This is a genomic window from Acidovorax sp. A1169 (assembly GCF_030704685.1).
Taxonomy (GTDB): domain Bacteria; phylum Pseudomonadota; class Gammaproteobacteria; order Burkholderiales; family Burkholderiaceae_C; genus Acidovorax.
Window position 1 is genome coordinate 1 of record NZ_JAUZDX010000028.1, and the last position, 55,738, is coordinate 55,738.

Annotated in this window: 52 protein-coding genes and 2 pseudogenes; 34 read left to right on the top strand and 20 right to left on the bottom strand. The window is 65.7% G+C overall.

Going from position 1 to position 55,738, the window contains the following annotated elements; translation table 11 throughout:
• Positions 1 to 416: hypothetical protein (locus tag QYL93_RS28765; RefSeq protein WP_305746886.1), on the bottom strand; the 416-nt coding region annotated here is incomplete at its 3' end.
• 86 nt (positions 417 to 502) lie between these two features.
• On the opposite strand from QYL93_RS28765, the gene QYL93_RS28770 reads away from it, so the two are divergent.
• From QYL93_RS28770 to QYL93_RS28825, 12 genes are all read left to right on the top strand, one after another.
• The gene (locus tag QYL93_RS28770; protein ID WP_305746887.1) at positions 503 to 2,866 is read left to right on the top strand and encodes a bifunctional diguanylate cyclase/phosphodiesterase; all 2,364 of its coding nucleotides are present in this window, start codon (positions 503 to 505) and stop codon (positions 2,864 to 2,866) included.
• On the top strand, positions 2,863 to 3,738 hold the full coding sequence (locus QYL93_RS28775) for a phosphate/phosphite/phosphonate ABC transporter substrate-binding protein (protein ID WP_305746888.1): 876 nt from the start codon (positions 2,863 to 2,865) through the stop codon (positions 3,736 to 3,738). Before QYL93_RS28770 ends, QYL93_RS28775 begins: the two co-directional genes overlap by 4 nt.
• 205 nt (positions 3,739 to 3,943) lie before the next feature.
• Positions 3,944 to 5,086 (top strand): ABC transporter substrate-binding protein, encoded by a 1,143-nt coding sequence (locus tag QYL93_RS28780; protein WP_305746889.1) that lies wholly within the window; start codon positions 3,944 to 3,946, stop codon positions 5,084 to 5,086.
• 21 nt (positions 5,087 to 5,107) lie between these two features.
• Complete coding sequence (locus QYL93_RS28785; protein WP_305746890.1) at positions 5,108 to 5,671, top strand: protein tyrosine phosphatase; 564 nt, start codon at positions 5,108 to 5,110, stop codon at positions 5,669 to 5,671.
• Positions 5,672 to 5,773: 102 nt separating this feature from the next.
• Entirely contained in the window at positions 5,774 to 6,475 is a 702-nt protein-coding gene (gene phoB, locus QYL93_RS28790) for a phosphate regulon transcriptional regulator PhoB (protein WP_305746891.1), read from the top strand.
• 43 nt (positions 6,476 to 6,518) lie between these two features.
• Positions 6,519 to 7,031 carry a hypothetical protein gene (locus QYL93_RS28795; protein WP_305746892.1) on the top strand — a complete coding sequence of 171 codons (513 nt, stop codon included), beginning with the start codon at positions 6,519 to 6,521 and terminating at the stop codon, positions 7,029 to 7,031.
• A 70-nt stretch (positions 7,032 to 7,101) separates the two neighbouring features.
• On the top strand, positions 7,102 to 8,607 hold the full coding sequence (locus QYL93_RS28800) for a CYTH and CHAD domain-containing protein (RefSeq protein ID WP_305746893.1): 1,506 nt from the start codon (positions 7,102 to 7,104) through the stop codon (positions 8,605 to 8,607).
• A gap of 459 nt (positions 8,608 to 9,066) precedes the next feature.
• Complete coding sequence (locus tag QYL93_RS28805) at positions 9,067 to 9,282, top strand: hypothetical protein (RefSeq protein WP_305746894.1); 216 nt, start codon at positions 9,067 to 9,069, stop codon at positions 9,280 to 9,282.
• 10 nt (positions 9,283 to 9,292) lie between these two features.
• Positions 9,293 to 9,499, top strand: coding sequence for a hypothetical protein (locus tag QYL93_RS28810; protein WP_305746895.1), 207 nt, complete (start codon positions 9,293 to 9,295; stop codon positions 9,497 to 9,499).
• Complete coding sequence (gene xseA, locus QYL93_RS28815) at positions 9,496 to 11,232, top strand: exodeoxyribonuclease VII large subunit (RefSeq protein WP_305746896.1); 1,737 nt, start codon at positions 9,496 to 9,498, stop codon at positions 11,230 to 11,232. The genes QYL93_RS28810 and xseA overlap by 4 nt, the downstream gene beginning before the upstream one ends.
• On the top strand, positions 11,229 to 11,504 hold the full coding sequence (gene xseB / locus QYL93_RS28820; protein WP_305746897.1) for an exodeoxyribonuclease VII small subunit: 276 nt from the start codon (positions 11,229 to 11,231) through the stop codon (positions 11,502 to 11,504). Before xseA ends, xseB begins: the two co-directional genes overlap by 4 nt.
• A gap of 195 nt (positions 11,505 to 11,699) precedes the next feature.
• Positions 11,700 to 12,443 carry a DNA/RNA non-specific endonuclease gene (locus QYL93_RS28825; RefSeq protein WP_370877066.1) on the top strand — a complete coding sequence of 248 codons (744 nt, stop codon included), beginning with the start codon at positions 11,700 to 11,702 and terminating at the stop codon, positions 12,441 to 12,443.
• A gap of 294 nt (positions 12,444 to 12,737) precedes the next feature.
• Here QYL93_RS28825 and QYL93_RS28830 read toward each other — a convergent pair whose 3' ends face one another.
• The 4 genes and pseudogenes from QYL93_RS28830 to QYL93_RS28845 form a co-directional block, all read right to left on the bottom strand.
• Positions 12,738 to 13,223: a hypothetical protein gene (locus tag QYL93_RS28830; protein ID WP_305746899.1), complete on the bottom strand. Its 486-nt coding sequence runs from the start codon at positions 13,221 to 13,223 to the stop codon at positions 12,738 to 12,740.
• Positions 13,224 to 13,244: 21 nt separating this feature from the next.
• Positions 13,245 to 14,363, bottom strand: coding sequence for a HigA family addiction module antitoxin (locus tag QYL93_RS28835; protein WP_305746900.1), 1,119 nt, complete (start codon positions 14,361 to 14,363; stop codon positions 13,245 to 13,247).
• A 16-nt stretch (positions 14,364 to 14,379) separates the two neighbouring features.
• Positions 14,380 to 14,676 carry a type II toxin-antitoxin system RelE/ParE family toxin gene (locus tag QYL93_RS28840; protein WP_305746901.1) on the bottom strand — a complete coding sequence of 99 codons (297 nt, stop codon included), beginning with the start codon at positions 14,674 to 14,676 and terminating at the stop codon, positions 14,380 to 14,382.
• Positions 14,677 to 15,282: 606 nt separating this feature from the next.
• Positions 15,283 to 16,161, bottom strand: a pseudogene (locus QYL93_RS28845) (YifB family Mg chelatase-like AAA ATPase); the annotation flags it as partial.
• Between the two features lie 214 nt (positions 16,162 to 16,375).
• On the opposite strand from QYL93_RS28845, the gene QYL93_RS28850 reads away from it, so the two are divergent.
• The 9 genes from QYL93_RS28850 to QYL93_RS28890 all read left to right on the top strand — a co-directional run bounded on the left by QYL93_RS28850 (position 16,376) and on the right by QYL93_RS28890 (position 24,825).
• Entirely contained in the window at positions 16,376 to 17,086 is a 711-nt protein-coding gene (locus QYL93_RS28850) for a TorF family putative porin (protein WP_305746902.1), read from the top strand.
• A gap of 45 nt (positions 17,087 to 17,131) precedes the next feature.
• Positions 17,132 to 17,470 carry a P-II family nitrogen regulator gene (gene glnK, locus QYL93_RS28855; protein WP_007851823.1) on the top strand — a complete coding sequence of 113 codons (339 nt, stop codon included), beginning with the start codon at positions 17,132 to 17,134 and terminating at the stop codon, positions 17,468 to 17,470.
• 33 nt (positions 17,471 to 17,503) lie between these two features.
• Positions 17,504 to 19,039, top strand: a complete 1,536-nt coding sequence (gene amt, locus QYL93_RS28860; RefSeq protein WP_305746903.1) for an ammonium transporter — start codon at positions 17,504 to 17,506, stop codon at positions 19,037 to 19,039.
• A 254-nt stretch (positions 19,040 to 19,293) separates the two neighbouring features.
• Positions 19,294 to 20,418: a glycolate oxidase subunit GlcE gene (gene glcE / locus QYL93_RS28865; protein ID WP_305746944.1), complete on the top strand. Its 1,125-nt coding sequence runs from the start codon at positions 19,294 to 19,296 to the stop codon at positions 20,416 to 20,418.
• 57 nt (positions 20,419 to 20,475) lie between these two features.
• Complete coding sequence (gene glcF / locus QYL93_RS28870; protein WP_305746904.1) at positions 20,476 to 21,735, top strand: glycolate oxidase subunit GlcF; 1,260 nt, start codon at positions 20,476 to 20,478, stop codon at positions 21,733 to 21,735.
• A 128-nt stretch (positions 21,736 to 21,863) separates the two neighbouring features.
• Positions 21,864 to 22,820: a ProQ/FINO family protein gene (locus tag QYL93_RS28875; RefSeq protein ID WP_305746905.1), complete on the top strand. Its 957-nt coding sequence runs from the start codon at positions 21,864 to 21,866 to the stop codon at positions 22,818 to 22,820.
• Between the two features lie 236 nt (positions 22,821 to 23,056).
• Positions 23,057 to 23,521 carry a GyrI-like domain-containing protein gene (locus tag QYL93_RS28880; protein ID WP_305746906.1) on the top strand — a complete coding sequence of 155 codons (465 nt, stop codon included), beginning with the start codon at positions 23,057 to 23,059 and terminating at the stop codon, positions 23,519 to 23,521.
• A 21-nt stretch (positions 23,522 to 23,542) separates the two neighbouring features.
• Positions 23,543 to 24,268 carry a YafY family protein gene (locus QYL93_RS28885; RefSeq protein ID WP_305746907.1) on the top strand — a complete coding sequence of 242 codons (726 nt, stop codon included), beginning with the start codon at positions 23,543 to 23,545 and terminating at the stop codon, positions 24,266 to 24,268.
• Positions 24,265 to 24,825: a dihydrofolate reductase family protein gene (locus QYL93_RS28890; RefSeq protein ID WP_305746908.1), complete on the top strand. Its 561-nt coding sequence runs from the start codon at positions 24,265 to 24,267 to the stop codon at positions 24,823 to 24,825. Before QYL93_RS28885 ends, QYL93_RS28890 begins: the two co-directional genes overlap by 4 nt.
• On the opposite strand, the gene QYL93_RS28895 is transcribed toward QYL93_RS28890, so the two are convergent.
• Complete coding sequence (locus QYL93_RS28895) at positions 24,826 to 25,752, bottom strand: LytTR family DNA-binding domain-containing protein (protein ID WP_305746909.1); 927 nt, start codon at positions 25,750 to 25,752, stop codon at positions 24,826 to 24,828. It lies immediately after the preceding gene.
• Between the two features lie 141 nt (positions 25,753 to 25,893).
• Between QYL93_RS28895 and QYL93_RS28900 the strand changes: the two genes are divergently transcribed.
• Together QYL93_RS28900 and QYL93_RS28905 are read left to right on the top strand one after the other, a co-directional pair.
• Entirely contained in the window at positions 25,894 to 27,108 is a 1,215-nt protein-coding gene (locus QYL93_RS28900; RefSeq protein WP_305746910.1) for an acyltransferase family protein, read from the top strand.
• Positions 27,109 to 27,136: 28 nt separating this feature from the next.
• Positions 27,137 to 27,610: a GNAT family N-acetyltransferase gene (locus QYL93_RS28905; RefSeq protein WP_305746911.1), complete on the top strand. Its 474-nt coding sequence runs from the start codon at positions 27,137 to 27,139 to the stop codon at positions 27,608 to 27,610.
• A gap of 10 nt (positions 27,611 to 27,620) precedes the next feature.
• Here the strand turns inward: QYL93_RS28905 and QYL93_RS28910 are convergent, their stop codons facing one another.
• Both QYL93_RS28910 and lplT read right to left on the bottom strand, forming a co-directional pair.
• A complete protein-coding gene (locus QYL93_RS28910; protein ID WP_305746912.1) occupies positions 27,621 to 28,106 on the bottom strand; it encodes a glutathione peroxidase in 486 nt (161 codons plus the stop codon).
• Between the two features lie 183 nt (positions 28,107 to 28,289).
• Entirely contained in the window at positions 28,290 to 29,594 is a 1,305-nt protein-coding gene (gene lplT, locus QYL93_RS28915; RefSeq protein ID WP_305746913.1) for a lysophospholipid transporter LplT, read from the bottom strand.
• Positions 29,595 to 29,728: 134 nt separating this feature from the next.
• Between lplT and alr the strand changes: the two genes are divergently transcribed.
• A complete protein-coding gene (gene alr, locus QYL93_RS28920) occupies positions 29,729 to 30,847 on the top strand; it encodes an alanine racemase (protein WP_305746914.1) in 1,119 nt (372 codons plus the stop codon).
• Between the two features lie 97 nt (positions 30,848 to 30,944).
• On the top strand, positions 30,945 to 31,811 hold the full coding sequence (locus tag QYL93_RS28925) for a hypothetical protein (RefSeq protein WP_305746915.1): 867 nt from the start codon (positions 30,945 to 30,947) through the stop codon (positions 31,809 to 31,811).
• A gap of 1,624 nt (positions 31,812 to 33,435) precedes the next feature.
• Here the strand turns inward: QYL93_RS28925 and QYL93_RS28930 are convergent.
• From QYL93_RS28930 to QYL93_RS28960, 7 genes and pseudogenes are all read right to left on the bottom strand, one after another.
• A pseudogene (locus QYL93_RS28930) lies at positions 33,436 to 37,536 on the bottom strand (beta strand repeat-containing protein); the annotation flags it as partial.
• Between the two features lie 68 nt (positions 37,537 to 37,604).
• A complete protein-coding gene (locus QYL93_RS28935; protein ID WP_305746917.1) occupies positions 37,605 to 38,114 on the bottom strand; it encodes a phage tail protein in 510 nt (169 codons plus the stop codon).
• A 33-nt stretch (positions 38,115 to 38,147) separates the two neighbouring features.
• The gene (locus tag QYL93_RS28940) at positions 38,148 to 38,663 is read right to left on the bottom strand and encodes a phage tail protein (protein ID WP_305746918.1); all 516 of its coding nucleotides are present in this window, start codon (positions 38,661 to 38,663) and stop codon (positions 38,148 to 38,150) included.
• 15 nt (positions 38,664 to 38,678) lie between these two features.
• Positions 38,679 to 39,179 carry a phage tail protein gene (locus QYL93_RS28945; RefSeq protein ID WP_305746919.1) on the bottom strand — a complete coding sequence of 167 codons (501 nt, stop codon included), beginning with the start codon at positions 39,177 to 39,179 and terminating at the stop codon, positions 38,679 to 38,681.
• Between the two features lie 30 nt (positions 39,180 to 39,209).
• A complete protein-coding gene (locus QYL93_RS28950; RefSeq protein ID WP_305746920.1) occupies positions 39,210 to 40,475 on the bottom strand; it encodes an ABC transporter substrate-binding protein in 1,266 nt (421 codons plus the stop codon).
• 21 nt (positions 40,476 to 40,496) lie between these two features.
• A complete protein-coding gene (locus QYL93_RS28955) occupies positions 40,497 to 41,009 on the bottom strand; it encodes a GNAT family N-acetyltransferase (RefSeq protein ID WP_305746921.1) in 513 nt (170 codons plus the stop codon).
• Between the two features lie 241 nt (positions 41,010 to 41,250).
• Entirely contained in the window at positions 41,251 to 41,724 is a 474-nt protein-coding gene (locus QYL93_RS28960) for a MarR family winged helix-turn-helix transcriptional regulator (protein WP_305746922.1), read from the bottom strand.
• Positions 41,725 to 41,796: 72 nt separating this feature from the next.
• Here QYL93_RS28960 and QYL93_RS28965 point away from each other — a divergent pair, with 72 nt between their 5' ends.
• Entirely contained in the window at positions 41,797 to 42,603 is an 807-nt protein-coding gene (locus QYL93_RS28965) for a siderophore-interacting protein (RefSeq protein ID WP_305746923.1), read from the top strand.
• Between the two features lie 10 nt (positions 42,604 to 42,613).
• Here the strand turns inward: QYL93_RS28965 and QYL93_RS28970 are convergent, their stop codons facing one another.
• The gene (locus QYL93_RS28970; protein ID WP_305746924.1) at positions 42,614 to 43,522 is read right to left on the bottom strand and encodes a LysR family transcriptional regulator ArgP; all 909 of its coding nucleotides are present in this window, start codon (positions 43,520 to 43,522) and stop codon (positions 42,614 to 42,616) included.
• Between the two features lie 70 nt (positions 43,523 to 43,592).
• Between QYL93_RS28970 and QYL93_RS28975 the strand changes: the two genes are divergently transcribed.
• A complete protein-coding gene (locus QYL93_RS28975) occupies positions 43,593 to 44,207 on the top strand; it encodes a LysE/ArgO family amino acid transporter (protein ID WP_305746925.1) in 615 nt (204 codons plus the stop codon).
• 119 nt (positions 44,208 to 44,326) lie between these two features.
• Positions 44,327 to 45,907, top strand: coding sequence for an ABC transporter substrate-binding protein (locus tag QYL93_RS28980; protein WP_305746926.1), 1,581 nt, complete (start codon positions 44,327 to 44,329; stop codon positions 45,905 to 45,907).
• 63 nt (positions 45,908 to 45,970) lie between these two features.
• Here the strand turns inward: QYL93_RS28980 and QYL93_RS28985 are convergent, their stop codons facing one another.
• Genes QYL93_RS28985 through QYL93_RS28995 form a run of 3 tightly spaced genes read right to left on the bottom strand, consistent with a single transcriptional unit; the run spans position 45,971 to position 48,434 of the window.
• On the bottom strand, positions 45,971 to 46,579 hold the full coding sequence (locus QYL93_RS28985; RefSeq protein WP_305746927.1) for a glutathione S-transferase family protein: 609 nt from the start codon (positions 46,577 to 46,579) through the stop codon (positions 45,971 to 45,973).
• A gap of 22 nt (positions 46,580 to 46,601) precedes the next feature.
• Positions 46,602 to 47,579, bottom strand: a complete 978-nt coding sequence (locus tag QYL93_RS28990; protein WP_305746928.1) for a 2-dehydropantoate 2-reductase — start codon at positions 47,577 to 47,579, stop codon at positions 46,602 to 46,604.
• A gap of 30 nt (positions 47,580 to 47,609) precedes the next feature.
• The gene (locus tag QYL93_RS28995) at positions 47,610 to 48,434 is read right to left on the bottom strand and encodes an HpcH/HpaI aldolase/citrate lyase family protein (protein WP_305746929.1); all 825 of its coding nucleotides are present in this window, start codon (positions 48,432 to 48,434) and stop codon (positions 47,610 to 47,612) included.
• Positions 48,435 to 48,590: 156 nt separating this feature from the next.
• Here QYL93_RS28995 and radA point away from each other — a divergent pair, with 156 nt between their 5' ends.
• Positions 48,591 to 49,970, top strand: coding sequence for a DNA repair protein RadA (gene radA / locus QYL93_RS29000; RefSeq protein WP_305746930.1), 1,380 nt, complete (start codon positions 48,591 to 48,593; stop codon positions 49,968 to 49,970).
• A gap of 28 nt (positions 49,971 to 49,998) precedes the next feature.
• Here the strand turns inward: radA and QYL93_RS29005 are convergent, their stop codons facing one another.
• The gene (locus tag QYL93_RS29005) at positions 49,999 to 51,765 is read right to left on the bottom strand and encodes a methyl-accepting chemotaxis protein (RefSeq protein ID WP_305746931.1); all 1,767 of its coding nucleotides are present in this window, start codon (positions 51,763 to 51,765) and stop codon (positions 49,999 to 50,001) included.
• Between the two features lie 252 nt (positions 51,766 to 52,017).
• Between QYL93_RS29005 and QYL93_RS29010 the strand changes: the two genes are divergently transcribed.
• The 5 genes from QYL93_RS29010 to QYL93_RS29030 are packed head-to-tail and all read left to right on the top strand — an operon-like array spanning position 52,018 to position 55,728.
• Positions 52,018 to 52,464, top strand: coding sequence for a glycerate kinase (locus QYL93_RS29010; protein WP_179682507.1), 447 nt, complete (start codon positions 52,018 to 52,020; stop codon positions 52,462 to 52,464).
• A 40-nt stretch (positions 52,465 to 52,504) separates the two neighbouring features.
• Positions 52,505 to 53,443: a branched-chain amino acid transaminase gene (locus QYL93_RS29015; RefSeq protein WP_057202662.1), complete on the top strand. Its 939-nt coding sequence runs from the start codon at positions 52,505 to 52,507 to the stop codon at positions 53,441 to 53,443.
• A 3-nt stretch (positions 53,444 to 53,446) separates the two neighbouring features.
• Complete coding sequence (locus tag QYL93_RS29020) at positions 53,447 to 53,653, top strand: zinc-finger domain-containing protein (RefSeq protein WP_057202661.1); 207 nt, start codon at positions 53,447 to 53,449, stop codon at positions 53,651 to 53,653.
• Between the two features lie 3 nt (positions 53,654 to 53,656).
• The gene (locus QYL93_RS29025; protein WP_305746932.1) at positions 53,657 to 54,472 is read left to right on the top strand and encodes a glycosyltransferase family 2 protein; all 816 of its coding nucleotides are present in this window, start codon (positions 53,657 to 53,659) and stop codon (positions 54,470 to 54,472) included.
• A complete protein-coding gene (locus tag QYL93_RS29030; protein ID WP_305746933.1) occupies positions 54,469 to 55,728 on the top strand; it encodes an O-antigen ligase in 1,260 nt (419 codons plus the stop codon). Before QYL93_RS29025 ends, QYL93_RS29030 begins: the two co-directional genes overlap by 4 nt.
• Positions 55,729 to 55,738 lie beyond the last annotated feature (10 nt).

Genomic DNA, 55,738 nt, shown 5'->3' on the forward strand with positions numbered 1-55,738 from the left:
CATAAGGCGTCAAATGGCCCCATCCATAGCAGCACTGGTAGAAAATGCAGGTCAGTGCGGCGGGATAGGGCTGGCCCGTATACTCGTAAACTGTTTCCACACAGCCTCTGCCCAAAGCGGCCGTTCCAGCGGATGGAGCTCGACGTGCCGCGCGCACTGCACCTGTGGCCGATAGACGCCTGTGGATCGACGAGGTCCAGCTCTCCTACTTCCTGCAGGGAGATCGTGATATCGACCAGCGGAGCACGAACGGTGTTCTGGCTCGAAGCGCTTTTTACCCCTATGAAATGCAATGCAGAAGCATCGGGAGTTTGCTGCTGCTGCCGCACAACGGCGTCGTTGAGCTGGGAACGCGCTTGCAAATTTGCTGCACCCGTATCCGCCGATCGAACCAGCGGGCCTTCGCGGCTACCCACAGCTCCTTGCCGAAATGCCCGTGTCACGAGGTCATCGCGGCATGCTGCAAAAATATCACCATCGTCTCTAGTGGGCTAGATACTGCGTGCGCAATTTCTCTCTCCTTGGCCCCTGGGCGCAACGTGTCTTTTCTTCCGAAGATGGATGGCTGCGAATGCGCCAGGCATGCATCGCCTTTGTTGCGATTGCAGTCGCGTCAATTTGCTTGCTTACCTGGCACCGGTTGCGAGCCGAACAGGAGCTTCTGGACAGCACGGCACAACTCCAGCAGCAAAGTCTTGCAACCATCATCTCAGAGAACCTCACCCAGGTGATCGATCGTGGCCGGACTGTAGCGGTTGCGGCGCAGTCTTGGTTTGGCGGTGACCATCGAGAGACTGAGCAGCGATTGGCGAGCATGCTGGCCATCGATGACATCTTTCTGAACCTGGCGCTCTACGACACATCACTGCGGCGCATTCACAGTTCGACCCCAGGGGCTGTGGACCCTCTGGATGACGAGCTGAGGGCCGCAGTTTTGCAGCGTGGGCGACCCCGCGCGCCAGCCGATTCGCCCGCTGCCGCCGTGCTGATGTCGGCGCGAACCCAAGACAATGCCTGGGCGGTGCCCGTCCTCTTCCCTGTTGCGGATGACATTGGCGCAGGCAAAGGATTTCTCCTCATCACCCTCGACCTTGGATACTTCCTTGGTCTGTATCGCAACATCGACATTGGTCGCACGGGGGTCATCCATATCCTGGACGCCGACGGCATTGAACTGGCGGAGGCCAGAGCTGAAGGCCTTACCCATTTAAATAAGCGCCAGAGATTCGAGGAGTTCGTGGCGGCGGTCGGAAGGGATGGCAGTTACGCGGGAGACCTCAGGGGGACAGGCGCTTATTTGGCGAACGCCCGAAAGGCGGAGCGTGCGCCCTTCATCGTGGCGGTCAGCAAGGAGTTGGCCGAAGTGCGGGCCAGCCACGTGCGCAGCAGCACACGTGTGTGGTCCTCAATTGCCATACTCGTGAGCGCTTTGATAGCCGCTACGTGGGGCTTGGTCCGGGGGTTTAGACGCCAGCATCAGCTTTTTGCAGCCTTTTTGAAATCCAACCGTGAAAACCACTCCCTGATCGCTCAGTTGGAGGCCGGAGAAGCGCGGGCGGTGGCGCTCGCATCCTTTGACCACCTCACTGGACTGCACAACCGGCGCCTGTTCAACGAACTAGCGGCCAGCCACCTGGAGGTCGCGCGCAGGAGTCGCAAGCACTATGCACTGGTCTACATGGACTTGGACCGGTTCAAATCCGTCAACGACACACTGGGGCACCATGTGGGCGACCGGCTGCTGCAGGCCGTGGCAGAACGGCTCAAAAGTGGCCTGCGCAGCGCCGATATTGTGGGCCGCATGGGTGGCGATGAATTCGCTGTGCTGCTGACCGAACTGGACTTGGCCGAATCCGTGGACGCCATCGCCACGAAGCTGCTGTACCAACTGAGCCAGCCCTACCCGGAGCTGGAGGGCCATGAGGTGCAGACCAGTCCCAGCATGGGCATCGCCTTCTTCCCGCGCGACGGGCATGACGTCAGCACCCTGTGCCGAAATGCCGACTCCGCCATGTACTCGGCCAAACGCCGGGGTCGTGGGTGCTTTTCGTACTACGACGCGGCGCTGCGCCCCCAGACCGACCGGACGTTCCGGCTGCAGGGCGAGTTGCCGCAGGCCATCGAAAAGGGCGAACTGGTGCTGCACTTCCAGCCCAAAGTGCGGCTGACGGACTACCGCATTGTCGGGTTCGAAGCACTTGTGCGCTGGGACCATCCCGAGCTGGGCCTTATTTTTCCCGGGGACTTCATCCCCATGGCCGAGGAGTCCGGCCTCATCATCCCGCTCGGGGACTGGGTCATGAAGGCCTGCTGCCTCCAGCAGGCCGCTTGGCGCCGGCAAGGGGTGGAGGTGGTACCGCTGGCATTCAACGTGTCGCCCCGCCAGTTGCGTGACTCGGGGCTTCCCAGGCGCATGGCTGAGTTGTTGTATGACCATGGATTGGGGGCGGGCGATATCGAAATCGAGATCACCGAAAGCTCACTGGTCGAGCCGCTGGACATGGCTATCCAGGTACTGGAAGAACTGCAGCACATGGGCGTGGTGGTCGGGCTCGACGACTTCGGCAGCGGTTTCTCGAACTTGAGCCAAGTGCGCCACCTGCCCATCAGCAGCCTGAAGATCGACCGCTCCTTTGTCAACGACATCCGCACCAGCAAGGAGGTCGGCGTAATCGTGACCTCCATCATCACCCTTGCGCACAGCCTGGGGATACGGGTAATTGCGGAAGGCGTAGAGCTGCTGGACCAGCTGGTCCAGCTCCGGACGGCGGGCTGCGACGAAGTGCAGGGCTACTACCTGAGCCGCCCCGTGCCCGCGGACGACGCGATCCGATTGATGAACCAGCCAACCATCGTTCCCCAATGATTCAATCCATTCGTAAACTGGCGCTAGGTTGCCTCGTTGCTTACGGTGGCGCTGCCGCTAGTGCTCAAGGCTGCGATGACCCCTCGGTCATTCGCTTTGCATCGATTCCAAAGTCAGCGGGGACGGAGCAGCCGCAGATTTTGCGTCCTTTGATGAAGGAGTTGGAGCGCGTGCTGCAAAAGCGCGTGGAAGTCGTGCGCACCAACTCGTATGCAGCGGTGGTCGAGGGTCTGCAGGCTGGCAATGTCGACCTAGCCGAACTCGGGCCAGCATCGTATGCATTGTTGATGGAACGCAACCCGTACGTCACCGCCTTCGCTGCTCTGTCTGACCGCAAGCTAGGTGGTTCTCTGGAGCTTGGCGCGTACCGATCGCTTTTGATCGTCCGTGCAGACAGCGGCTTAAAGTCCATCAAAGATTTGAAGGAAAAGTCCCTCAGTCTGACGGACCCTTTGAGCACCTCAGGCGCATTGATTCCAATGCAAGCAGTTCAAAAGTTGACTGGCCAGAGCATAGAGAAATACTTTGGTCGCGTCACGTACGCAGGGTCGCACCTGCGCGCTATCGAAGCGCTGCAGAAAGGCCTCGTTTCCGCAGCATTCGTATCCAGCGCACGCCTGGATGAACACCGCGCTCAGAAAAGCCGCTCAGCCATCGAGATAAGGGTAATTTGGGAGTCCCCCCTGATTCCCAACGATCCGTTTGTCTACCGCAGCAACCTGTGCAGACCCCTCGTCGAAAAGATTCGCCAGGTCTTTTTTGACGCATCGCCCGCCTTGCAGCCGATGTTCGAGGAGTTGGGAGGGAGGCGGTTCGTTCCTGTATCCGATGCAGACTACCAGGCCGTACGGGAACTGATGCGTACTCGTTGACGCGCGGGTGCAGGGGAAACACACGAACACGCTGCCCTGATAAGGTGGCACCCCCCCCGCGCCAAGACAGGGCGATGACAAAGCACCAAAAAATAGGGCAAACCCCAGGTCATTGAATTGCAACAAATTATTTCCACAATGGACTCGAAGTCTCCTAGATGGGTAGGGGCAGCCCGGCTCAACAACCGATGGCAAGGAAGTCTCCGTGGGAATTTGTTCAGGTCGCAGACAGTTGGTGCGCTATGGGGTTGCAGGCATTGCCGCGTCAGCGACGGGGTGGACGGCCACAGGCAACGCAGCAGAGCCCGATGCCCTGGTGGTCACCCAGGTGGTCGACATGTCGCCCCAGCAGCAGGACGTGAGCCGGGACTTCGTCGCCGGGTCCAAGGCGGCGTGGCAGACCCTCAACATCAAGGGAGGCCTGCGCGGCAAGAAGGTCCAGCATGCGGTGGTGGAAACCGATGGGTCAAGTGCTGCGGTAAAAAGTGCATGGAACGCCGCTGTGGCGGACCCCCGCTGCATTGCCATTTCCGGCAGCGTGGGCAGCGCCGTCTCCGAGCAGTTGTCTGCCCTTCAGGCGTCAGCAGCAAGTGGCAAGGCGCTCCCCATCGTCGCGCCCTGGCTGCACAACCCGACAGACAAAGGCAGCCGCGATGGCGTGTTCGACATCTTCGCTGGCCAGCACCAGCAGGTCGAATTCGCCGTGCGCTCGCTGGCCATCATGGGCGTGCCCCGTGTGGTCACCATCTTCTCCTCCGCACTGTACGAACAGCAGTCCCGAAGCCAAGTGGAGAAAGCTGCGAGTGCCACACGCATCGCCGTTGACTACGTGCCCGCAACCGAGCTCAGCGGGGGCGGCTACAAGTACCGGCCAGATGTGCCGGTGGTACTGTTTCTGGGTGGCACCCTGGAACTGCACGAATTCATCACGAAAATGGCCATGCCGGCCGGCCGCCAGTGCTACGTCATCGCGCTGGCGGACGTCAACCTGCAGGTGCTGGCGCAGATGTCCAAAATTCCAAGCCAGATATCGGTGGTAGCCACGCAGGTGGTGCCACCGGTCACCTCAGGCACGGCCGTGGTGCGTGAGTACCGCGAAGCGCTGAGCCGGCTGTTCGACGAAGAGCCCACACCGCAGGGACTGGCAGGCTTCATTGCGGCAAAATTCACCGAGGCGGCCATTGCGCGATCGGCCCAGCCCTGGAGCCGGTCCTCCCTGCTTGCCACGCTCAGAAGGCAGGAAGACAGCGACCTGGGTGGGTTCAATGTGCTCTTCAACAAGGGCATGCGCATCAGCCAGTATGTGACCCAGACCGTCATAGCGAGGGACGGGCGGGTGCTGCGGTAGAGAGGGAGCCAGACCGTTGCAATGCTCTCTGAAGATTTGAGTCCGGTGACCGTTTGCCTCCTGCAGGTGCGGTGTTTTGGAGATTTGATGTCAGATGCCCATGTGGTCGTTTTTGTGTCCCAGCGCAATTCGTTTCGAAGCGTTCTCGCGCGTGCATGCCTGGAGCATGTAAGCAAGGGCCGGTTCAAGGCCTACTCCTGCGGCAACCCGGCCAGGTTGGCGTCCGAACCTCACGAGCTGGCCCTGCATGCGATCCGTGCCGCTGGCATTCCACTGCGACCAGACAAGCAACACGACTGGAACGAGTTTGCGCGCCTGGGCGTGATGAAGGTGCAGTTCGTCATTACCATGGACGAAACTATCCAAGACTTGACGCCCAAGTGGAGCGGCCAACCGGACACCGCTTTGTGGGCCTACCCTGACCTGGTGGGGGGGACAACAGGTACCCAAGACCTGCAGCGGGCAGCAAGTGTCATGCTGTTGTCTCTGCGCCGCCGCCTGGAAATTCTTTCCAGCCTGCCACTGGCCCACGGGGATCGCACTGCCCTGCGCCACGATGTCAGGGATCTGAGCTATCTCGCTTGAAGCCGTTTCGGGCGACTACCTGCGCGACTGCCTATTCCATATTCCAGCATTGGGAATCCCCTTCCATTCGACAGACAGTCAGCATGGGTTTACGCTTGATCCATGAGACTTCTACCCCGCGTCTTGATCGTCGATGACGAGCCCGCGATCGCGGAATTGATTTCCCTGAATCTAAAGCACAACGGGTTTACTCCGGCCTGGGCTGAAGATGGCGAGTCGGCCCAGCGGGAGCTTGATACCGAATTGCCGGATGTGATCCTTCTGGACTGGATGCTGCCAGGCGAAGACGGCTTACTTCTCGCCCGCAAATGGCGCGGCGACCAACGCACCAGAGGCGTCCCTATCGTGATGCTCACAGCTCGGAGCGGCGAGTCTGACAAGGTGGCCGCCTTGGATGCCGGTGCAGACGACTACATCACCAAGCCGTTTTCCACCCAGGAATTGCTGGCCCGCATCCGTGCTGTCATGCGGCGTAATTTCTCCGATCCAGCCAGTGGAAAACTTACCGTCGGAAATCTCACCCTCGACTTGGCTACTCATCGCGTCACCTTCAATGGCAAGCAGTTGAGACTTGGGCCCAGAGAGTTCAAGTTATTGCACTACTTCATGACGCACGCAGAGAGAACCCATACCCGGTCGCAGGTGCTGGACATGGTCTGGAGTGACGATGCGCTCATCGAAGAGCGCACCGTCGACGTCCACGTGATGCGGCTGCGCGAGGCGTTAGGAGAGGCTGGCGCCATGATCGAAACCGTGCGTGGCACTGGTTACCGCATCACTACAGATTCCCAGCCGCGAATGTAGATTGCTGCGGACGTCACCAGCATCAAGTTTCCAATCACCGACCATGAGCCCAGTGGCGAATGTTTTGTTCGTATCTGCCGAAAACGCCGCCCGCAGCCAGTTGGCAGAGGCGTGCCTGCGCCATATTGGCAAAGACCAATTCAACGCCTTCTCGTGCGGTGTGCCAGGCAAAACGGCGACCACTGTGAGCCCAGTGGCGCTGGAGGTGCTGCATCGCGCAGGGATGCCCATTGCGCGGCTTGCACCCAAGAGCTGGGAGCAGTTCCTCGCGCCCAACGGTACACGCATTGACATTGTCGTAGCGCTCGACGGCGAAACCGTGCACAGCCACCCGACCTGGCCCTGGCGGGCGCACACTGCGCGGTGGGTCTACCCGCCGTTACTGCATACCCTGACGCCGGTATCCAACCGAGTGCAGCAGGCAGAGCAAACGCTGCATTCGTTGCGCCGCCGTGTCGAGCTCGTCGTCAACCTGCACACCAGCGGCAAGCTGCGGCGCCACTACTGGCAAGGCGTTGGCGATGCGTCGCCGAAGGGCGCGTTGTCTGCCGATTGACAGGGCAGTAAGTCTTCTGGGGGCTGCCTACAGACTGCTGCCTGCCTATGACAAAAAGAAGGGAAACCCCATGGAAGGCGAATTCAAGTTCCACATTGACGAGAGCCAACTGGCTGCGCTGCGAGCATCTGCCCACCTTGGTGACGCGACCACTGTGAGGCTGGAGGCGCGGTACTTCGATACCAAGGACGCTGCGCTGTCGTCGCGCGGCATCGCATTGCGCCTGCGCAAAGAGGGCGACGAGTGGGTGCAGACCGTGAAAGCCCGGGGCGATGGCCCACTGGACCGGGAAGAGCACAACGTACAGGTCGACGCACCATCCCCTTCGGTGCAGCCCGAGCTGCATGCGGGCACAAAGGCGGGCAAGCGGCTGCTTGAGGCGCTGGACAGCGCTGAAGGCCCACTGGAAGAAACCTACCGCACCGAGATCGACCGCGCCATACGCAACCTGCAGTTCGATGGCGGCATGGTTGAGTTGGCGCTGGACACCGGCAAGATCGTCGCCCACGGCGGTACCGAACACGAGAAGCAGGCAAGTGTGTGCGAGCTGGAGCTTGAACTCAAAGAGGGCCCCGTAACCGGCTTGGTCGAAGTGGCCACCCAGTGGGCGTCCAAGTACGGGCTGGTTGTGAACACGGTTTCCAAGGCCGAGCGCGGCGAGCGGCTGCTGGCGGCCGGGTGGGGACGGCCAGCAATCAAGGCCCGACCCATGGTGGCGCCAAGCGGCACGCGCAAATTCCTCAAAGGACCAGCGCTGCAGCGCGCCGCCGTGGCCAACTGCCTGGCGCAGATTCTGGGCAACGCCAGCGAAATCGTCGAGGGCTCGGATGATGAAACCCATGTGCACCAGCTGCGCGTGGGCATTCGCCGGCTGCGCACCGTGCTGCGGGAGCTGGATGCGCTGGCCCCGGGCGCTTACGACCCTGTCTGGGAGCAACCACTGGTGGAGGTCTTTCGCCGCCTGGGAGAACTGCGCGACCGCGACCAGGCGGTGCAAACCATCGGCGCGGAGCTTTTGGAAGCAGGCGCTCCATCGGTTGATGCGCCGCCGCAGGCCACCACGGCGTCGCCGCTGGAAATCGTGCGCTCGCCGGCCTTTCAGGGCACGCTGATCGCCCTCATGGGTTTTACTGCGCACCCTGCCGACAGCGAGGCTCCCGACCTGGCCCAGGCGTCTCTCGGAGCCCGTGGCACACGCAAGTACCTGCACCAGCGCTTGCGCACGCTGCGCAAGAAGGTGCACAAGGGCGCGGGCAGGTTTGAAGCCCTGTCCGTCGATGACCAGCACAGCGTGCGCAAGCGCCTCAAACGGCTGCGGTTTCTGGCGGAGTTTGCTGCACCAGCGATCCAACGTGAGGCCGGCGATTTCCTTGAAAGCCTGCAGCCCGCTCTCTCCGCACTCGGTCGGCTTAACGACGAACACGTGGCAAGCACTCTGTACCGCGAGATGGCAGACAAGGATCCCAAGGCCTGGTTCGGCGTGGGCTGGTTGGCGGCAAGGCGCGAGGCCTCCGTCAAGGCAACAAAGAAGGCGCTGGCCAAGATGCAGCGTGCGCCACGTATGCGCCGTGTCTGACGCGACCGGGTAGCCTGCTATCTGGTCTGTGCGATCAACTCGCGGTCAATTCCGTTTTCCGCGCAAAGCTCCGAGAGATCATTCATCGCAGCCTCCAGATGCCCTTGGGTGAATGTGAGTTCTGCCACTAGGACATCTTCGCGTTCATCGACCAGCACCCGGATGCTTCTGTCACCGTCCAACGCGCGCCAGACGGTGATTGCGCTGAGCGCATCCGTGGCTGCGCTGGCCTGGGACTTGATGGGCGCTCGGGCGGCTCGGATGAACCTGAATGATTGGGAAATGTTTCGCATCTTGATCGATGTTCGGCCAGCTGCCACCGCATCCAATGGTTGGACTGAGTGGTACTGCCGCCAATGCTACGAAACCTTTTAGACGTCACTGTGTCGGGCATAGAGATTCCACTCTGCCGAGGAGAATGGACGCAGGAGTGACTCAAAGCAAGCGTCAAAGATACCGATGTACCCTACACTGCGCCCCGGCCAGTTCGGATGGGAAGCAACTCGCAAAACTTTGACCATCAAGATCGAGACTCTCTCTGTGAGCCAAGGCGCTGTTGATATCGATGGCGAGACCATCTTCCACCCCCAAGAAACCCTTCTGGTGCTGACTTTGCCGGACATCGTTGCCGTCAATTTTCGATTCGAGTTCATCGTGGTGGACGATCGGAGGTAAAACTGCAGGTATGGAGTCCTCTCAACCATCTCCCAGAAACTGCTGCGGCATCTGCCGCGCGACCAGCTACCGCAAGGTGATAGCCCGCGACGCCAGCGGCGCCATGCGCACCACGGAGCGGCTGCGCTGCACCGGCTGCGAGCGTGAGTTCCTGGATGTGCAGTCATGGCGCCAGGGCGTGCCAAGGGTTGACGCGCCTCCCGAGGTCGACAAATGAGCGGTACGTACCTCGTCTCTTCGTACAAGGACAAGGATCGCGTAAGAACGTTGGGCGCACGCTGGGACGCAGCGCGCAAGCAGTGGTACGTCCCAGAAGGCCTGGCACTCACACCGTTCGCCGAGTGGCTTCCAGCCGTCGGCGATGCGCCTCCATCCTCGTCCACCGCGTTGATCAGCCCTGAGTTGGACCAAGGCGGCTCCAGGAACCTCTCAGCCTCTCCCCGGGGCATCCCCCTATCCCAGCTGCTCAGTGGTGTCGCCTCGGCCGTGGCGCAGGCCTTCCGGGCTGGCATCTGGACCCTGGTCGAGGTGGTGGACACCCGAGTGCGCGGCGGTCACGTCTACCTGGAGGTTTCCGAGCGGGATAGCAATGGCGTCGTGGTGGCCAAGGCCAGTGCGGCCATCTGGGCCAACACCGCCAGTCGCATCCTTCCCGAGTTCGAGAAAGCCACAGGCGCCCAGATTGGTCCGGGCATCAAGCTGCTGGTGCGCGCCCGCCCAGTGTTCAAACCCCAGTATGGCTTCTCGGTGGAGATCGATGCCATCGATCCCGACTACACCCTGGGTGATCTGGAAGCCAGGAAGCGGGAAATCCGCGAGCGCTTGCAGCGCGAGGGCTTGTTCGAGCTCAATCGCAAGCTCCCCAGCCCCTGGGACTACGACCGGGTTCTGGTGGTCGCCCCCGAGGGCGGTGCCGGCCTTGGTGACTTCCAGGCCGAGGCCGGCAGGCTGGAAAAGTTGGGAATCTGCCGGTTCATTTATGTCCACAGCCGCTTCCAGGGTGATGGTGCGGCGGCCGAGATCCGCATGGAACTGCTCGGCGCGCTGGAGCGACTTGGCCGCGAAGGGGTGGTACTGGACGCCGTGGCCATCATCCGCGGCGGCGGTGCCATCAACGACATGGCGTGGCTCAACGACTATGCCCTGGTGCGGGCTGTCTGCGAGCTGGGGGTCCCTGTGCTGACTGGCATTGGCCACGAGCGCGACAACACCGTGCTCGATGAGGTGGCGAACATCCGGTTCGATACGCCGTCCAAGGTCATTGGCGGCATCGAGCGAGTCATCCTGCAAAGGGCCCAGGAAGCCAAGGGCATGTTCGCCGAGGTGATCCGAGATGCAACCCGGGCCATCGACATAGCCAAGCGCTCGGTGGTCCAGAGCTTCACATCAATCGAGTCGGGGGCCCGGCAGGAACTCGCCCGCAGTCGCAGCCAGGCGAGCGAGCTGCTGAGCGACGTGAAGCTGCAGGCGGCGCATACCATCCGCATTGCAGCCGAGACGACCGAGCGCCAGATGAACGACGTGCGCCGCCTGGCCGCCGATCAGGTCGCCCATGCCAAGCGAGAAGTACCTACCATGCTGGCCGAAATCCGCGCCGACGCGCGCCAGACCCTGCAGATGGCGCGGGCCAGGATCGAGGGCGAGCGCAGTTTTATCCTCGACCGCGCCGCGGCCGACGTGCGATACATGAAGGACGCCACAGCCCGGACCTTTGAAGACACAGCGGCCCTGGCACAAAAGACCCTCATCGATGCGCGCACCAATGCTCAAGCAATGATGCGCGAGATCGCAGGCCAGGGCCCTGAAAAGACATTGAGCCGAGGATTTGCGTTGGTGCGCGACCATAACGACCAGGCCGTGACCACTGCCGCCAGCATCGAAACCCAGATCACCATCCAGTTCAGAGACGGGCTGCGCACCGCGCAGCTGCAACAGAAAGACAAGCCATGAGCGAGACCTTCAAGAAATCGTACGGCGTGCTCCAGGCGCACGCGCAAACCCTGCGTAAGCAGAGCGAGCCCAACATCGATGACCTTCTGAAGATCGTTGAGGAGTCCGTGGCCGCCTACAAGGTCTGCCAGGCGCGCATTGATGCTGTGGAGAAGGCGCTGGAGGCGGCCTTGGGCAATGCGCAGGCTACTACGGTTGAGCCGCCAGCGTCGAAGACGCAGGGCAAGAGCGCGGGTGCCGAGGTACAGGGTGATGACGACATCCCGTTCTGAGGACTGGGGCGAAGGCTCCGCTACCTCGAAGATTGAGTATCCATTCTTGATTAAGTGTTTTGGCCATGTTTGCTGTCCAGCTAACATGGCCAAAACACCTAACGTAGTGATGCTTCGACACCCTGTTTTCTGCACTGATACCCTGTGAACTTCGTCTTTTCCTGGCCACGTACCTCGCGCTTGGTCGTCGCCCTTTTGATGGGCGCTGCTGGCATCGCCTCGGCCCGTACTCCCAACCCCGTTTTCGAGAAGGACTACTTTCGCGTCCCGCAGCCCACGAGCTTCGCGCAGTGCCCGCAGTTCTTCGTTGGCGGCAAGCCACCTGCGATCCCTCCCCGACCAATGCAGCGCGAGCTATGCTACGAGGCCTTTGCCGTTTTGCACAGCGGGGAGACGCGAACTCCCGTATATGTGGCCCAGCGGTTGAACCGCAGGGTGCTCGAACAGGCCGACAAAAAACGTGCCGACAAGTTCTTTGCAGACGCGCGCCTGCCCACGGCAGAGCGTGCCGAGTTGGAGGACTACAAGCGATCTGGATACAGCCGTGGGCACATGGCACCGGCCGGAGACATGTCCACGCCTACAGCCATGGCTCAGAGCTTCAGCCTGGCCAACATGGTGCCGCAGAACATCCAGCACAACGGCGGCGCTTGGTCGAAGATCGAGCAGGATACCCGACGCTATGTTCTGCGGGCCAAGGGAGATGTCTATGTCATTACAGGTCCGGTCTACACGCGTACCAGCCCGTCCATCGGCGGCAATGAGGTTCGAGTGCCGGCCTACCTGTACAAGCTTGTGTATGACTCGACAACGCAGCGTGCTTGGGCGCATTGGCAGGCAAACCGAGAAGGCGAGCAAGTTGGTGCACCGATCACCTATCAGGAACTGCAGAAACGGACGGGGATAGATTTTTCGATCCGTCCCGCCCCGCAGCATTGACTTGGCACCGCATATTCTGCGGAGGCATTGGAGCTGGTAACACCGCTGCACTGTGACTTCATGGCCGCCCGTTCCCAGGGTGGAGATTGCCATGCCGCGCGGGACTACCGTCATGGTTCGGCAATAACCGCCGCCGCTGACGACAGCAAGTCCAGCAGCTGTCGGCGATCTCGATCGCGCTGGCGCTAACACCCGTCGTAACTGAAAGTCAGCAATTGGTTAGCGTGGGCGCTCCAGAATTGACATGTCGCGTCTGTAGCATGGCGTTGGCTCAGATCAGACCCGCTTGCTTCTTCAAGCTGCTTTCTTACATTTCAACGGGAGCTGCAGCTCCTCAACGTCCAGCGTGAAATTCAGGGGAATCTGAATTGGGTCTTCGCTTTGATTCTTGCCGTTGTAAACGTCCACGTCGGTCTTGAGTTGGAAGCAGTCGCCAACAATTTGCTGTCGTCGTTGGCCGAATGATTTAACGAAGTGTGACCGAGGCGCCTTCTCGTCGTCCATGTCCGCCCAGAGCGACATCGTACGGTCGCCTTTCTTGAACCGGACAGCATGCTTGGCTCGGTAGCGCTGACCGTTCTCATCGGTGCGGTACTCTTCACGGAAGTACTGCGCGACGTCCGCAGCAATCGCATCGACCACGGTGCGCAAGCTCGGCTTGTGAAGGCCATTGCTATATGCCCACTCCGCAACCGCATGGGGTTCGAGCAAGCCGTCGCCCCCCACTTCCGACTGGTAACGCTCAATGTATGCTTTGACTTGATTTCCGTACGCGGACATGTGAATCCTCAATAGCAGTGGTTACTCGGTGAACGATCCCCAGCCGTCAATATCGGCTGAGGGCAATACCAACGCGCGCACCTTCACCTGATACTTGCGCAGGAAGTCATGGCGGTCGAGTCGGCGCTGTAGCTGCCCGACGACCAGCCCCGGATGTACCTGGATGCGTGTGGCGAACCGAAGCACTCTTTCTTCAGAAAAGTAGGGCTGCACTCGGGCGACGAAATCATCGAGCTCAGCCTTTGGAACACAGAAGTCGGCACCTGCAGCATTGGCCAAGCGCTCACATTCAGGCAGGTCGGCTTTCGAGTCCCCCACGTCGGTATCGATGACCGGGCGGTTTTCTGCCTTGCCGTCCTCGCGCAGAACATGCTCAAGCTCGTGGCGAAGCACAAACCAGAAGTTGTCAATGCGGTCGAACCGCAGCGTCATGCCAACAACCGGACTACTGCTGTCTAGCCAGAAACAAGCACCGTCCATCTTCGATCCAGACAACGACTCGACAAAGACCAACCGAACCCCCGCTTCTGCAAGGATGCGTGAGACGTTGCGAATTTCTTCTGGAGCGAGGATCAGCGCTCGAAGTTTCTCGATAGCTGAAAGCAACTTTGCCCCCGAATACGTCGGCACAACCTGTTGACTTGCGATCGCACGTACTCGAAAAAGCCATGCGAGCTGCAGCGGCGTGGCGTCTGCCATGGCGTGCGTTTTCTTCGCAGCATGGCTCAGCTGAGGGGTCGCGGCGACATCCGTGATATCAAAGAACTCGCAGAAGCGCTGTTCCATGACTTCGATGCTCTCGCTTGCCCGCACCCATCCACGGCGCAACATCTCGCGCACTGGAAACTGGGTGTACAGGCGGGCTTTGCGGGCAACGTTGTCGTTGGGCACTGTCACCTTGGACAGCTGGTACTGACTCTCAAGGTTCATCCAATAGTCCGGCGACATGCCAAAGGCCTCCCCAAGCCCTCTAGCCGTTTCAGGCGTAATAGCTCGCTTGCCTGCAATTAGTTCGCTTACAAGCCTTGGAGGACGATCCAAGATATCTGCAAGCTCTTGTTGGCTCCAGTCCCGCGCCTCAAGCTCCTCTCGCAGGAACTCGCCTGGCGGGAACACCTCAGCGGGTACTCGTGCGTTCATAGGCTCTCCAAAACTTCTAGTGGTAATCAACGATTTCGACGATGCCGATGATCTTGCACGGGTGTTCTCCGCGGATTTCGAAGACCAAGCGCCACTGCAAGTTGAGTCTTACAGAGTGCTGTCCCTGGCGATCTGCCAGCAGCTTCTCGAAATGCAAAGACTTCAAAGCCATGAAGTCACGTTCGTCTCGAAATGCCCGAATTTGCTGCATCCGTTTTCGGTACGCCCGAACAATTTCCTGCGAGAAACCTGCAGAAAACTGCGGGTCGGTCTCGAGGCGGTCTAGGTGGTCATCGTCGAACTCCACTTGCATAGGAAAGAGTCTAGAGGAAACGATCAAGCTCGTCAACACCATCTTTACACCACGTGTAAAGATGGTGTTTTATGACTATTTGCAGAGACATAGCGGATGCCCCAGGCAGACTAAATCCGCGCGGAAGGTACGCCTCGCGTTGTAACGTCAAGAGGGGATCCTTACTCTTATCAATGAAGGATCAAACGCTGGGTTCATGGCCGCCTGGCAAGCCGATTGCGCTACGTGCACCGCGTCTGTAGGGCACTTGGTAGTAGGTAGTTTGCAAGCCTGTGAGAACGAATTGCCGATACTTCTCAGTGAATTTGCAAAGTCTCTAGCGAAGATATGTAGGAAATCTGCAAGATCAATGAGAACCTACACCCTATGCGGCAAGGGCCTTCGAGCCCTTGTGGGCGGTGGTCTACGACTTCACGATGAGCCGCGCCGGCGAGCATGCGAGAAACTTCCTCGGAGATCGGTTCGCAGGTTTGTTCTTCTTCATTGGTCTTCCTCCCTCTGAATTGTTAAGCCCAAGCATGGCGTACGAGTAGGGAGAGCAAAGCTTCCCGCGCTCAACCCGTCTCACCTAATTCGGGAACGTCTCAATTATTTCGAAACGCCACAGCCCCCGCCCACCAGTGCGACGGCGCTGGCCGTGTGGTGCGGCTGGCCCGTGGGGCGCAAACCCCAGCGCTCCGGGCTGAAGCGCCCGGCCAGGCTGGACATGGCGGCGCTCTCCAGGGCCTCCTGCACCGTCATTGCCGGCAGCAGGCCGGCAAAGCGCAGCGCCAGCATTGACTTGCCCGAGCCGGGCGGTCCGGCCATCAGTGCACTGTGGCCCCCGGCCGCTGCAATCTCCAGCGCGCGCTTGGCCACGGCCTGGCCCTTCACATCGGCCATGTCGGGGCCCTGGAGTTCCGTGACCATGGGCGTGGGTTGCAGGCGGGTGAAGCCGTCGTCGTCCGCATCGGGTGGAGGGCCGCCTGGCGGCAGAAAGGCGCGCACCACGTCCAGCAGATGGCGGGCACGCACCACCTGGGCCGCCGGTACCAGGGCGGCCTCCTCGGCGCTGCCGGGTGGCAGCACCAGTTGCACGGTGATCTGCTGCGACTGCAGCGCCAGGCTGGTGGCCAGCGCGCCGCGCACCGGGCGCAGTTCTCCCGAGAGAGACAGCTCCCCGGCGAACTCGTACCCGGCCAGGCGGCTGCCATCGATCTGCCCACTGGCGGCCAGGATGCCCAGGGCTATGGGGAGGTCGAACCGGCCAGAGTCCTTGGGAAGGTCGGCCGGCGCGAGGTTCACCGTGATGCGCTTGTTGTGGGGGAACTCCAGCCCGGCGTTCTGCAGTGCCGAGCGCACGCGCTCGCGTGCCTCTTTCACCTCCACCTCGGCCAGGCCCACCAGAGTGAAGCTGGGCAGGCCATTGGCCAAGTGCACTTCAACGGTGACGGACGGTGCCTGCAGCCCCAGAAGGGCGCGGCTTTGCACCAAAGCAAGACTCATGGACGACTTTCTCCCCAGATGGGTGCAATTTGCAAGACGCTTGTGTGAAGTGCTTCACGGTCGCACCATCGTGGTGCAAATCAGAGTTCTTCCAAACCCCCACTTTAATAGGGAATCTTCACCTGTCCCGAACCCAGGCAGAACGGGGCATTGCAGCGCATGGCACGGTCCATGCTTAAAGCGCTTGTCCCTACTTTGTCCAACCGGAGGAAACATGACCCGCGCATCCATCAAATTCCTGGGCGCTGCCCTTGTTGCAACCCTGCCCCTGCTGGCCAGTGCCCAGCTCACCGGCAACGTCAGCCTGACCTCGAACTACAAGTTCCGTGGCCAGGACCAGGATGTCTCCAAGGTCAAAGCCGTCAAGCCCGCGATCCAGGGCGGCTTCGACTACGCCTTCGGCGAGTCCGGTTTCTACGTCGGCAACTGGAATTCCAGCGTCGACTGGCTGTCGGGCAACTCCATCGAGTCCGACATCTACGGCGGCTACAAGTTCAAGGCCGGCGGCGCCGACCTGGACGTGGGCCTGCTGACCTACATCTACCCCGGCAACAGCAACGGCAACACCACCGAAGTCTATGGCGCTGCCACCTTCGGCCCTGTGACGGCCAAGTACTCGCACACCCTTTCCAAGGACTACTTCGCCTACGCCGGTCCCGGCTTCAAGGGCCGCAACACCGGCTACCTGAACCTGGCATTCGCCCAGGAAGTCATGCCCAAGGTCATGCTCAAGGCCGCTGTTGGCTACACGCGCTTCGGCGGCGACATTGCTGCCCCCAACTACATCGACTACAGCGTCGGCGGTGCCTATGACTTCGGCTCGGGCCTGTCGCTGGGCGCAGCTGTGGTGGGCGCCAACAAGAAGGACTTCTTCGGCCCTGTCAACAAGTCGCGTGTGATCGTCACGCTGACCAAAACCCTGTAAATCTTTCAGGGGCGCCTCGTGCGCCCCTTCCTGGAGGAATCAAAAATGAAAATGGTGACAGCCATCATCAAACCCTTCAAGCTCGACGAGGTGCGTGAAGCCCTGTCGGACATCGGGGTGCAGGGGATTACGGTGACCGAGGTCAAGGGCTTCGGACGCCAGAAGGGCCACACGGAGCTGTACCGTGGCGCGGAGTACGTGGTCGACTTTCTGCCCAAGGTCAAGATCGAAGCCGCCGTGGCGGACGAGCTGGTGGACCGGGTCATCGAAGCCATCGAAGCCGCTGCACGCACCGGCAAGATCGGCGACGGCAAGATTTTCGTGACCCACCTGGAACAGGTGGTACGCATTCGCACCGGCGAAACCGGCAAGGAAGCCCTCTAAAGGGCCCGCCGCATCACACGAAAGACAAATGCCATGAAAAAATTGCTTGCATCCTTCATTCTGGGGCTGAGCCTGCTGTCCGTCGGTGGACTGTCGCTGGCCCAGGCACCTGCCACGGCGGAGCCTGCGGCGTCTGCGCCAGCCGCTGCTGCCCCCGCAGTGGCGCCCGCCGCCGCGCCAGCCGCGGCTCCCGCACCTGCAGCCGCTGCCGAGGCCGCACCTGCTGCTGCCCCTGTGCCCAACAAGGGCGACACCGCCTGGATGATGACCTCCACCATCCTCGTGATCCTGATGGTTCTGCCCGGTCTGGCCCTGTTCTACGGTGGCCTGGTGCGTAGCAAGAACATGCTGTCCGTGCTGATGCAGGTCATGGTCACGTTCTCGATGATCGTGGTGCTGTGGTTCATCTATGGCTACAGCCTGGCCTTCACCGAAGGCGGCGCCTTCATCGGTGGGTTTGATCGCCTGTTCATGAAGGGCATCTGGGACAACGCGGCCGGCACCTTCGCCAACGCTGCTACCTTCAGCAAGGGTGTCGTGATTCCGGAAGTGGTGTTCGCCGCATTCCAGGCCACCTTCGCCGGCATCACCTGTGCCCTGATCGTCGGTGCCTTCGCCGAGCGCATCAAGTTCGGTGCCGTCATGCTGTTCATGGTCCTGTGGTTCACGTTCAGCTACCTGCCGATCGCCCACATGGTGTGGTTCTGGATGGGTCCTGACGCTTACGCGTCCAAGGAAGTGGCCGACGCCATGACCGGCAAGGCCGGCCAGATCTGGCAATGGGGCGCGCTGGACTTCGCTGGCGGCACTGTGGTGCATATCAACGCTGCTGTGGCTGGCCTGGTGGGTGCTTTCATGGTGGGCAAGCGCGTGGGTTACGGCAAGGAAGCCATGGCGCCTCACAGCCTGACGCTGACCATGGTCGGTGCCTCGCTGCTGTGGGTGGGCTGGTTCGGTTTCAATGCCGGCTCCGCACTCGAAGCCAACGGCTTTGCGGCACTGGCCTTCATCAACACCCTGGTGGCCACGTCTGCAGCCGTGCTGGCCTGGTGCATCGGCGAAGCGCTGGCACGCGGCAAGGCATCCATGCTGGGTGCTGCATCGGGTGCGGTCGCCGGTCTGGTGGCCATCACGCCCGCAGCGGGCAACGTCGGCATCGGCGGTGCACTGGTCATCGGTCTCGTGGGCGGCTTTGCCTGCCTGTGGGGTGTGAACGGACTCAAGCGCATGCTGGGTGCTGATGACTCGCTGGACGTGTTCGGCGTGCATGGCATCGGCGGTATCGTCGGTGCTCTGCTGACCGGCGTGTTCAACGCGCCTTCCCTGGGCGGCCCCGGCTACGTGGCCGACTGGGTGACGGCAACCATGGTGACGTCTGCAGACTACTCCATCGCCGCCCAGGTGTGGACGCAGACGAAGGCCGTGCTGCTGACCATCGTGTGGTCGGGTGTCGTGTCCTTCATCGCCTACAAGATCGTCGATCTGACGGTGGGCCTGCGTGTCTCGGAAGAGGCTGAACGCGAAGGCCTGGACATCACATCGCACGGCGAAACGGCCTACAGCCGCTGAGCTGCGATCCCAAGGGCTGCGGTGTCTGGTGGCGCCGCAGCCCGACCTGATTTCTGTTTTTTGCGAGAGTCTCCTCGGAATCCTCCTCGGATCCCTTTGCCCGCCGTCTGGCGGGCTTCTTTTTGAGCAACCCGCCTTTCGGCGGGTTTTTCATTGGGGGTGCGGCAAGCGTGCCCTTCCATCGCCGCCCTCACGCCGGCCGTTCAAAAAATTCACGGCGTCAGGCAGGGTCCGGGCGGGGCGCAGCCGCTACGATCCAAGGCATGGACTCAGCCCTCGCCCAGATCACCGAACGCGTGCGCGCCGCCGCAGCCGACCAGACTCCCTTGCGCATCCGCGGTGGGGGCAGCAAGGATTTTCACGGCCTGGCCTTGCATGGCGAGGTGCTCGACACCCGGGTGCTCCAGGGCATCGTGGACTACGAGCCCAGCGAGCTCGTCGTCACCGTGCGCACCGGCACGCCGCTGGTTGAGCTGGAGGCTGCCCTGGCCGCCCAGGGGCAGTGCCTGCCCTTCGAACCCCCGCACTTCGGTGCGCAGCCGCAGGCCACCACGGTCGGCGGCATGGTGGCGGCCGGTCTCTCGGGCCCGGCGCGTGCCAGCGTGGGCGCCGTGCGCGACTACCTGCTGGGCGTGGTGCTGCTCAACGGCCGGGCCGAGCTGCTGACCTTTGGCGGCCAGGTCATGAAGAACGTTGCAGGCTATGACGTGTCGCGCCTCATGGCGGGCGCCTGGGGTACGCTGGGCCTGCTCACCGAGGTCAGCCTCAAGGTGCTGCCCGTGGCCCCGGGCGAGGCCACCCTGCGCTTCGAATGCAACCAGGCCGATGCACTGCGCCGCCTGCACGCCTGGGGTGGCCAGCCCCTGCCGCTCAACGCCAGCCGCTGGGCGGGCGACGCCCACACGGGCATGCTGCAGGTGCGCTTGCGTGGCGCCGTGGCCGCGGTGGAGGCGGCCTGCCGCACCATGGGCGGCGAGCGCCTGGCCCCTGCCGTGGTGGCCGCCGACTGGAGCGCCTGCCGTGACCAGGCCCTGCCCTGGTTCGCCGCGCGCCCACCCGAGCACGCCTTGTGGCGACTGTCGCTGCCATCCACGGCACCCGTGATGGCCCTGCCCGGTGGCGCCCAGCCGCTGGTCGAATGGCATGGTGCGCTGCGCTGGGTGCAGGCGCCTGAATCCGCAGGCGATGCGCTGCGCGAGGCGGCCCGGGTCGCAGGCGGTAGCGCGGCGATGTTCCGGGCACCGCTGGCGCGCGAGCCGGGCGGGGCAGGGCATGCCGGGTTGCCGTCGCGCGCGCTGGAGCAGATCCATGCACGCCTGAAGCACAGCTTTGATCCGGCCGGCATCTTCAATCCCGGGCGCATGGCGCCGGGCTGGTAGGCGGTCCATCCGCACCGCCACTGCGCGGCGCAACCATTCACTGTCCAGGCATGCACCATGCAAACCCAACTCTCCCCTGAATACCGCGCCCGCGCCGACGGCCTCGAGGCCGAGGCCATCCTGCGCAAGTGCGTGCACTGCGGCTTCTGTACCGCCACCTGCCCGACCTACCAGCTGCTGGGCGATGAGCTCGATGGCCCACGCGGCCGCATCTACCTGATCAAGCAGGTGCTCGAAGGCCAGGCGCCCACGCGCGCCACCCAGATGCACCTGGACCGATGCCTGACCTGCCGCAACTGCGAGACCACCTGCCCCAGCGGCGTGCAGTACGGCCACCTGGTGGACATCGGCCGCAAGATCGTGGACGAGAAGGTGCCGCGCCCTCTGGGCGAGAAGGCCCTGCGCTGGGCGCTCAAGGAAGGCCTGCCTTCGGCGCTGTTCGCCCCCGCGATGAAGGCCGGGCAGATGGTGCGCGGCCTGCTGCCCGAGTCCCTGCAGGCCAAGGTGCCTGTGCCACGCAACCCCGGCGCCTGGCCCGTGGGCGAGCATGCGCGCAAGGTGCTCATGCTGGCCGGCTGCGTGCAACCAGCGATGATCCCGGGCATCAACACCGCCACGGCACGCGTGCTCGACGCCGCGGGCATAGAGACCCTGGTGGCGCCCAAGGCCGGCTGCTGCGGCGCGGTCAAGTTCCACCTCAACGACCAGGACGGCGGCAAGGCCGAGATGCGCGCCAACATCGACGCCTGGTGGCCTCTGGTCGAAGCGGGTGGCGTGGAGTGCATCGTCATGAACGCCTCGGGCTGCGGCGTCACGGTCAAGGAATACGGCCACATCCTGCAGAACGACGCGCAGTACGCCGCCAAGGCCGCGCGCATCAGCGCGCTCACGCGCGACCTGTCCGAGTTGCTGCCGGACCTGCTGCCCGAACTTGCCCAGCGCCTGGCCGGCCGTGTACAGCCCCCGCCCGACACGCTGTTCGCCTACCACCCGCCCTGCACGCTGCAGCACGGGCAAAAGCTGCGCGGCGGGGTGGAAACGCACCTGGGCAGGCTGGGCTTCAAGCTCCGGGTGGCGCGCAATGAATCGCACCTGTGCTGCGGCTCGGCGGGTACCTACTCGGTGCTCAACCCTGGCCTGTCCCACCAGTTGCGCGACCGCAAGCTCGGCGCGCTGGGCGAGGCCTTTGGCGAGCAACCGCCCGATGCCATCCTGTCGGCCAACATCGGTTGCATCACCCACCTGCAGAGCGGCACCGCGACGCCTGTGCGCCACTGGATCGAGGTGCTGGACGAGGCTTTGATCGCCGCTCGTTAGGTGAGTGTGGCTCCATTCGGAGGGATGTTGCCGGTCGTGCGAAGGGCCGGCCGGAGGCCCTCAATTAGGTGCCCGGCGCCAAGACTGGCATGATTGAGGGTTTTGTTGCCCCCTTCCTTCGCTACGCCATGACCGACAACGTGCCTGAACAAGAACAGACCGCCGCGCCCGCCGCCGCTGCCCCTAGGGCGGCCGACGCTGCATCGGCCCCCGCCGTGGCTCCAGGCGATGCCGGGGAGGGTGCTGCGGCGGCTGTCGCTCCTGCGGCCCCCCACCGTGAGGGCCGGGGCGGCCGCGGTGGCCGCAACAACAATCGCCGCGACGGTCGTCCGCGTGGCGAGGCCGGCGCGCCGGCCGCAGGCCAGCCCGCGGCGGCCGCGCCAGCAGGCTCCCGTGCGCCGCAGCGCACCCATCCCGCGCTGGAGCAACTGGCTGCCCTGTACCCGCAGCTGTTTGGCGCGGTGTTCCGCCCGCTCAAGCGCGGCATCTTCCAGGACATCCTGGCCGCGCACCCCGAGCAGTTCGAGCGCGATGCACTCAAGGTGGCCCTGGGGCTGCACACCCGCTCCACCCGCTACCTGCAGAGCGTGGCGGCCGGCGAGAAGCGCCACGACCTGGCGGGCCAGCCCGTGGAAGCCATGGCCCCCGAGCATGTGCACCACGCCCTGCTGGAGGTCTACCGCCGCCGCAAGGCCCGCGCCAGCGAGGACCTGCTGCCCAAGCTGCGCAACCGCATGGTCCAGGCTTTCGAAGCCTCGGGCCTGACGCGCGAGGCCTACACCGAGCTCGTGGCCGGCCGTGACGAGGAGGCCAACGCCCTGCTCGAAGAGGCCTTTGCCGAATGGTCCGTGCGCAACGCCAAGGACGAGGCGCTGCTGCGCGCCTTCGATGCCAGCGGCCAGGCCCTGGAGGCTTTTGCCGACATGTATGGCATGGCGCCGCGTGCCGTGGGCCAGACGCTGGAGCGCGCACGGCGCTACCGTGGCCTGGTGGCCGCTGCCGCTGCCGCTGCTGCTGCTGCTGCTGCTGCTGCTGCTGCTGCTGCTGCTGCTGCTTCCGCTGCGGCAGTCCCTGCCGCCGACTGACCGGTCACCGGCACCGGGCCTTGCCCGGTCGGGCCTGGGCTGGGCTGGTCCTTGATGCAATGGCACCCTGCTGACACTGCGTTGGCAGCAGCGGGCATGCGCACCATGCAGCGGCGTTTACCTCTCACTTTCGGTTGCAAATTGTGGATTGCCGCGCCATCCTGCTGACACCAGGTTGTCAGCTGCAGGGCAGCACCATGGCTGCTCCAGACCAACCAAAAGAGAGAGGAAACTGCATGCCACCCGTTTCTGAAAAGATTCCTGCCTTCCGCGTTGCCGGCATTGCCGTGCGCACCCGCAACAGCGACGAGATGAATCCCGACACCTCCCGCATCGGCGGCCTGTGGGACCGTTTCTTCAGCGAAAGCTGGGAGCACAAGCTACCCCGGCCCGGGGCGGACGGCCGTATCTTCGGCGTCTACAGCGCCTATGAGTCCAACGAGCAGGGCGCCTTCGACGTCCTGGCCGGCGTGGCTGCTCCCGAGGACGCGCAGGTTGTGGGCGGGGCCTCGACCATCGCCATCGAGGCCGGCGATTACCTGGTCTTCCACGGCCAGGGCAGCATGCCGCAGATGGTGATCGACGCCTGGGGCGAGGTCTGGCGCTACTTTGGCGAGAACCCGCAGATCCAGCGCCGCTTCACCACCGACTTCGAGGCCTATGCGGGCCCCGATCGCGTGGCCATCCACATCGGCGTCTAAGCCCGCTCCTTCTCACCCAGCATGCGCCGTGCCGACCGCCTGTTCCAGATCGTCCAGCTCATCCGCGGGCGGCGCCTGTCCACCTCCGCCTTCCTGGCCGAGCGGCTGGAGGTGTCGCAGCGCACCATCTACCGCGACGTGGCCGACCTGCAGCACCAGGGCGTGCCCATCGAGGGCGAGGCGGGGGTGGGCTATCGCCTGGGTGCGGGCTTTGACCTGCCGCCGCTGATGTTCAGCCAGGGCGAGGCGAATGCCCTGGTGGCCGCCGCGCGGCTGGCGCAGGCCTGGCTCGATGCGGGGCTGGCGCGCGAGGTGGAAGGGGCGCTGGGCAAGATCCTCTCGGTGCTGCCGCCCGAGGCGCGCGTGGCCGCCGAATCGCAGGCGCTCTACGCCCCCTCGGTGGGCCTGGGCCCGCGTGCCCAGGCCACCCTGCAGACCCTGCGCGAGGCGGTGCACAGCCGCCACGTGGTTCAGATCGACTATGCCGATGTGCAGGGCCGGCCCAGCGTGCGCAGATTGCGGCCCCTGGGCTGCTTCTACTGGGGCAAGGTCTGGACGCTGTCTGCCTGGTGCGAACTGCGCGAGGACTTCCGGGGTTTTCGCATCGACCGCATCGCCGAGCTCACGGTGCTGCCCGAGCAGTTCCGCCAGGAGCCCGGCAAGACCCTGGCCGACATGCTGCGCCAGGTGGAGGCGGAGATGGCATCGCGCCCCCCATCCCTGAACGACGAGGCCCCTTGCGCATGACCGAGGTCACCTACTACGTGGCTGCCACGCTGGATGGCTTCATCGCCGGCCCCGGCGGCGAACTCGACTGGCTGCACCCCTTCGAGCAGGCCGGTACCGACTATGGCTTGGCGGACTTCATGGCCGGGGTCGATGCCCTGGTCATGGGGCGCAGCACCTATGCCGTGACCCGCTCTTTTGGCGACTGGCCTTATGGCGAGCGGCCTGCCTGGGTGCTCAGCCATCAGCAAGCGCCTGTGGATGGAACACTGCCGGCCTGTGTGCACTGGGGTGCTGCGCAACCGCAGGAACTGATGGCGCGGTGGCGGGAACAGGGGCTCCGGCAGGTCTGGCTGCTGGGTGGCGGCCAACTGGCAGGACAGTTCCTGCGTGCCGGGCTCGTGGACCACCTGATGCTGGCCACCATTCCGGTCACGCTGGGGGCGGGCCTGCCTCTGTGGGGCGTGCCGCAGGCAATGGCGCCGCAGCATTGGACGCTGCAGGCGCACCGGGCCTATCCGAATGGCGTTTTGACGCAGCACTTCAAGCGGGTGTGCAGCGCGCCTTCCTCCGGCTGATCAAGTGGCTGTGCCCGGCTGCGCCAGCGCATGGCGGTAACGGCGGCTGCAAGGCACGGTGCTGCCATCCTTCATCAACAGGCGGGCATCGCCGCTGTCCAGCGGCTCGATCTCGGCCACCGCATCCAGGTTGACCGCATAGCTGCGGTGCACGCGCACGAAGCGCGCCGGGTCCAGTTGCGTGAGGAAATCCGCCAGGGTGGAACGCACCAGGTAGTCGTGCCCGTTGATGTGCAGGCCCACGTAGTTGGCCTCCGCGTGCAGCCAGGCGATGTCGGTGGCGGCGATCAGGAATTCGCGGCGCAGCTTGCGCACCAGGAAGCGATCGGGGCGCTGGATGGGCAGGGACGGGGCAGGCTCAGGCGCCGCCGGTCCGGTGGCTGGTGATGGTTCGGGAATGGCGGGGGATTCGGGCGTGTCCAGAACCCGGGCCTCGCCCTGCAGCCGCAGCAGCAGAAAGCGGTAGCCTACCAGGCTGCTGACGATGAGTGCATAGGTGCGCACGTCCTTGAGGTACTCGTAGCCCCACTGGGCCCACCAGGGGCCGTTCAGCCGATACTCGGCGCCCATGGTGGAATAGGCCAGGTGCCGCAGGGCCATCATCCCTGCCAGGTGGATGCTGCAGTAGGCCACGCTGCCCACCAGGTGCCAGGGCAGGTGGCGGCGCAGCATGTCCCAGTGCAGCGGAAAGCGCCGCTCGAAGGCCACGATGGCCGGTATCAGCAGCCCGACCACCAGCACGCTCGACAGCTCCCACAGCGCCGGCTCCCAGGCGGCCACGGGCCGTCCTGCCGAACGCAGGTCGATCAGCGTCACCACGCTGTTGAAGGCCGCCTGCACCAGCAGCAGGACCGCCCAGAACGCCACCTCCACACGGCGGCGCAGGGGGCGGTAGCGTTCGGGCCAGGGCAGGGCGGGTCGGGGCATGCCGCCAGTGTAGGCAAGGCGCGCCGCATCTTGGGAAGTCAGCACCCGGCCCTGTCCCAGCCGGCCACCGCTCGTCCCATAAGGGGCCGTCCTGGTCCCGCGCCTGCACACCGCTCTGCCCAAGCGCCCGAGCATGGGAGCATGACAGATCCACACGCTCCCACCCCGCGCCGCCACGACATCGACGCCCTGCGCGCCCTGGCCTTTGCCCTGGTCATCGTCTACCACGTCGCCATGTACTACGTGGCCGACTGGCACTGGCACATCAAGAGCCCGCACGCGGCCGAATGGCTGCAGGCCCCCATGCGGGCCCTGAACCTGTGGCGCATGGACCTGGTGTTCCTGGTCTCCGGCCTGGCGCTGGGCCTGGTGCGCCGGAGGCAGACGCTGGCGGGGCTGATCCGGCTGCGCAGTGGGCGCCTGCTGCTGCCCCTGGCCTTTGGCATGGCGGTGGTCGTGCCCTACCAGCCCTATGTGCAGGGCGTGGCCAACGGGCTCATCGCCCCGGGCTTCGGTGCCTTCCTGCTGCGCTACTACGGCGGCGGTCCCTGGCCCGCCGGCGCCTTCGATGGCTGGGAGGCCGGGGTCACCTGGAACCACCTGTGGTACCTGGCCTACCTGTGGGCGTACACCCTGGTGCTGGCCCTGTTGCTGCCCTGGCTGGAGTCGGCTGCCGGCCAGCGGCTGCGCCAGGCCTTCACGGGCCTGCGGGGCTCGGCGCTGTTGGCCGTGCCCGTGCTGCCGCTGGCGTTGTACTCGGTGCTGCTGTGGCGGCATTTCCCGCCCACGCACGACTTCATCCACGATGCCTGGCTGCATGCGGTGTACTTCACTCTGCTCCTGTATGGCTACTGGATCGGGCTCGATGCCGGCCTGTGGGCCGAGCTGGTGCGTCTGCGCTGGCGCACCCTGGTCGCGGCGTTGCTTCTGCTGGTGCTGTTCACCGCGCTGCGCGGCGTGGCCGTGCAACAGGGCGGCTGGCTGGCGCGCACCGCCGTGCGCGTGCTGGCCGACCTGTACCTGTGGAGCACGCTGCTGGCCATCCTGGGCTGGGCCCACCACCGGCTCAACCGGCCCTGGCCCTGGCTGCGCTGGGCGCAGGAGGCGGTCTACCCCTGGTATCTGCTGCACCAAAGCGCGATCATCGTGCTGGCGGTGGCACTGGCACGGTGGCAGCTCGGCCCGGTGCTGGAGCCGCTGGCCCTGTTGGCCGGCACGGTGCTGGTGTGCTGGGCCATGACGGCGGTGGTGCGACGGGTGCGGTGGCTGCGGCCGCTGTTCGGGTTGCCCCGAGGAGCCAAGGGCGTGCGCCCGCAGGCGGCAGGGCCTTCGCTGAGCTCGCCGCAGATGCCGTGATACTGGCCGCCTGACCACTCCGAAATCGATGGAATCCACCACACCGAACCTAGCCGGGCTCTCAGCGCTGCGACCTGCTACCGGGGCCGATGCCTCGCTGCTGGCAGCCCTGTGGCGGCGGGCCTGGGCCTCGGCCAATCCATTGGTGGCCGAGGTGGCGCCCGTGGCCCACTGGCAGGCGCGCGTCCATGCCGAGTTTGGCCCGCCCTGCCTCACGCTGGTGGGGGAGCACGACGGAACCGCTGTGGCGTTCATGGTGCTGGACATGCAGGCTGCCCATCTGCACCAGCTGTTCGTCGACCCCGGCGCGCAAGGGGCCGGCATCGGCGCTGTCCTGGTGGCCCATGTGTGTGCGCTCTGCCCGCAGGGCTGGTCGCTGCATGTGGCCAGCACCAACCTGCGCGCGCGCCGCTTCTATGCGCGCTGCGGCCTGCAGGAGTGTGGGCATGACCGCCACCCGGCCACAGGGCGTGAGCGCGTGCTGTGCCGCTGGCAGGCGTAGGACCTGGGCTTCAGGCCAGCGCTGCCTCGATGTCGCCGGCCAGCTTCTTGGGTGCGTCCTGCGGCGCATAGCGGCGGATCACCTTGCCGTCCTTGCCCACCAGGAACTTGGTGAAGTTCCACTTGATGGCCTTGCTGCCCAGAAGACCCGGGGCCTCGGCGCTGAGCCATTGGTATAGCGGCGAGGCGTTGGCACCGTTGACGTCGATCTTGGCCATCATCGGAAAGCTCACGCCGTAGTTGAGCTGGCAGAAACTGGCGATCTCGTCGTTGCTGCCCGGGTCCTGGCTGCCGAACTGGTTGCAGGGAAAGCCCAGCACCACCAGCCCCTTGTCGCCGTACGCCTTGTGCAGCTCTTCGAGCCCGCCGAACTGCGGCGTGAACCCGCAGGCGCTGGCCGTGTTGACGATGAGCATCACCTTGCCCTGGTACTGCGAGAGCGGCACGCTCTGGCCATTCATCTGCTGGGCGTCGAAATCGTAGATGCTGTCGGGCATGGGGGCTCCTCGGTGGCTGAAGGGCCCATGGTAGCCGCTGTGTAGTTTGTCTGCCTGGCGGCCTTTGCCTTGGGCGAAATCTGTGCAGTGCGCTCGGCCGAAGCCAGTGCCACCGTGCAAGGGCCGCCCCGCCGCACGGGTGGCGTCCCCCTGGGGGGATGGCGCGCAGCGCCTCAGGGGGGATTAATGGTGTGCGTCCTGGCGCGCGATATGAAGCAGGTGCTCGACCTCTTCACGGTGGTTCACGCAGTTGCGCTGGTGCCAGCGGCGGATGATCCACATGATTCCCGCGACCACCAGCCCGAAGATCGTGATGGCGCCGAACACCGACAGGCCGAACTTGAGCGACAAGCTGTAGAACGCGCCCAGCGCCAGGATGCAGGCCTGTTCATTGAAGTTCTGCACGGCGATGGAGCGGCCGGCGCCCATGAGGTTGTGGCCGCGGTGCTGCAGCAGCGCATTCATGGGCACGACCAGGTAGCCGCCCAGGCCGCCCAGCAGGATCAGAAAGGGAATCGCCAGCCAGATGTTCTTGATGAAGACCATCAATATCAGCAGCAAGCCCATGGCGATGCCCAGCGGAATGACCCGGGTGGCCATGTCCAGCCGCATGCGCATGGAGGCCACCACGGCGCCCACGGCGGTGCCGATGGCGACCACGCCCGTGAGGGCCGAGGCCTGTGTGGTGTTGTAGCCCAGGGCCACACCGGCCCAGGCCAGCACGATGAACTTGAGGTTGCCGCCCGCGCCCCAGAACAGGGTGGTGGTGGCCAGTGAGATCTGGCCCAGCTTGTCGCGCCACAGGCGGTTGTTGCAGGCCCAGAAGTCGGGCAGCAGCGCCATGGTGTTGGCCAGGATGCTGCGTGAGGGGTCGGATCGCATGGGGCGCATTTCCACGCCGGTGTGTGGGATGCGGGTGTTGAACCAGGCCGCCAGCATGTAGATCAGGATCAGGCCGGCAATGGCCGCCTCGGCGGGCGTGTCCACGCCCGTGTCGATCATCGGGATGTCGATGTTGAGCATCATGGCCGAGAGGTTATGCCCGACGAGCTGGCCGCCCAGCAGCACCCCGAGGATGATGGAGGCGATGGTGAGCCCTTCGATCCAGCCATTGGCCTTGACCAGTTGGGAGGCGGGCAGCAGTTCGGTCAGGATGCCGTACTTGGCCGGGGAGTAGGCTGCAGCGCCCAGCCCCACCACCGCATAGGCGATCAGCGGGTGCGAGCCGAAAAGCATCATCAGGCAGCCCACCACCTTGATGGCATTGCTCACGAACATCACCTTGCCCTTGGGCAGGGCGTCGGCGAACGCGCCTACGAAGGGCGCCAGCACCACGTAGAACAGCGCGAACATGGGCACCAGCGCGGCGCGCTGCCACTCGGGAGCACCTTCTGAACGGAGGAGTTCGACAGCGGCCACGAACAGTGCATTGTCGGCCAGCGAGCTGAAAAACTGCGCCGACATGATGGTGTAGAAACCGCGCTTCATCGAATGGCTGCTGCTGCATCAGTTGGACTGATGCCCTGTTAAATGTGGGGGGCCTTGCTGCTGACAGATGGTTATATCACGGGGATAAACGGTGCCGGTGCCAGAATCCAGGACATCCCACCCGGTCAAACCCCATGCCACGCCCGATACAAGCCACCATCCACACCGCCGCCCTGCACCACAACCTGGAGCGCGTGCGCCGCAGCGTGCCCGACGCCAAGGTCTGGGCCGTGGTCAAGTCCAATGCCTACGGCCATGGCATCGAGCGTGCCTACGAGGGCTTGCGTGGGGCCGACGGCTTCGCCCTGCTGGACCTGGCCGAGGCCGAGCGCGTGCGCCAACTGGGCTGGCGCGGGCCGATCCTGCTGCTCGAAGGCGTGTTCGAACTGCGTGACTTGGAGCTGTGCTCGCGGCTCAACCTGTGGCATGCCGTGCACTGCGATGAGCAGATCGACATGCTGGCCACCCACAAGACGCAGGTGCCGCACCGCGTGTTCCTGAAGATGAATTCGGGCATGAACCGCCTGGGCTTCACGCCCCAGCGCTACCGCGCTGCCTGGGCCCGGCTCAACGCGCTGCCGCAGGTGGACGAGATCTCGTTCATGACCCACTTCAGCGATGCCGACGGCCCGCGCGGCATTGCCCACCAGATGGCCGCGTTCAACACCGCCGCCGCTGACCTGCCGGGCGAGCGCACACTCTCCAACAGCGCGGCCACCCTGCGCCACAGCGCTGACGCGGCTGTGCGCGCCGACTGGGTGCGCGCCGGCATCGTGCTGTACGGCAACGCGCCCGATCATCCGGAGAACTCGGCCGGCCACTGGGGGCTGGAGCCCACGATGACGCTGTCCACCAAGCTGCTGGCCGTGCAGCAATTGCAGGCGGGCGACACCGTGGGCTATGGTTCGAGCTTTACCGCCGAGGGGCCGCTGACCATCGGTGTGGCTGCCTGCGGCTATGGCGATGGCTACCCACGGCACTGCCCCACCGGCACGCCGGTGCTGGTCAACGGTGTGCGCACGCGCATTGTGGGCCGGGTGAGCATGGACATGGTCGCCGTGGACCTGACGCCGCTGCTGCAGTCGGGCATGGCGCTGGGCACGGACGTCGGTTTTGGCAGTGAAGTCACGCTCTGGGGCCGCGCCAGCAACGGCGCCGTGCTGACCATCGATGAAGTGGCCCAGCCGGCGGGTACCGTGTCCTGGGAGCTCATGTGCGCGCTGGCGCAGCGCGTGCCCGTCGCCGTGGAATGAGCATCTCTTCACGGTTTGCACTGCGGGCAATTCCGTGAGACCAGTTGGATCGGGTACGCTGCGCGCCTGACCATCCGCTCTGACAGGAGTGCCACCCATGGCCGACAACAAGCGCAGCAGTTCCCTTAAAAAGACCTCGAACTGGCGCTCCGTGCGCATGCAGCCCCAGCACCAGCTGGCGGACAGCCTGCAGCAGCGCTACAGCCTGCGCCTGCATGGCTTTCTGATCGGCGGCTTCACGCTGCTCATCATGTGGTGCACCTCGTACGTGCAGATGCTGCTGGGCATGGAGTCGCTGGCGCTGCGCTACCTGGTCACCCTCTCGGTGGGCTATGTGGGCTACCTGCTGGTGCTGCGCATGTGGGCTGCCCGCTTGATAGACGAGGACGGCGATTCTGGCAGCGGCGCGGGCGATGCGGCCGAGGTCGCGGCGGATGTGGCGGACATGGCGATCGATGCAGTGACCTGGCGCGGCGGTGGCGGGCCGCGCATGCCCATGCCCCGATCCGGTGGAAGCAGCGTGCACACCGGCAGCGGCTCAGGCGACTTCGGTTCGGGGCTCTCGGACGCGGGCTCCGGCCTGGGCGACCTGGCCAGCGGTGCGGCCGACGCGGTGTCGGGCGCCGACGAAGGCGCGGTGGTGGTCATTCCCATCGTCGCCATCTTCCTCATCGGCTCGGCCATCGTCTTCGGCGCGGGTGCTCTGGCCATGCTGTTCTTCGGCTGGGACGTGCTGCTCACCGTGGCGGTGGAGCTGGCCTTTTCCGTGGTGACGGCGCGCGCGGCCATGGGCGTGGAGCGCGAGGGCTGGCTCAGCGCCGCCGTGCGCCTGACCTGGAAGCCCATGCTCGGTGCCGTGGTGTGCGCCGTGGCGCTGGGCGCCACCATCGACCATTTCCTGCCCCATGTGAACTCGCTGCCCGAGGCGGTGCGGGCCATGCAGTCCGGCATGAAGACGCGCTGAACTCTGCGCCAGTCGGGCGCATGTTCAACCACACCGGTACAGGTTCGGGCCGTCCACCTGGCGTTGTTCCGTCCACCCCAAAAAAAAGCGGGAGGCGCCTTGGGCGCCCCCCGCTTTGTGCGGCTGGACTGGGTCCTTGCTGATGTGCTCAGCGTGCCGTCACGGCAAAGCCCTGTACCAGGCCACCGGGGTAGCGCACGAAGAGCTTGCTGCCTTCGAACCACCAGTGGCTGCCCGCAGGCCCCGTGCCTGCTGGCAGCAGGGCCAGGTCGGGCACCAGCTGAAAGCGCTGGCCGGCCACGATCAGCTCGGTCTGCAGGTCCAGCCCGGTGCGCAGGGAGGTGGCCGTGCCCAGAACCGACTGCAGCAGGCTGGTGAGGCCGTCGTAGTCGGCCACGTCGCCCTGCAGCGCCTGGCCCACGCCGTTCGCATCGGTAAAGACCAGGCCGGCCGTGCTGCTGAAGACGAAGCCCGGGGCATTGCCCGTGCGGCCCATCGGCAACCACTGCGCGCGCATGTGGAAGACGGTGGTGCCCAGGGAAACACGCAGGGCCCCATTGGGCTGCAGTACCGTCGTGGCGCCCAGGGCCGTCAGGGCCTGGCCCATGGCGGGCAGGGACTGCAGGGCCGGTCCGAAGCGGGTCACCAGGCCTGCTGTGGCGACCTCGATGCTGCCATCGTCCGCCACGCTCACCCCGTCGGCGCGGCCGGGCACCACGCGCACTTCCAGTGGTACCACAGGGAAGCTCACGCCGCCCAGGTTCCAGGTGACGCTGCCGTCCGAGGACTGCGAACTGCTGGTAATGCCGACGGTGCGCAGGCCATTGTTGACCAGGGTTTCCAGCGGCGTGCTGCCGCCAGTACGGGTCGGCACGCCCGCGAGGCGCACGAAGCCCACGTTGGCGTTGATGCCGGCCGGCAGATCGCCGCGCTGCACCGGGTCGCCCAGGCCGGCGCCAGCCACGGTGCCCAGGCGCACGCTCTGCACCTTGCCCGCACCATCCAGCCGTGCCACTTCGCCGCTGTACACCGTCACGGCGGCAGCCCCATTGGCAGCTGGTGGCAGTGCCACCCGGCCTGTGCGCACGAACACGCTCCACGACTGCGGCGTGCCAGCGGCAGCGCGCGGGGTTGTGATGAGCGTGACCGACACCGCGCCATCGCCCAGCGCGGTCAGCGGCAGGTTGCCCGTGGTGGTGGACAGCAGGGCCACCACCGTGCCCTGGCTCACCGTGCCGCTGAGCGTGACCTGGGAGTCACCCGAGGTCGACGGGTTGAGCACCAGCGCCACCTGGGGTTGGCCGTTGGCCCCGATCAGCGTGACCACGCTGAGCACCGTGGCCGTGTTGGGCTGGGGCTGGATGCTGAAGGTCTGGCCGCCGATCACCAGGGTCACCGGCGCCGGGGTACCGCCACTGCCTGCGGGGGGCAGGGTGATGGTGGAGCCGCCCGATTGGGGGTTGAGCGTGATCGTGCTGCCCGGGGATGCTGTGACCTGCACGCTGCCGCCCAGTGTGATGGGTGCACCTGGCGTCACGGCCACACTGCCTCCGGTCACGACCGGGCCAGCGGGTGGGGTCGTCGGGCCGGGGCTGCTGGGCACCTGTGCCGTGTAGGTCAGCACGGTCGTGCTGCTCTCGTTGCCGGCGGCATCCCGGGCCTTGAGCGTGAAGTTGTGCACCACGAAGGTCAGGCCGGACACCGTGACAGAAAAGTTGCCGCCCGTCGCCGTGCCGCTGCCCAGAAGGCTCGGGCCTTCGTACACCTCCACGCGGGTGCCGGCCTCTGCCGTGCCGCTGATGGTGAGCGAGGCACCTTCGCCCGAGGCGTTGTTGGCAGGCGTGGCCACCACCGGCGCCGTCGGAGCGCTGGTGTCGTACTTCACGCCCGTGACGGAAGCGGTCACTGCGGCATTGCTGGCCGCATCGATGGCATCGAACGCGAAGGTATACACCGCACCGTCCACCAGGTTGAGGGGAGCCGTGCAGCCATTGGCATCGGCAGTCAACGCAACGGTATGGGTGCCGGTCGCCAGGGCCGTGCCCTGCAGCACGCAGGTGTGGGGCGATGCGCCATCGGCAACCCCGCCCGACCGGGTGGCGGTGATGAAGGCACTGACCACGGTCTTGCTGAGCGTGAAACCCAGGGTACTGCCAACCTTGATGGCACCGCTGCTGGCAGGCGCCAGGGCACTGAACAGGGGGGCGTTCGTGTCGCGCGCCAGTTGCAGGTCCAGCGAGGGTGTGCTCACATTGCCCGCCGCATCGCGCAGGGTGATGCTGTAGATCGCCTGATTGCCGTTGGCGATGCCGCTCGTATCGAGCGGGACATTGACCTTGCCGGTCCCGTCGATGACCAGGCCGGTGTTGGCGCCGTTGACCCAGACCTGGGCACCGACTTCTCCCCGGACTTCCACGATGGTGGAGTTGCCGATGGCGTATGCGGGGGTGGTGGCCAGTGTCGGCGCGACGGGCACGCCACTGTCTACCGTGAGGGTGGCGCTGGCGACTGCAGAGACATTGCCCGCCTTGTCGCGCACAAAGCCGTACAGCGTCTTGGGACCATCGCTGGCGAAGAGGAAGCCGGGAGGCTGTGTGCCCCAGGCGCAACTGCCCACCGCGTTGGTGTCCAGCAGGCAGTAGCCATCGATGGCAATTCCCGAACCCGTGTCGGTACCGCTCAAGGCGGCCCCGATGGGGACATTGCGCACGGTGCTGTAGCCCGGCAGGCTCAGCTGGGCCACGGGGACTGTGGTGTCGTACGTGATCCCCGCCACCGATGCGGGTGTGGACGTGTTGCCCGCCGCGTCCGTGGCCTCGAAGGCGAAGGCATAGACCGCACCATCGACCAGGTTGAACGTCGCTGCGCAGCCGTTGGCATCGGCGGTCAAGGCCACCTGGTGGGCGCCTGCGGCCAAGGAGGTTCCCTGCAGGGTGCAGGTGTGCGGTGACGCGCCATCCGGCGTGCCGGCGGTGCGTTGGGCCGTGATGCGGGCCGTGGCCGCAGCTTCGCTGAGCGTGAAGTCCAGCGTGCTGCCGGCCTTGATCGAACCATTGGCGACCGGGGCGATAGCGCTGAAAGCAGGGGCCTGGCCATCGCGGGTGAGTTCCACGCTGAGCGCGGCACTGATGTTGCCGGCGGCGTCTCGCAGCGTGATGCTGAAGGTCTGGCGCTGCCCTTCGGCAATGGCGCTGGTGTCCAGCGTGATGGTGGTCTTGCCGCCAGCACCCACGGTCTGGCCGGTGTTCACGCCGTTGACCCAGATCTGTGCGCCCACCTCGCCCTGGACCTCCACCTGCATCATGTTGCCGGTGGCCCAGGAGGGCGTGGTGGTCAGTGTCGGAGCGACAGGCACACCGGTGTCCACCGTGAGGGAGGCGCTGGCGGCTGCAGAGACATTGCCCGCCTTGTCGCGCACAAAGCCGTACAGCGTCTTGGGGCCATCGCTGGCGAAGGGGACGCTGGGAGGCTGGGGCCCCCAGATGCAGCTTCCCACCGTGTTGGTGTCCAGCAGGCAGTAGCCATCGGTGGCAATGCCCGAACCCGTGTCGGTACCGCTCAAGGCGGCCCCGATGGGGACATTGCGCACGGTGCTGTAGCCTGGCAGGCTCAGCTGGGCCGTGGGCAGCGTGGTGTCATAGGTGATACCCGTGGCCTGGGCGGTGGTGGCGGGGTTGCCGGCCACATCCGTGGCATCGAACGCGAAGGTGTACACCGCGCCATCGACCAAGTTGAGCGCTGCCGCACAACCGTTGGCCCCAGCGCTCAGCGCCATCTGGCGAGCTCCAGCGTCCAGCGCCGTGCCCTGCAGCGTGCAGGTGTGGGGCGAGCCTGCGTCGGCGGGGCCCGCAGTCCGTGTCGCCGTGATTCGACCGCTGGCCACGGTCTCGCTGAGCGTGAAGCCCAGCGTGCTGCCGACCTTGAGTGCGCCGCCCGATGCCGGATTGAGGGCGGTGAATGCGGGGGCCTGGGTGTCGTAGGTGATGCCCGTGGTCGTGGTGGTGGCCGAGACGTTGCCCGCAACGTCCGTCGCGATGAAGGTCAGCGAATAGATGGCGCCTTCCACCAGCGCGGTGTTGGCGTTGCAGCCATTGGCGTTTGTGCCCAGGGCAATGCTGTGGGTGCCCGAGAGCAGGGCGCTGCCCTGCAAGGTGCAGGTATGTGCCGCCGGGTCCGCAACTCCCCCGGTGCGATTGAAGGTGACGGAGGCGCTGGCGACGTTCTCGCTCAACTGGTAGTCCAGGGTGCTGCCGTTCTTCAGGTAACCCGCGTTGGCCGGCTGAAGGCCGGACCAGGCGGGCTGGGTGCTGTCGCGTGTGATGGTCAGGGTGCTGCTGGTGAGCACGGTGGCATCCGCCCTGGTCTGGATGGCGAAAGCCTTGCTGCCATCGGGGCTGGGAGTGTTCACGGTCACGATCCGCGTGCCGTTGGCATCGAGCGTGCCGTTGTTCACACTGTCCACCCACACCGTTGCATTGGCCGGGCCGGTCACCTTGACCTGCGTGGTGTTCTGGTTGGTATAGCCGTTCACCACCTGGGCAACACCGGTCGAGAAGCCACCGGCATGGTTGCTGTCGCCCGAGTAATCGGCGGTGATGGTGTGCACGCCCAGTGGAAGGCTGCTGGTGGTGCAGCCGGCATCGCCCTGTCCCGTCAGGGGTATGGGACCGCATCCGGTGATGGCGTCCAGTCCGGAGCGCAGGCTTGCCGTGCCGGTGGCGGAATAGAAGGGGCCTCGCACCTCCACGGCCAGTGATGCGGAAGCTCCCACCATCACGGGGGTGGTGGGCAGCACTTTGACCATCGGGTTGCCTTCCCAAACCACATTGCCGTTGCCGCCTGCGTTGTTGCTGCCGCCGTCGCTGTTGCTGCCGAGCACCAGCGTCGCGCCGCTTTCGTCCGCATTCATCAGCGCACCGCCATATGCAGTGACGCCTCCGCTGGTGGAGCCCGTGTTGCCGTTGAAGTTGGAGGTGTTGATATTGATCGTGGCCGAAGGGTGGCTGATCCAGATGGCTCCGCCGCGTTCGGCCTTGTTCGTGCTGAAGGTGCTCCCGTTCACCGTGAGCAGGCCGATGTTGCGGATCACCCCGCCTTCGCCGCGCGCTTCGTTGCCGGTGAAGGTGCAGTTGGTGATGTTCAGCGTGCCACGATTCTCGATGGCGCCGCCGCTGGATTGGGCATAGTTGTTCGTGAAGGCGCAGTTGTTAAGTGCGACGGTGGCCCCGCTGGCAATGAACAGGGCACCGCCACTGCTCAGGCCGTCTCCCCGCACGGCATCGGGCGCGGCATTGCCGTTGAGCACGGTGAGGGCGTTCAGCGTGAGGCTGATGCCGCTGCCCGTGGGAATGTCGAATACCCGGATGCCCGATTTGGCAGAGTTGCCCCCTGAAATGCTCGTGCTGCTCTTCCCCTGGCCCGTCAAGGTCACTGAGCGCTGGATGAGCAGCGGCCCCTTGGTGGCGGTATCGAGAACGATGGCCTGGGTGCCCTGGAACTCGATGGTGTTGGGGCCTGCGTCGGCGGCGGCACAGTTGGGCGACACGCCGGAGCCTGCATTGGTATTGGCAATGGCCATGCGCAGGGTGCATCCCGTTGAGCCGTCGCCGGCATTGGTCACCGTGACGGTGGCCGCCTGCGCCTGTCCGGTGGCGCACAGGGCCAGCGCTGCCAGGGCCAAGCCAGACCACTGGGTCGGGCGCAAGGCATTTATCCATCGTTGCATGAAGTCAACTCCTCGGTCGGCCCCAGGGCCGGACAGCGCTTGCGCGCCTTGTGTTTTTGGACAAATGGTCAGTTCGGCGAAGGGAAGATGCCCTGCAGCGCGATGATGAAATTCATGACGAGGAACGGCGAGCGGTTCTCGTGGGGCTGGGACCCGCCCACATTTGTGACGGCGCCGCTGTTTCCACCCAGCAGAACGCCTTGTCCGCCCGTGTAGGGCACGTCCACATTCGAGGCGGCCAGGTAGGCATTGTCAGGAGAGGCTTGGTTGCCCACAGCGGTGGACGCTTTGAGGGCCCCATGGCTGTGCGCGGGGAGTTCCTGCTGCGAGAGGGTGTGGGAGTCCGCTCCCCCGACCTGTCCCAGCGTGAAGCCGCCGCCGTCCATCAAGGGGCGCCGCCCCTGAAGGTTGGGAAGTGCGAAGGTGTTCTGTCCGTTGCCCCCGTACGTGGTGCCGAGCAGGGAGAACAAGGCCTGGTTCTGGTTGATCGGCAAGAATTGGCCGTTGCACAAGGCCCAGCCTTTCGGTGCGAAGCCGAAGCTGCAGATACGGATCTCGGCCAGGAAAGGTTCAGCCATGGAATACTCCGAAAATTGGGCAGGTCACAGGGGTCACCAGCGGGGCGGGAAAACGCCTTGCAGGGCGATGTAGAACCCCAGTGCCAGGTGGGGTGACATGTTGTTGTGGGGCGCGCCGCTGCCCGTCGATGCCAAGGCACCCGGTGCCATCGTGGTGTCCGAGGCGGCTGCGTAGAGCGACGAGCGGATGCTGGACTGGGCGAGTGGCCCATTGGGAACGTCCCGATCTCCGAGGGCAGCGACGCCGGACAGGCCGTGGGTGTGCTGCGGAATTTCAGACACCTGCAGGGCGACGGTTTCGGAACCGCCGGCCTGGCCGAGGTCATAGAGGCTGAGGCCCGGTCCCTGGCCCGCGCCCACGGGAGTGCGTCCATTGAGGTTGGGCAGCGCGAACGTGGATTGGCCGTTGCCTCCGTAGGTGGTGCCCAGCAGAGAAAATAGTGCCGTATTCTGGGAAATGGGCAATATCTGCCCGTTGCAGGCGGCCCAGCCTTTGGGGGCAAAGTTGAAAGGGAACATGCGGATTTCCGCCACAAATGGATCAGCCATGCAGGACCTCGATGCTCAGTTCGGGCTCGGGAATATCCCGAACAGGGAAATAATGAAGTTCAGCGCCAGGTAGGGAGACAGGTTGTCGTGCGGCTGGCTTCCTCCGGCGGCGGCCATAACGTCTGCCTTCAGTTGGGCATTGGCCGTGGCGCTGGAGTAGCGGAAATCCCGCGCAGGGGTAAGGCCCAGCAGCCCGCCCTGGGGCGATGCCTGGGTGCCCACACCGTAGGCCAGCGCGTGGTTGTGTGCAGGAATCTGGTTGACCGTGAGCGTCACGGTTTCCACCCCGCCTGTCTCGGCGAGGATGTAGCCGTTTCCCTGATGGACCGGGGCCCGGCTTTGCAGGTCGGGCAGCGCAAACGTGCTTTGCCCATCGCCGCCATAGGAGGTGCCAATCAACTGGAAGAGGGTTTCATACTCGGAAATCGCCTGGAGCTGGCCGTGGCAGAACGCCCAGCCCGCCGGCGCAAAGTTCCCGGCGAACATGCGGATCTCTCCAACATAGGGTTGTGCCATGTCAGTTGCTTTCCTTGGTATTCATGGTTTTCACGCGGTGAGGTAGGTGCCGGCCACGCGGCTGGTCAGGGTCTCGCATACGCCCAGGCAGGCTGCGGCACCTACGGTTGGCAATGCCATGGGCGCAGCGCCGGGGCCCTGGTGCAGGCCATGCAGGTAGATGGGGGCCACGGTTTCGCCCGTGGCCGGATCCAGGTGAATTCGCCCGCGCGGTGTCTGCAGCACGGCCGATGCCATGCCTGCTGCCAGAGCCAGCCCGCCGGCGCGGCCGCTGCTGGTGAGGGCCGCTGCGTGCATGCGCTGCGCCATCTCGTAGCCCAGCAGATGGAACGGTGTTGAACCCGACACCCCGGGAGCTGCGGTGGCGGAGTTGCCGGGAGGGACCTGCGAGGCGCGCGCAGCCCACACCTGGCCAGCCAGGGAGAAAGCCGCCATGTCTTCGGCGAGCATGCCTGCCGCCACCAGGGGCACCTGGGAGGCCATGGCCGAAGTGTTCCAGAACTGGCGAAAGGCGCTGGTGCCGGCGCCTGATGCCAAGGCATAGACGAAATCCGGTCGCGTCTGGCGCACCTGCCGGGCCAGGGCATCCAGCCGGCTGGTGCCGTCGGGTGCCGACGTGAACATGGTGGCCTGTACCCGCCCGCCTGCCGATGCAAAGCCGCGCTCGAACGCGGGCAACTGGTCAAAGCCACTGTCTGCCGGTCCCACTGCCACCAGGGCGCGGGGCCCGAGTGCCTTTGCGGCCCAGCGGCCGGCGGCCCATGCCGCCTGCCAATAGCCCAGGCTGTTGCGAACCACCCATTCGGAGCGAGCCTGGGGCGCCAGGGCATTGGCCCCTGCATCGCCCACGAGCAGCGGCACCTGGTGCGCGGCCAGCAGGGGTTCCCACTGCGCGGCGGTGTTCGCGCACACAAATCCGGCCAGCAGGTCCACCTGCCCGCTGGCCAGCAGATGCGCCACCACGGGCTCGGCCTGGCTGGGGCGGCTGCCGTACACCACCGGGGTGAACTGCAAGGGCGAGCTGCCGGGCTGCGCCGCAAAGGCCCGAGCGCCCGCCAGCAGCTGCGCACCCAGCAGCGGATAAGGGCTTGCATCGGGCAACAGCAGGCCTACCCGCAGTGCCCTGCCCGGGCCTTGGGGCCACGCGTTCAAGGGCTGCGGCACGGCCGCTGAGGCCAGGCCCGAGCCACCCAGGGCCATGGAGACCGTCACCATGCCCGCCTGGGCCACAAAGCGGCGGCGGCCTTCCGATTCCAGGGCCTGGTGGGCCAGAGGCGCGGTTTCTTGAAATTCCATCGGGTTCTGTTCCTGGTTCAATCAGTCCACTGTCTTGTCGTCCGCGCCACTCTTCGCGGGCTTTCGAGCCCCCCGTGGCTTTTCGTGCGGCCATTCCATGCGTTGCACCATTCCATCGTTGGCCACGCTCGCAAAGCCGCAGCGCTCGCACAGCCGCAGCACGGGGCTGCCGCTGGCGGCCTGCAGCCCCAACCCCACGCCGGCCGCCGCAGCCTCGCGCTGCAGGCGGGCGAGCAGCTGGGTGCCAATCCCCTTGCCTCGTGCGGCAGGCAGCAGTTCCACGCTGACGAGCACCCAGCGCTCCGGGTTGCGGCATACCGCCAACAATCCAACGGGGCTGCCCTCGCGCAGAACCACAGCACTTTCCACCGGCGGCAGGTACTGTTCGTAGCCTGCCGTGCGCAAGCGGTGCTGCAGGTTGCAAAAATCGTCGATCTGCGCTTCAGGCCAACCCATGGCCTGCAATTCGGGCTCGCGCACAGACCGGTACACCGTGCTCAAAAAGGCGGCGTCCGTCTGCGTTGCCGGGCGCAACGCAAGGGCGTGCTGGTGCTGTGCTGCCGCTGACGCTCCCACTTGCCACACCTTTCTTGCCGCCGCGTTGGCGGGCTTTGTCGGCGGCCGATGCCGCAAGAAACCCTAAGTTACCTGCGAATATTAACGATTGCACGTAAAGTTTTACAGAATTTGCAATTGCGAGCGCTTCGACTGCGCACACCGACGCAGGTGCGCAACGCCTGGTGGGAGGCACGGCGCGCATTCCCCCGAAGGAACCTCAGCCCCGGTGATGGCAGGGGGCAGCAGGTGGCGGCAGGGTGTCGAGTTCGCCGCGCAATTGTTCCAGCAGCGCGAGCAGTTGCGCCTGCGTGCCTGCATCGCAGCCTTCCAGCAGCCGGGCCGACAGCGTCTGGCGCAGGCCGCGCACCGTGTCCTGCAGGGCCTGGCCGTCCGCGCTCAGGGCCAGGATGCGGCTGCGGCCATCCTCGGGGTTGGGGTGGCTGGTGATCCAGCCGCGCTCGGCCAGTTGGGCCACCATGCGCGCCACCTGGGCCTTGTCGGCGCCGCTGTGGCGTACCAAGTCTTTCTGGGTGGCCCCGGGGTGGCGGCCGATGAAGCCCAGGGCGCGCACCTCGTTCATCGTCAGATCGGGGTGGATGGCCGCCATGGCCCGCACCATGTGTGCGCGGTACACATGCATGAGGTCGTGCATCGCTTCAAAGACATCGGCAGGGGGACGGTTGCGGTGCATGGCGAAGCCAACCGGTTGACAAAGTCAACTTTTTGGCGGATGATCTGGTTGATTAAGTCAACATTTTAGATCATGACCACAGAAGCCTCCAACCCCCTTGCCTTTACCGATCCTCTGGCCATCACCCGCGTGCTCCACACCCTCAAGGCCCGCCATGCACAAGTGCTGCGCCGCACCGAGGTCAGCCCCGGCTTCGTACGGCTCACGCTGGGCGGGCCGGATCTGGCCGACTTCGTGAGCGCGGGCTTTGACGACCACATCAAGCTCATCCTGCCGCACCCCGGGCAGGAGCGGGCCTCGCTGCCGACGGTCCAGGATGGCCGCCCGGTGATGTCCGAGCCGCGCCCCGTGCTGCGCGACTACACCCCCGCGCACTACGACACTGCCAAAGGCGAGCTGGACATCGAGGTGGCCCTGCATGACGCCGGCCCCGCATCGGACTGGGCCGCCGCTGCGGCCGTGGGCCACTGGGTGGGCGTGGCCGGCCCGCGCGGCAGCATGGTGGTGCCCACCGCCTTTGCCTGGCACTGGCTGCTGGGCGACGAGACCGCCGTGCCCGCCATCGTGCGCCGCCTGGCCGAGCTGCCGGCCGAAGCCTCCGCGACGGTGCGCATCCAGGTGAGCAACCCCGCCGACCAGCGGCCCCTGGCCAGCGCCGCGAAGCTGGATCTGCAGTGGGTGGCTTCGTTGCCCGAGGCGGCCCAGGCGCTGGCGATCCCCGAAGGCGATGGCTATGTCTGGGCGGCCGGCGAGCACGCCGACATGGCGGCCCTGCGCAAGGTGGTGCTGGCCAAGCCGGGCGTGAACCCCAAGCGCATGCGCATCGCGGCTTACTGGAAGAAAGGCGTGGCCGACCACCACGAAGACCTGCAGGCCTGATCCCCCACGGTCACGGTAGCAGGGACGCCGCTGCGGCCTGCTGCACTGCCTGCGTCATGTGCTGCAGTGCCTGCACGTTCAGGCGCCAGAACTGCCAGTACAGCGCCACGTCCACTGGCTTGCCGGGCGCCAGCTCCACCAGATGGCCGGCGTCGATGGCCTCGCGTGCCAGCTGGTCGGGGCTCATGCCCCAGCCCAGCCCGGCCAGGGTGGCCGCGACGAAGCCTTGGGACGAGGGCAGCCAGTGCACTGGTGGCGCCAGCGCGCGCCGGGCGATGCGGCGCATGAAACGCTCCTGCAGGGCGTCCTTGCGGTTGAAGACCAGCACGGGTGCCTGGGCCAGCGCTGCGGCGGTCACACCCTGGGCAAAGTGGCGTTCCATGAACGCGGGGCTGGCCAGCGCCCGGTAGCGCATGGTGCCCAGGCGCACCACCTGGCAGCCCTGCACGGGCTGCGGCTCGGCGGTCACGGCGGCCATCACACGGCCCTGGCGCAGCAGCTCGGACGAATGGTCCTGGTCCTCGACGTGGATGTCGAAGGTGATGGGCGGGGCCGTGCCCTCGCTGGGCTGCGCGGCCCGGGCCATGGCGTCCACGAACCACGAGGCCAGCGAATCGGCATTCACCCCCAGCGCCAGCCGCACCGGTGCCAGGCTGGCGCTGCTGCCCGCAATGCTGCGCAAGGCGTCGGCCTCGCTCAGCGCCATCTGCTGGGCGTGGCGCAGCAAGGCCTGACCGGCGTCGGTGGGGGTGCAGGGCGAGGCGCGGCGGACCAGGACCTGGCCCACGCGCTCTTCGAGCAGCTTGACGCGCTGGGACACGGCCGAGCGCGTGACGTGGAATGCCAGTGCCGCGCGCTCGAAGCTGCCTTCCTCCAGCACGGCGGCCAGCGCGGCGAGTTGGGCGGTGTCGAGGTGCATTCAGTTTTGCTTACGGGTAGAAAAAAAGTATAGCTTTTCTTTCCCTCCACGGCTGGGCACCATCGGTTCCATGAACCTTTCTTCGGCCTTTGCCAACGGCTTTTCCTCGACCGCCATCCTGATCATCGCCATTGGCGCGCAGAACGCCTTCGTGCTGCGCCAGGGCCTGCGGCGTGAGCATGTGTTGCCCGTGGTGGTGGTGTGTGCGCTGTCCGACGCCATCCTGGTGCAGGCCGGCGTGTGGGGGCTCGGCTCGGCCGTGCAGTCCCACCCCGCGCTGCTTGTGGCCGCACGCTGGTTGGGCGCCGCCTTTCTGCTCGCCTATGCGGCGCGCGCCTTGCTGCGGGCCTGGAAGCCCGCCGCGATGCAGGTAGCAACCGACGGTACGGCGCCAGCCGGATGGCAGCCCGTGGTCCTCACCGCCATGGCCTTCACCTGGCTCAACCCCCATGTATACCTGGACACGGTGCTGCTGCTGGGGGCCATCGCCAGCCCCTACCCACCTTCGCTGCGCATGGGCTTTGCGGCTGGCGCCAGCCTGGCCAGCCTGGTGTGGTTCACCGCGCTGGGTTGGGGCGCACGCTGGCTGGCACCGCTGTTCGCATCACCCCACGCCTGGCGCGTGCTCGATGCCGTGGTGGCGGCCATGATGGTCGCACTGGCCGTGGGGTTGCTGCTGCATTGAAACCCGGCAGGCGCCCTGGGGGCGCGGCGCATAAGGTTACAACGAGAAATTCGTTCGCTTGGAGGGCGGCCCGGTCCATAGTGCAGCGCACTAAGACTTTCTGTACAGGCCTACCTTTCATGCGATTCCAATCCCTCTTGCTGGCGGCTGCGCTGGCCGGCGCGCTGCCCCTGGCCAGCCATGCCAACACCTTCCGCTGGTCGCGTTCCACCGACCTGTCCTCCTGGGACATCCATGCCCAGAACGTGGGCGTGAACAACACGCTGCATGCCTCTGTGTACGACACCCTGGTCGAATACAACAGCAAGACCTTCAAGCCCGAGCCCTCGCTGGCCACCGAGTGGAAGCGCGTGAGCCCCACGCAACTGCGCCTGACCCTGCGCAAGGGTGTCAAATTCAGCGACGGCAGCGAGTTCACCGCCGACGACGCCAAGTTCTCGCTCGAACGCGCCAAGGCCAAGACCTCCAACTTCGCGGTCTACACCCAGGGAATCGACCGGGTGGAAAAGGTCGATGCGTACACCATCGACATCTTCTCCGAGGTGCCCAATCCCGTGCTCGTGAACCAGCTCACCGAGCTGCGCATCCTGAGCAAGGCCTGGGCCGAGAAGAACAATGCCGTCACGCCCAAGGACATCAAGACCAAGGACGAGCCCTTCTCGCACCGCAATGCGCTGGGCACCGGTCCCTTCGTGCTCGAGTCGTGGACGCCCGACCAGCGCCTGGTGCTCAAGGCCAACCCCACCTGGTGGGGCAAGGGCAAGTACGGCGGCAACGTGACGCAGATTGTCTACACCCCAATCAAGTCCGACGCCACGCGCACGGCCGCGCTGCTTTCGGGCGAGCTCGACTTCGTGCTCGACCCGGGCCTGCAGGACCTGCCGCGCGTGCGCCAGACGCCCAACCTCAAGGTGCTCGATGGCGCCGAGAACCGCACCATCTTCCTCGGCCTGGACCAGTTCCGCGAGGAGCTGCCGGGCTCCGACGTGAAGGGCAAGAACCCGCTCAAGGACGTGCGCGTGCGCAAGGCGCTCTACCAGGCCATCGACATCAGCGCCATCCAGCGCGTGGTGCTGCGCGGCCTGGCCCAGCCCACGGGCGCCATCATCGCGCGCCAGGTCAACGGCTGGACGCCCAAGGCCGACGCACGCTGGCCCTACGACCCCGCCGCCGCGCAGAAGCTGCTGGCCGAGGCCGGCTACCCGCAGGGCTTCGAGGTCGACTTTGCCTGCAGCGCGGGCCGCTACATCAACGACGAGCAGCTGTGCCAGGCCATCACCGCGCAGTGGGCCAGGATCGGTATCAAAGCCAAGCTGCGCTCGCTGCCGTTTGCCACCTACTTCCCGATGATCCAGCGCAACGAGGCCAGCATCTACCTGCTGGGCTGGGGCGTGCCGACGTTTGACGCCTTCTACTCGCTGCAGTCGCTGGTCCGTTCCAGCGGTGCCGGCGGTGACGGCAACTTCAACCTGGGCCGCTTCTCCAACCCGCAGCAGGACGCGCTGATCGAGCGCATCAAGAAGGAAACTGACACCGCCACGCGCAACGGCCTGATCGAAAAGGCCCTGATCGCCGACCACGAACTGATCTCGCACATCCCGCTGTACAACCAGATCATTCCCTGGGCGGCCACGCAGAAGGTGGATATCGTGCACCGGGCCGACAACCGCGTCGACTGGAGAATCTTGAAGGTCAACTGACGGCCCCCGGATTCACCAGAAAAAAAGCCCTCGCAGCCATTCAGGCTGCGAGGGCTTTTTTCATCAGGCCAGCGCGCGTTGGACGGCGGGGCGCTCCAGCATGCGCGCGGTGTGCGCAGCCACCTTGGGAAAAAGCGCAATGTCCACGCCATCCGACTTGAGCCACGAGGCAATGGTGAACAGATAGGCATCGGCCACCGAATACGCCTCGCCCAGCACCCAGGGGCCCCGCAGGTAGTGGGTTTCGATGACGTTGAAGGCCTCGGTCATGGTCTGCGGCACCTTGCGCTGCATATCGGCGATGGAGCTGGCCTCGTCGGCCCAGCGCCCGGCGCGCCGCCCATGGGCGTGATTCACGTGCACGGTGGAGGCCAGGTAGCTGTTGAACTCCTGCATATGTGCCAGCGCGAACGGGTCTTCCAGGGGGGCGAGCTTCGCGGCCGGAAAGCGCTGGGCGATGTACAGCAGCAGTGCGACCGTTTCGGACAGCACGCCACGCTCCGTCACCAGCGTGGGTACCCGGCCCTTGGGGTTGATGGCCAGGTACTCGGGGCTGCGCTGCTGCTGATTGGCAAAGTCCAGCGTCACCAGTTCATGGCCGGCGTCGGCCTCGTGCAGGGCGATGTGCGCGGCCAGGGAGCAGGTACCGGGGGCGGAATAGAGTTTGAGCATGGTCGGATGGTGGGGTAGGAAATCAGTACAAACCGCGGGTGCGGGCCATCAGGCGCGCCAGGCCCAGCAGGGCGGCGGTGTGCGGGGTGGGGATGCCGGTGATCTGCCCCAGTTCGTGGACAGCGCCCACCAGGGCGTCGATCTCCACGGGCTTGCCGGCCTCCACATCCTGCAGCATCGAGGTCTTGAAGGCGCCGAGCTTGCGTGTCACGGCATGGCGGTCCTCGGGCTGCTGGTCGATGGGCAGGCCCAGCTGCTCGCCGATGGCCTTTGCCTCCAGCATCACGGCCGAGACGAAGCCGCGCACCAGGTCGTCGTCGAGGATGCGATCGGTGGTGGCGCCCGTGAGCGCGCTGATCGGGTTCACCGTGAGGTTGCCCCAGAGCTTGAACCAGATGTCCTTCTGGATGTTCGTGGAGACTTCCACGTCGATGCCACCGCGCTGCAGCGCATCGGCCAGGGCCTGCAGCCGCGTGCTGGCACTGCCATCGGGCTCGCCCACGATCAGGCGGTTGCCGAAGTGCTGCTTGACGAAGCCCGGTGCCTCCAGCGAGCAACTGGTGTGCACCACGCTGCCCAGCACCTGGCCCGCGGGGATGGCACGGGCGATGGCACCGCAGGGGTCCACCGATTCCAGCGTGCGGCCTTGCGCCGCGCCGCTGCACCCACCCAGGAACCACCAGGGCACGCCGTTCATCGCGGTCAGCACCACGGTCTCGGGCCCGATCAGCGGGGCCATGGCGCGCGCCACCTCGGGCAGGCCCGGCGCCTTCACGGCCACCACCACCAGGTCCTGCACGCCCAATGCGGCCGGGCTGTCGCTGGCGCGCACTGGGACACGCACCACGCTGTCATCGGGGCGGCGCAAGCGCAGGCAGTGTTCCTCAAGGGCCGCCAGCGTGGCGCCGCGCGCCACCATGCTGACCTCGCTGCCCGCTTGCGCCAGGGCCAGTCCGATCCAGCCGCCAATGGCGCCGGCGCCGTAGATACATGCTTTCATCGTTGCGTTGCTTTCCATATCGAAGGGTGTTCAGTAGCCATTGGGCATTGCGGCTGGGGCGCCCGCGCGAAAGCGCGCCAGCAACTGCCTGGCCGCGCTGCCCAGCAGCATGGTATCGACGCCCACGGCCACGAACAGCGCGCCCGCCGCCAGCCACTGGCGCGCCTGCGCTTCGTTGGTGGCCAGGATGCCCGGCGCCTTGCCCGCACGCAGGATGCGCGCAATGCCTTCGGTGATGGCGGCTTGCACGTCGGGGTGGCCAGGATGGCCCGGGTGGCCCATTGATGCCGACAGGTCGGCCGGGCCGATGAACACACCGTCCACGCCGGGGACGGCGGCAATCGCGTCCAGGTTGTCCATGGCCTGCACGGTCTCGGCCTGCACCAGCAGGCACACCTGGGCATTGGCCTCGTGCACGTAGTTTGGGTAGGCCTGCCAGCGCGAGGAGCGCGCCAGGGCGCTGCCCATGCCGCGCACGCCCTCGGGCGCATAGCGCGTGGCGCGCACCAGGCCTCGGGCCTGCTCGGCCGTGTCCACCATGGGCACCAGCAGTGTGGTCACCCCGATGTCCAGGTACTGCTTGATCAGCGCCGTGTCGCCCACGGGCACGCGCGCAATCGCGTGGGGTGGTTGCGCGCTAGCGGGTAGCGCGCTGGTGGCGCTGGCCACGGCCTGCAGCAGGTGCAACTGCGAGCGCAGGTCGTTGGGCGCGTGCTCGCCATCGAGCAGCAGCCAGTCGTAGCCCGTGCCGGCCAGGATCTCCGTGCTGTAGGCATCGGCCAGGGCCAGCCACAGGCCGATCTGCGCGCGGCCTTGGGCCATGGCCTGCTTGAAGGGGTTGATGGGGGTTTGCATGCGTGCGTCTCTTTCTGGCTCTGGTGCAAGGCCGCCATCGTACGGGTTGTGCACACCCTGCGGCAGATGTGCGCCAATTGCCCCGGCAATGCACCTTGGCGGGGCTGGCCGGTATAGTCACCAGCCTGCCTTCTGTTTGTCCCCATTTCCCACGCCATGGCCAAAGAAAAAACCGTTTTCACCTGCACCGAATGCGGCGGCACCAGCCCGCGCTGGCTGGGCAAGTGCCCCGCCTGCGGCGCCTGGAACACGCTGATCGAGCAGGTGGCCGAGGCCGGGCCGGGCAAGAACCGCTACAGCGGCGCGCAGTTCGCAGGCCTGAACCAGGCCCAGGCGGTGATGCCGCTGTCGGCCATCGAGGCCAGCGACGTGGAGCGCACACCCAGCGGCATCGACGAGCTTGACCGGGTGCTGGGTGGCGGCATCGTCGAGGGCGGCGTGGTACTGATCGGCGGCGACCCGGGCATCGGCAAGTCCACCTTGCTGTTGCAGGCGCTCGATGCGCTGCAGCGCGCGGGCCTGCCCACGCTGTACGTGACCGGCGAGGAAAGCGGCGCCCAGGTGGCGCTGCGCTCGCGCCGGCTCGGGCTGGATCACAGCCAGGTCAACGTGCTGGCCGAGATCCAGCTCGAAAAGATCCTGGCCACCATCGAATCCATGCAGCCCGCCGTGGCCGTGATCGACTCCATCCAGACGGTGTACTCCGACCAGCTCACCTCGGCACCAGGCTCGGTGGCCCAGGTGCGCGAATGCGCGGCGCACCTCACACGCGCGGCCAAGTCCTCGGGTGTGGCCATCGTGCTCGTCGGCCACGTCACCAAAGAAGGAGCGCTTGCCGGCCCGCGCGTGCTCGAGCACATGGTGGACACGGTGCTCTACTTCGAGGGCGACACGCACAGCCAGTTCCGCCTGGTGCGCGCCATCAAGAACCGCTTCGGTGCGGTCAACGAGATCGGTGTGTTCGCCATGACCGAGAAGGGCCTCAAGGGCGTGAGCAACCCCAGCGCCATCTTCCTGAGCCAGCACAGCGAGCCCGTGCCGGGCAGCTGCGTGATGGTCACCCTGGAAGGCACCCGCCCGCTGCTGGTGGAGATCCAGGCACTGGTGGACAGCGGCGGCCCCAGCCCCCGGCGCCTGTCGGTGGGCCTGGACAAGGACCGCCTGGCCATGCTGCTGGCCGTGCTGCACCGCCATGCGGGCGTGGCCTGCATGGACCAGGACGTGTTCGTGAACGCGGTGGGCGGTGTGCGCATCAGTGAACCTGCAGCCGACCTGGCCGTGATGCTGGCCATCACGTCGAGCCTGCGCGGCAAGGCGTTGCCGCGGGGCTTTCTGGCGTTTGGCGAAGTGGGCCTGGCTGGCGAGGTGCGGCCCGCGCCACGCGGGCAGGAGCGGCTCAAGGAGGCCGCCAAGCTCGGTTTCAGCGTGGCCGTGGTGCCCAAGGCGAATGCGCCCAAGAAGCCCATCGAGGGGCTCACCATCCACGCCGTGGAGCGCGTGGAAGAGGCGATGAACGTCGTGCGCGAGATGGGCTGAAGGCTTTCAGCCTTTCAGTTTCGCGGAGTCAGAAGGACTCCCAGTCGTCGTCCGAGCCCTTGGCCTTGGGGGCGGGCCTGGCGGCGGTAGGTACGGGGGCTTTGGCGGCTGCGGGCGCGGGCCTGGGGGCCTGCAGTTTGCGGGTTGCGCTGGCAGGTGCAGTGACTTTGGCGGGGGCTGCCGCAGCCGGGCGTGGTGCCGGGGCACGCGCTGCAACGGGCCGGGGCGCAGGCGCGGCAGCGGCCGGCTGGTAGCCCACATTGAACACCGACACCACCTCGGCCAGGCGCTGGGCCTGATCGCGCAGCGACGAGGCGGCGGCTGCGGATTCCTCGACCAGCGCGGCGTTCTGCTGCGTCATCTGGTCGAGCTGGGTCACGGCCACGTTCACCTGGGCAATGCCGTCGCGCTGTTCGGACGAGGACGCAGTGATTTCGCCGATCAGGTCCGACACGCGGCGCACGCTGCTGACGATCTCGTCCATGGCCTGGCCGGCCTGGGTGACCTGCTCGGATCCGGTCTCCACCGATTCCACCGACGCCGTGATCAGGCCCTTGATCTCCTTGGCCGCCTCGGCGCTGCGCTGCGCCAGACCGCGCACCTCGCTGGCCACCACGGCAAAGCCCCGGCCCTGTTCGCCGGCCCGGGCCGCTTCCACGGCGGCATTGAGCGCCAGGATATTGGTCTGGAAGGCGATGCCGTCGATGGTGCCGATGATGTCGGCGATCTTGCGCGAGCTGTGGGTGATGGTCTGCATGCTGGTCACCACCTGGGCCACCACATCGCCACCCCGGCCGGCGGCCTGCGCGGCCGTGCTGGCCAGCTGGTTGGCCTGGCGTGCGGTGTCGGCCGACTGGGTCACGGTGGCGGTCAGCTCCTCCATGCTGGCGGCGGTTTCCTCCAGGTTGGCGGCGGTCTGCTCGGTGCGCGACGAGAGGTCATGGTTGCCGGTGGCGATCTCCACCGAGGCGTTGGACATCGAATCCACGCCGCTGCGCACTTCCGACACCAGGCCGCGCAGCCTGGCCGCCATTTGCGAGACCGAGCGCAGCAGGTGGCCGAACTCGTCCTGGCGTTCATCCGAGGATTGCACGGTGAGGTTGCCACCGGCAATGGCGTCGGTCAGCTGCACGGCATCGTTCAGCGGCCGGGTGATAGAGCGCACCAGCAGGAAGGAAAGTGCCAGTCCCAGCAGGAACACCACGGCCTGGATGGTCCAGGCCAGCGCGCGGGCACGGGCCATGGCGCCTGCGGCCTCCTGCTTGGCCGTGTCGCGCTGCGACTGCTGCAGCTGCACGAAGGCTTCCAGCGAATCCACGTAGCGGCCGATGGCGCCCAGGTATTTCGACTCCACGAAGGTCTTGAAAGCGGCAGCGTCTCCAGCCAGCTTGATCTCGCGGGCCTGCTTGTTCAGCGCCAGCACATTGGTGCGTTCGCTGGCCACGCGCTCCAGCGCAGCTTTGTCGGCGGGGCTGGTGGCCAGTTCCACCACCTTGGACTGGATGCCGGAGATGCCGGTCACGCCCGCCTTCACGCGTGCGTCGAACAGCGTGGTCAGCTCCGCATCGGGCGTGGAATTGCTGGCCAGCACGCGCTCGCCCGTGGTTTCGGTCGCGCCTTTCCATTGCTGGGCCAGGGAGATACGCTGTTCGAACGCCTCCAGCGACGCCAGCGTCTGCGCCATGACCTGCGAGGCCTGGTATTGCGACCAGAGGGAGACCAGCAGCATGGCACCCAGCAGGCCCACGATAGACCCCCAGAGCTTGGGGGAAAGGCGTATGTTGTCCAGTTTCATGGCTTGTGCTCCCGCAGGCGTCACCCGGCGTATCAGGTTGTATCAACCAGCGAGCGTAAACCGCAGCGCATGGTTGCGCCATACGCTAGGCACCCATATGCATTTGATGTAGCGTTTGCACAACGAACCTGCCGTTTGGGCCATTCTGGTGCGGCCTGCGCGGGTTTTTGGCGCCCATCGGCCGGGCAGTACCCGCAAGACCTGCGGTCTTCACGTACGGCGGCACGCGCTGGCCATATGACAATACCGCCCATGAATTTGCGCAATATCTTCGTTCCGCTCGCTGCCGTGGGTGCCCTGGTGTTCGGTTTCGTGTCCTATGGGTGGCCAGGCGTGGCCGCTGTGGGGGGCGGGCTCCTGATGTGGGCGCTGCTGCACTTCACGCGCCTGATGAATGTGCTGAAAAAAGCGGCAGACCGGCCCATCGGCCATGTGGGCAGCGCCGTCATGCTCAACGCCAAGCTGCGGGCCGGGGTGAACCTGATGCATGTGGTGGCCATGACGCGCTCGCTGGGACAGCTGTTGTCGGACGACGGCGCCCAGCCGGAGCTGTACCGCTGGACGGATGGCAGCCGCTCGTTCGTGACCTGCGAGTTCAAGAACGGCAAGCTCGTGAAGTGGGAGCTCGTGCGCCCGGCGCAGGAGGAAGAGGTGCCGCAGGCAGTTGCCCCAGTGGCCGAGGTGCCGCCAGCCCCGTAAAATCGCTCTTTTGCGACCCACAGCAATTCAAAGGACACCCATGAGCCCCGTAGTTCCCTCAATGGCCGACCGTGACGGCAAGATCTGGATGGACGGCCAGATGGTGGATTGGCGCGACGCCAAGATCCACGTGCTGAGCCACACCCTGCACTACGGCTGCGGCGCGTTCGAAGGCGTGCGCGCCTACAAGACCGCCGACGGCACGGCCATCTTCCGCCTCGAAGAGCACACCGACCGCCTGTTCAACAGTGCCAAGATCCTGCGCATGAAGATCCCCTTCAGCAAGGAAGAAGTGAACGAGGCCCAGAAGGCCGTCGTGCGCGAAAACAACCTGGAGTCGGGCTATCTGCGTCCATTGACCTGGATCGGCTCGCAAAAGCTCGGTGTTTCACCCAAGGGCAACCAGATCCACCTGATGGTGGCCGCCTGGGCCTGGGGCGCCTACCTGGGCGAAGAGGGCATGCAACGCGGCATCCGCGTCAAGACCAGCAGCTACACCCGCCACCACGTGAACATCACGATGACCCAGGCCAAGGCGGTGAGCAACTACACCAACTCCATCCTGGCCAACATGGAAGCGCTGGACGACGGCTACGACGAAGCCTTGCTGCTGGACAGCAGCGGTTTCGTGAGCGAAGGCGCGGGCGAGAACATCTTCGTGATCAAGAACGGTGTGATCTACACCCCCGACCTGTCGGCCGGCGCCCTGAACGGCATCACGCGCAACACCGTGTTCCACATCGCCAAGGACCTGGGCCTGGAGATCGTGCAAAAGCGCATCACGCGCGACGAGGTCTACATCGCCGACGAAGCCTTCTTCACCGGCACGGCTGCCGAAGTCACGCCGATCCGCGAGCTCGACCGCATCGAGCTCGGCAGCGGCAGCCGCGGCCCGATCACCGAAAAGATCCAGAGCGCCTTCTTTGACATCGTCAACGGCCGCAATCCCCAATATGCCCACTGGCTGGCAAAGGTCTGAACCATGTCCCAAGCTGCGATCGAACTGCTGGCCAAGGACCTGAACGCCCAGGGCGGGGTCTTCTGCCCCAGCCCCAAGGCGGACATGAAAATCTGGAACAACCACCCCAAGGTCTATCTGGACGTGGCCCGCAGCGGTGAGGCCAAGTGCCCCTACTGCGGCACGGTGTACCGCCTCAAGGCGGGCGAGCACGTGCACGCTGGCCACTGACGGATGTCGGCGGCCGCTGGCGACGCGAAGGCGTCGCCCACGCTCACGGTGGCGGTGCTCACGCACAACGAAGCGCACCGTATCGAAGCCTGCCTGTGCAGCGCCGCTTTCGCCGACCAGGTGCTGGTGGTCGACAGCGGCAGCACGGATAACACCGTCGCCCTGGCCCAGGGCCTGGGTGCAGAGGTCCATTCCTACCCCGACTGGCAGGGCTTTGCCGTGCAGCGCAACCGGCTGCTGGCCCACTCGCGCGGCGACTACGTGTTCTTCCTTGATGCCGACGAGGTCATGACACCCGCCTTCCAGCAGGAGCTGCAGGCCATCGTGCGCTCGGGCGCGCGCGGGGTGTGGACCATCCGCTGGCGCATGGTGGCCTTTGGCCAGGAGCTGCGCTATTTCCTGTCGCAGTCGCGCATCGAGCGGCTCTTCGTGCGCTCCATGGTCCGTGAGTTCACGGGCGTGGTGCACGAGCAGGCGCAGTTGTACCCCGAACCGGATGGAACGGCCGTGCCGCGCCACCTGGTACGCGCCCGCCTCCTGCACTACACGCGCAACTCCGTGCGCACCAGTCTTGAAAAACTCACCCAGTATGTGATGCTGGGCGCCGCCAAGCGGGCCGAGGCGGGCAAGCGCGGTGGCGTGCTGCGCGGCCTGGCTTCGGGCGGCTCGATGTTCCTGCGCCTGTATGTGTTCCGCCTGGGTTTCCTGTGCGGGGGCGCGGGCTTCCTGTACTGCCTGTTCGTGGCGCTGGAGGGCTTCTTCCGGTATGCCGCCCTGCACTACGACCGCGACAGCCTCACGGGGCGGGTGATACGGTGACGGTCCGGTCCTACCGCTGGTTCGGGCGCTGCGCGAGCATCGGCGCATTCATGGTGCCTGGCCTGGCCCTGTGGCTGCCCTCGGGCTATTCCTACGGCGCGGCGCTGCTGCTGCTGGCGGCGCTGGCCAGCGCCCCGGTGTGGTGGAAGCGCCCCGCGCCGCGCGCCGCCTGGTGGTTGCTGGCTGCCTTCTCGTGCATGGCCGCCCTGTGGCTGCTTGACGTGGGTGCCACCTGGGGCTGGGGCAGCATGGACCGCCCGGTCAAGTACCTGCTGGCACTGCCCTGCATCTTCTACCTCATGACCTTCGAGCCGCGCGCCTCCTGGCTGTGGATGGGCGTGGCGGTGGGCGCGGTGGGCAGCGGGCTGGTGGGCATGTACCAGATTGGCGTGCAGGTGCTGCCACGCGCCAGTGGCTTTACCAATGCCATCCAGTACGGCAACCTGAGCATGCTGCTGGCCGTGATGAGCGGCCTGCTGCTGGTGGTGCAGTGGAAGCGCTGGGTGGCCTGGCAGCGGCTGCTGCTCACGGCCGCCATCGTGCTCGGCGCGGTGGGCTCGGTCCTGTCGCAATCGCGCGGCGGCTGGCTGGCGCTGGTGCTGCTGTTGCCCGTGTGCGCCTGGCTGCTGGTGCGCACCACGGGCCAGCGCCGTGTTTACTGGGGCCTGTGTGCTCTGGCGCTGGCCGCTGCGGCCCTGTCGCAGGTGCCGGCCGTCGAGCAGCGCGTGGACGAAGCACGCCAGGAGGTGCAGACCTACCAGCAGCGCGGTGATGGCCGCAGCTCCGTGGGCCAGCGCCTGGCCCACTGGCAACTGGCCTGGCAGATGGGCTGGGACCGGCCGTTTACCGGCTGGGGCCGGGCCGGCTACGAGCAGGAGAAGGCGCGCCGCGTCGCCGCTGGCCTGGCCCACCCCGTGGTGCTCGAATTCGGCCACGCGCACAATGAGGCGCTGGACCTGTTCGCCAAGCGCGGCCTGCCCGGCGTGCTGCTGCTGCTGGCGTTCTACGGCATTCCGCTGGTCATGTTCTGGCCCACGGCCCGGCGCATCCGCGACGGCGCGGGCAAGATGGACCGCGAATCGCTCTCGCTGTGCCTGGTGGGCGTGATGCTGCCGCTGTCGTATATCGGCTTCGGCCTGACCCAGGTGTTCCTGGCGCACAACAGCGGCAACATGTTCTACCTCTTCATGTGCCCGCTGGTGCTGGCGGCCCTGCATGAGCGGCGCACCCGCATCGGCTGCGGCCGCCCCTTCTGACGACAGGTAT

What these genes read in the sequence shown, in the direction of transcription:
- QYL93_RS29020 (WP_057202661.1), top strand. Translation starts at nt 53,447, where the DNA reads ATGTCCCAAGCTGCGATCGAACTGCTGGCCAAGGACCTGAACGCCCAG.
- QYL93_RS28940 (WP_305746918.1), bottom strand. Translation starts at nt 38,663, where the DNA reads ATGGCTGATCCATTTGTGGCGGAAATCCGCATGTTCCCTTTCAACTTT.
- QYL93_RS28970 (WP_305746924.1), bottom strand. Translation starts at nt 43,522, where the DNA reads ATGCACCTCGACACCGCCCAACTCGCCGCGCTGGCCGCCGTGCTGGAG.
- QYL93_RS28840 (WP_305746901.1), bottom strand. Translation starts at nt 14,676, where the DNA reads ATGCAAGTGGAGTTCGACGATGACCACCTAGACCGCCTCGAGACCGAC.
- QYL93_RS29025 (WP_305746932.1), top strand. Translation starts at nt 53,657, where the DNA reads ATGTCGGCGGCCGCTGGCGACGCGAAGGCGTCGCCCACGCTCACGGTG.
- amt (WP_305746903.1), top strand. Translation starts at nt 17,504, where the DNA reads ATGAAAAAATTGCTTGCATCCTTCATTCTGGGGCTGAGCCTGCTGTCC.
- QYL93_RS28950 (WP_305746920.1), bottom strand. Translation starts at nt 40,475, where the DNA reads ATGGAATTTCAAGAAACCGCGCCTCTGGCCCACCAGGCCCTGGAATCG.
- QYL93_RS28895 (WP_305746909.1), bottom strand. Translation starts at nt 25,752, where the DNA reads ATGCCCCGACCCGCCCTGCCCTGGCCCGAACGCTACCGCCCCCTGCGC.
- QYL93_RS28835 (WP_305746900.1), bottom strand. Translation starts at nt 14,363, where the DNA reads ATGAACGCACGAGTACCCGCTGAGGTGTTCCCGCCAGGCGAGTTCCTG.
- radA (WP_305746930.1), top strand. Translation starts at nt 48,591, where the DNA reads ATGGCCAAAGAAAAAACCGTTTTCACCTGCACCGAATGCGGCGGCACC.
- phoB (WP_305746891.1), top strand. Translation starts at nt 5,774, where the DNA reads ATGAGACTTCTACCCCGCGTCTTGATCGTCGATGACGAGCCCGCGATC.
- QYL93_RS28910 (WP_305746912.1), bottom strand. Translation starts at nt 28,106, where the DNA reads ATGCCCGACAGCATCTACGATTTCGACGCCCAGCAGATGAATGGCCAG.
- QYL93_RS28925 (WP_305746915.1), top strand. Translation starts at nt 30,945, where the DNA reads ATGGCCGACAACAAGCGCAGCAGTTCCCTTAAAAAGACCTCGAACTGG.
- QYL93_RS29010 (WP_179682507.1), top strand. Translation starts at nt 52,018, where the DNA reads ATGAATTTGCGCAATATCTTCGTTCCGCTCGCTGCCGTGGGTGCCCTG.
- lplT (WP_305746913.1), bottom strand. Translation starts at nt 29,594, where the DNA reads ATGAAGCGCGGTTTCTACACCATCATGTCGGCGCAGTTTTTCAGCTCG.
- QYL93_RS28795 (WP_305746892.1), top strand. Translation starts at nt 6,519, where the DNA reads ATGAGCCCAGTGGCGAATGTTTTGTTCGTATCTGCCGAAAACGCCGCC.
- QYL93_RS28830 (WP_305746899.1), bottom strand. Translation starts at nt 13,223, where the DNA reads ATGTCCGCGTACGGAAATCAAGTCAAAGCATACATTGAGCGTTACCAG.
- QYL93_RS29005 (WP_305746931.1), bottom strand. Translation starts at nt 51,765, where the DNA reads ATGAAACTGGACAACATACGCCTTTCCCCCAAGCTCTGGGGGTCTATC.
- glnK (WP_007851823.1), top strand. Translation starts at nt 17,132, where the DNA reads ATGAAAATGGTGACAGCCATCATCAAACCCTTCAAGCTCGACGAGGTG.
- QYL93_RS28975 (WP_305746925.1), top strand. Translation starts at nt 43,593, where the DNA reads ATGAACCTTTCTTCGGCCTTTGCCAACGGCTTTTCCTCGACCGCCATC.
- QYL93_RS28900 (WP_305746910.1), top strand. Translation starts at nt 25,894, where the DNA reads ATGACAGATCCACACGCTCCCACCCCGCGCCGCCACGACATCGACGCC.
- alr (WP_305746914.1), top strand. Translation starts at nt 29,729, where the DNA reads ATGCCACGCCCGATACAAGCCACCATCCACACCGCCGCCCTGCACCAC.
- QYL93_RS28965 (WP_305746923.1), top strand. Translation starts at nt 41,797, where the DNA reads ATGACCACAGAAGCCTCCAACCCCCTTGCCTTTACCGATCCTCTGGCC.
- QYL93_RS28785 (WP_305746890.1), top strand. Translation starts at nt 5,108, where the DNA reads ATGCTCTCTGAAGATTTGAGTCCGGTGACCGTTTGCCTCCTGCAGGTG.
- QYL93_RS28935 (WP_305746917.1), bottom strand. Translation starts at nt 38,114, where the DNA reads ATGGCTGAACCTTTCCTGGCCGAGATCCGTATCTGCAGCTTCGGCTTC.
- QYL93_RS28850 (WP_305746902.1), top strand. Translation starts at nt 16,376, where the DNA reads ATGACCCGCGCATCCATCAAATTCCTGGGCGCTGCCCTTGTTGCAACC.
- QYL93_RS28905 (WP_305746911.1), top strand. Translation starts at nt 27,137, where the DNA reads ATGGAATCCACCACACCGAACCTAGCCGGGCTCTCAGCGCTGCGACCT.
- xseB (WP_305746897.1), top strand. Translation starts at nt 11,229, where the DNA reads ATGAGCGAGACCTTCAAGAAATCGTACGGCGTGCTCCAGGCGCACGCG.
- QYL93_RS28995 (WP_305746929.1), bottom strand. Translation starts at nt 48,434, where the DNA reads ATGCAAACCCCCATCAACCCCTTCAAGCAGGCCATGGCCCAAGGCCGC.
- glcF (WP_305746904.1), top strand. Translation starts at nt 20,476, where the DNA reads ATGCAAACCCAACTCTCCCCTGAATACCGCGCCCGCGCCGACGGCCTC.
- QYL93_RS28990 (WP_305746928.1), bottom strand. Translation starts at nt 47,579, where the DNA reads ATGAAAGCATGTATCTACGGCGCCGGCGCCATTGGCGGCTGGATCGGA.
- QYL93_RS28800 (WP_305746893.1), top strand. Translation starts at nt 7,102, where the DNA reads ATGGAAGGCGAATTCAAGTTCCACATTGACGAGAGCCAACTGGCTGCG.
- QYL93_RS28775 (WP_305746888.1), top strand. Translation starts at nt 2,863, where the DNA reads ATGATTCAATCCATTCGTAAACTGGCGCTAGGTTGCCTCGTTGCTTAC.
- QYL93_RS28875 (WP_305746905.1), top strand. Translation starts at nt 21,864, where the DNA reads ATGACCGACAACGTGCCTGAACAAGAACAGACCGCCGCGCCCGCCGCC.
- QYL93_RS28890 (WP_305746908.1), top strand. Translation starts at nt 24,265, where the DNA reads ATGACCGAGGTCACCTACTACGTGGCTGCCACGCTGGATGGCTTCATC.
- QYL93_RS28985 (WP_305746927.1), bottom strand. Translation starts at nt 46,579, where the DNA reads ATGCTCAAACTCTATTCCGCCCCCGGTACCTGCTCCCTGGCCGCGCAC.
- QYL93_RS28880 (WP_305746906.1), top strand. Translation starts at nt 23,057, where the DNA reads ATGCCACCCGTTTCTGAAAAGATTCCTGCCTTCCGCGTTGCCGGCATT.
- xseA (WP_305746896.1), top strand. Translation starts at nt 9,496, where the DNA reads ATGAGCGGTACGTACCTCGTCTCTTCGTACAAGGACAAGGATCGCGTA.
- QYL93_RS28805 (WP_305746894.1), top strand. Translation starts at nt 9,067, where the DNA reads ATGTACCCTACACTGCGCCCCGGCCAGTTCGGATGGGAAGCAACTCGC.
- QYL93_RS29015 (WP_057202662.1), top strand. Translation starts at nt 52,505, where the DNA reads ATGAGCCCCGTAGTTCCCTCAATGGCCGACCGTGACGGCAAGATCTGG.
- QYL93_RS28810 (WP_305746895.1), top strand. Translation starts at nt 9,293, where the DNA reads ATGGAGTCCTCTCAACCATCTCCCAGAAACTGCTGCGGCATCTGCCGC.
- QYL93_RS28945 (WP_305746919.1), bottom strand. Translation starts at nt 39,179, where the DNA reads ATGGCACAACCCTATGTTGGAGAGATCCGCATGTTCGCCGGGAACTTT.
- QYL93_RS28885 (WP_305746907.1), top strand. Translation starts at nt 23,543, where the DNA reads ATGCGCCGTGCCGACCGCCTGTTCCAGATCGTCCAGCTCATCCGCGGG.
- QYL93_RS28980 (WP_305746926.1), top strand. Translation starts at nt 44,327, where the DNA reads ATGCGATTCCAATCCCTCTTGCTGGCGGCTGCGCTGGCCGGCGCGCTG.
- QYL93_RS28960 (WP_305746922.1), bottom strand. Translation starts at nt 41,724, where the DNA reads ATGCACCGCAACCGTCCCCCTGCCGATGTCTTTGAAGCGATGCACGAC.